Genomic DNA, 57,671 nt, shown 5'->3' on the forward strand with positions numbered 1-57,671 from the left:
TTCGCCCGCTATCCGCAAGCACTCGCCCGGACGCTGGAGATCGCCGACCGCTGCCGCTTCAGCCTCGACGAGCTGGCCTACCAATATCCGGAAGAGGCGACGATCCCGGGCCTGACGTCGCAACAGGCGTTGGAGCAGCTGACCTGGGAAGGCGCCGAGCACCGCTACCCGGAGGGCCTGCCCGACAAGATCCGCCGGATTCTGCGCCACGAGCTGACGCTGATCGCGCAGCTCGGCTATGCGCCTTACTTCCTGACAGTCAATTCGATCGTGCAGTTCGCGCGCTCGCGCGACATCCTCTGCCAGGGCCGCGGTTCGGCCGCCAATTCCGCGGTCTGCTACGTGCTGGGCATCACCTCGATCGATCCCGAGCGCAACGACCTGCTGTTCGAGCGCTTCGTCAGCCAGGAGCGGAAGGAGCCGCCGGACATCGACGTCGATTTCGAGCATGAGCGGCGCGAGATCGTCATGCAGTGGGTGTTCGACACCTATGGCCGGGATCATGCCGCCCTCTGTTCGACGGTCATCCGCTACCGCGCCCGCGGTGCGCTGCGGGACGTCGGGAAGGTGCTCGGCCTCTCCGAGGACCTGATCAAGATGCTGTCGTCGCAGGTCTGGGGCTGGAGCACCGAAGGGGTCGAGCCGAAGCATGCCGAGGAGTTGAACCTCAACCTTGGCGACCGCCGCCTGCGCCTGGCGCTGGACCTTGCGCGCCAGCTGATCGGCACACCGCGCCACCTGTCGCAGCATCCTGGCGGCTTCGTCTTGACCAACGACCGGCTGGACGAGCTGGTGCCGCTTGAGCCGGCGGCGATGAAGGACCGCCAGATCCTCGAGTGGGACAAGGACGACATCGACGCGCTGAAATTCATGAAGGTCGATATCCTGGCGCTCGGGATGCTGAGCTGCATGAAGCGCGGCTTCGATCTCTTGGCCAGGCACAAGGGGATCGAACTCGATCTCGCCACGATTCCCGCCGAGGACCCACGCACCTATGCGATGATCCGCAAGGCCGACACGCTGGGCGTCTTCCAGATCGAGAGCCGGGCGCAGATGGCGATGCTGCCTCGGATCAAGCCGCGGACCTTCTACGACCTCGTCATCGAGGTGGCGATCGTCCGCCCCGGGCCGATCCAGGGCGACATGGTCCATCCCTATCTGCGCCGGCGCGAGGGCAAGGAGCCGGTCGACTATCCAACACCCGAGCTGGAGAGAGTGCTCGGCAAGACGCTCGGCGTGCCGCTGTTCCAGGAACAGGCGATGCGCGTGGCGATCGAATGCGCCGGGTTCACCGCCAGCGAGGCTGACCAGCTCCGCCGCGCCATGGCGACGTTCAAATTCACTGGCGGCGTCAGCCACTTCAAGGACAAGCTCGTCTCCGGCATGGTCGAGCGCGGCTACACCCAGCAGTTCGCCGAGCGGACCTTCAGCCAGTTGGAGGGCTTCGGCAGCTACGGCTTTCCGGAAAGCCACGCAGCCTCCTTTGCGCTGATCGCCTACGCCTCGTCGTGGATGAAGTGCTGGCACCCCGACGTATTCTGCGCGGCGCTGCTCAACGCCCAGCCGATGGGCTTCTACGCACCCGCCCAGATCGTCGGCGACGCCCGCGACCACGGCGTCGACGTCCGGCCGGTCTGTGTCAACAGTTCGCGCTGGGACTGCACCCTGGAGCGGACCGACGGCGATCGGTTCGTCGTCCGGCTCGGGATGCGCATGGTCCGCGGTCTCGCCAACGCCGACGCGGCGCAAATCCTCGCCGGCCGCGCCGACATGCCCTTCACCGGCATCGACGACCTTTGGCGCCGCTCCCGGGCGCCGATCGCGAGCCTCGTCCAGCTGGCCGAGGCGGACGCCTTCCGGCCCGCGTTCGGGCTTTCCCGGCGCGAGGCGCTCTGGGCGATCAAGGCGCTCCGCGACGCCCCGCTTCCCCTCTTCGCCGCCGCCTCGGCGCGCGAGCAAGCGGCCATGCCGGAGGTCAACGAGCCGGCCATCGCGCTGAAGGCGATGACCGCCGGCCGGGAGGTGGCGGAGGATTACGACCATGTCGGCCTGACGCTTCGCCAACATCCCGTCACGTTCCTGCGGCGCGACTTGGCGCGACGGAAGGTCATGACCTGCGCCGACGCCGCCGCCTCTCGGGACGGGCGATCGGTGAAGGTCGCCGGCCTGGTGCTGGTCCGGCAGAAGCCCGGCAGCGCCAAGGGCGTGATGTTCATCGCCATCGAGGACGAAACCGGCATCGCCAATCTGGTGATCTGGCCGCCGCTGTTCGAGAAACAGCGGCGGGTGATCCTGTCGGCCGGAATGCTGGCGGTGGATGGCTGTATCCAGCGCGAGGGCGAGGTGGTCCACCTCGTCGCCTATCGGCTACACGACCTCTCCATCGCGCTGGCCAGCGTCGGGGAGCGCGATCCGGCGACGCTTCCACTGCCGCATGGGCGGGACGACGAAGTTCACTATGGCGGGCCGGGCCGCCGCGACCCCCAAAATCTATCGCCGGGCGCGGGAAAGCCGCGGGACATCTACATTCCGGACCTGTCTCTAAAAGCGATCAAGATGAGGACGCGGGATTTCCGATAAGGCGAGTTCTCTCTTGGACACTCGGGATCGTTGGGCCTGAAACGGGTCGTCTATAGGGCCACCGCTTGGGTTTCCAGCTCTCTGATCATCCGGGTATGGGCTTGGCCGATCTGGACGCGGCCGAGGCCGAGCCGGTTGTCACAAACGATCGTCAAGGCCGTTCATGACCTTGCCGACACAGTCGCTTTCGAGTTCTTTTCGCCGCAGCCGGGTCAGCAGACAAATCTGGCGAGAGAGGGACGTCATCGAGCTCATTAAGCTTCTACGAAGATGCCTCTGTGCGCTCGACGCGCCAATGGCCGCGTGCGCCGCCCAGAAGCACGTGGCCGAAGATTCGAGGACATCGGGGATCAGATCTTCGGCCTCCGGTTCGGCCGTCTTGTCACCGAGATGGCAGCTGGCGGCGATCGTCTTATCAAGCCGTTCGGCGGTATCGCCGATTGACAGAATGCGGTTCAAGAATCTCGGACGAGCGAAAGCTCGCTTCCGGCGAGGCTGTTCCGTTTGACCGCCGAGTCCTCCGAGCGCAGCCTTCGTCCGGCAATGAACGAGAAGGCGGAACGTATCGCTCGCAACGCATTGAAAACAAAGCATAAAAACAGAGACGTTTGGATCCGGGCTCGCTTCGCTCCGCCAGTCACTCTCCCCGGAACGCTCTCTCAGCCGATCCACAAGCCGGAAAAACGCGTTGTTTCAAAGGCGTTTGCCGCCGCCCCTGAGAACCATGCCGCCCAACCGAGGCCCCTGGCGTTCTCTCTTTAGCCCCGTTCTCTGAAAGCTGGGAACTGCGCCCGTTCAGTACTCAGCTAACGATCCCAGCGCTCTCAATGGGTTGCAGGGCCGGCGGCTGAGTACTGTTTCGAGCGAGCAATTGCCATGTGAAGCGTTCTGCAAATGTTCCGGATGGGATTGCCGCCGTCGACCTCGATCACGACGAAGCGGCAGAAAATCTCGCGAGCTTGCTCTCCTGGACCGTGGGCGTGGCGCCGAGGCGGCCGGGCTGTCGAGGCTGATAACCCTCTGCCCCTGTCGAGCGCGCTCATGCTATTCTCATGACGCCATGGACATCGACGACAACCGTATCGACGACGCCGTGCTGGCGCTGCTGCTGTTGGGCCTGCACGATGGTCGGCGCGCCTGGAAGTCGTTCGACTGGAACACCCTCGACCGGCTATACGCTAAAGGTTTGATCTCCGATCCGGTCGGCAAGGCGAAGTCGGTGATGTTCACCGACGAGGGGCTGGAGCGCGCCCGTTCGCTGTTTCAAGAGATGTTCGCATCATCGCCCGCGTCGCCGGAGCCGTGACGCGGCATGGCGAAGGCGAAGAAACTTACCCCGGCGGCGGTAGCGGCACTGGGGGCGGAGCGGCTGGCGGCGCTGCTGCTGGAGGCGGCGGAGTATGACCCGGCGCTGATGCGCAGCGTGCGCATCGCGGTCGCGAGCCGCATCGATGCCGCTGCGGCCGCGGCCGAGATCGACCAGCAGATCCGCAGTTTGCGGCGAAGCACCGCGTTCGTCGACTATCGCCAGCGGATGGCGTTTGCCCGCGATCTCGGCGCGCTTGTCGATGCCATCGCCGGACCGCTGGCCGATCTCGACCCGGCTGGAGCGCTCGCGCGCATGCTCGACTTCATCGCCCTCGCGCCGTCGGTCTTCGAGCGAAGCGATGACAACGGCACCATCGGCGATCAATTCCAGACGGCGTGCGCGGCGGTGGCGGCGCTGATCGAGCGTACCCCGCCGGGTCCGGCGATCGAGGAGTTGGTGCGGCGAGGATATGCGCTCTACCTCGCCGACGATTACGGCGTCGCCGATGGCCTCGTCGCCGCGCTTGCCAAAGGCCTCAAGCCGCAGCGACGTGCGACGCTGAAATCGTGGATCGAAGCCGATCTCGCGCGCCGTCCGTCGGACGCGGCGCAAGACGAGACGTCGGCCCGCGGTCGCCTCGACGCCTGGCGGTTGGCCCGCGCGCTCGCCGACGTGGCCGACGCGGCAGGCGACGTCGACGGCTACTGCGCGGCCCAGCAGCGGATGGGTCCCCGCGTCTGCGACGATGCCGGAATGGCGCGACGGCTGCTCGACGCAGGTCGCCCCGCGGACGCTCTTGCCGCCCTCACCGCGGCCGAGCCCAACCCGGCGAAGAACGCCACCGAGCTCGCCGACCTGCGGATCATCGTTCTCGACGCGCTCGGCCGCGGCGAGGAGGCGCAGGCGCTGCGCTGGAGCGAATTCGAGCGCGGACTGCGCGTCGAACCGCTGCGAGCGTACCTGAAGCGGCTCTCGGACTTCGCCGACGTAGACAAGGAGGAAGAAGCGCTCGATCTGGTCGCCACCCACCCGGACGTTCAGGGGGCGCTCGCTTTTCTGACGGCCTGGCCCGACCTGCGACGAGCGGGGGCTCTGGTGCGGGTCAAGTTCGACGGCATCGACGGCAACGGCTGGTGGACGCTGACGCCGGCAGCCGAACGGCTGGAGAACAAGGAGCCGCTGGCGGCGTCCCTGCTCTATCGCCGCATGATCGACTTCACCCTCGATCGCGGACGCTCGCAACGCTACGGCCACGCCTCGCGTCATCTGCTGTCGTGCGCAGCGCTCGCGCCCCTGGTCATCGACTGGCAGGGGCACCAACCGCATGCCGAGTACGCACTCGGCCTGCGCCAGCGACATCCACGAAAGTCCAGCTTCTGGTCGCGCGTCGATGGACCGACAGGGAAGTAGCGGCCCCTGTGGAAACAGCGTATGCCCCGATAACGCACCCGACAGGAACTGCCCGCTTCCGCTTTGCGACAGACTGGTCGGCCCGCGTGCCCACGCTCGATCCCAGGAGCGTCAGTTTCGGGGATCGGGTAGCGGACGCCGAAGATTGCGATATCAGACAGCGTCTGGCGGATTAGGGTAAAGTCCGCATCCGCCGGAAAGCCTCACGGCGCAGTCAGATCTTTATTGGGCCACCAGCGGCGTGCGGCGCGCCAACATAATCTCCACCTCGCGCTTCACAATCGCCGGAACGTCGAGTGTTTGCCACCTCCTCGTCTGGAGCCACTCAAACACGGCACTCTCGGCCAACCTATCGTCTGCAAGAAACTCGTTGAGCGCGACCGCGCTTGTCCGTGAGAGTCCGAGCCCGATTAGAGATAGCAGGGTTTGAGTAGCTACCCCAAATTCGAGAAACAGGTCAAACCTCAGCTCTTCAGGGAACAGCTCTGATTTCCCTGTCTCGTCCAGATGCTGCTTAAGGACGTCGAGATAGGCAGCAAGGTACTTTGGAGCGCGAAAGCGCGCGACCTCCTCTACATCACGCATTGTGTCTCTGATGACAACAGGGATTTTGTATTGGCGATTATGCTTCTCAAGATATGCAATGCGCCGCCGGATGATTTGGCCTAGCGGAAGGCCGCGCATCCATTCAACAGTAACGAGCGCGTGGATCGGAATTGCACTCGCGGGAAAGAATGCGGGATAGACGTTCTGGTTGATACGGTGGAAAGTCGCGACGAGCCTAGGATGAGCGTCGTCGCTCTCTGGACTGGACGGCAGCAGCTCCTCAACCGGCTTTTTGCGACTTCGAAAATAGTTCAGCAGGCTCTGCAACGCAGCGGCACTGACGCCCGGATGGCGCGATATGAGGCGGGCAGGAAGGTCAATTTGTGCTAGGAGCGCCCCTAACCTTTCATCCAGCGCTTGAGCGTAAGGGGCGGGCAGGCGCGCAGCCGACGGAGCTGAAAGAAAGCTTCCTTCGCGGGCGCGCCACGCCAGCAGATAAGCCGTGACCTGCTCAAGCGAGGGGTTGACGGCCGAGGGCTGCATCCCGCTCCTCGCTTCCAAGTAATCGAGCATCGGCTGGGGACGTGTCAGAACAACATCTGTCTCGCGGTTGATTGGATAGCGAGCCCGCTCCGGCACGCCGTGAGGCCAGAGTTTCGGGCGGTTCACGTCTATGCAAATGATATTTCCACTGAAATCCTGCCCCCAGCGGCCTGCCCTGCCAGCAAGGTTCCAGAAGTCGTGCGGAGCCATCGGGGTTTTTTGCCCCTTTTTCGGGCCTCTCGCGACAATCGTTCTGCAGGCGAGATTAACGCCTTCGACCAGAGTTGACGTGCACACGAGAAATCGAATTTGTCCATCTTTGAAGAGGCGCTCGATTTCTGACCGCAGCAGGGTCGGCATGTTCCCGTAGTGAAACGCCACGCCCCGGCGTGCCAGCTCCACGAGCTGAAAGTCGGGATGGATAGTGTCTCTTGCAAAGTCCGAAAGGTCTTTAAGTTCGGGATCGACATCAGCCGATGGAGCGCCAAGGGCACCATATATCTGCCAGGCGATCTTCTCGGCATCGGCAGGGCGGTTCGCGTAAACAAGGGTGCCGGTCTGATTGCGGCCAACCGCAAGCGCAAGGTAGGACAGCCGCTTGATGTCGGTGTCGGGTTTTGCATGGAGCCTGACGACGCCGAGAGGTTCTGTAACGCCGCCCTGTCGAAGCAGAAGTTGCCACTGATCCGAGTGACGCGGCATCTGCTCGGCGATAATGAGGTTCTGCGTGACGGTGGAGGTGGCGTTCGGAACGACAGCGGTAGCCAGTCCTGCGGGTGCGTCCTCAACCAGCGCTTCAGGGTTTACTGTCAAGGGACTCAGAAAAATGAGCCTGCCGTCCGGGTTTGAGCGCGTAACGCGCTCGATTGCGTCCTGAAGTATGACGCCTCGCAATCCGTCCCCGATCTTATGCGCCTCATCGACGACCGTGATATCCACGGACGGACCCTGGGTCATCGCATTAAGGAAGACATGCAGGCGTTCCTGCGTGAACACGAGAATGGTCGGCCGTGACCGGTCTCCGAGCGCTGCAAGTGGCAAAGAGGCAACGCGAAGGCCCGCAATCTCATAGGCGGCGGAAATCTCCAGCAGCTCCCGCTCGATCTCTCCTACGAGCGCTCTTGTCGGAGCAAGAAATACGGCAAGCTTGGTCCGCTGGGCGGCGAATTCGTTCAGGAGCCACTGAAGAACGAGGTAGGTCTTGCCGCATGCAGTTGGCGCGGAAGCAGAAACCCAAGAGGCGCGCTGGAGTTCGTCCCAGAAACTCCTCTGGAACCTATTAGCGGTTATTGCGTGGCCTCTGATCGGCGAGAGAGACTGCACAAGCTCCCGGCGCGCCAGCAGCATTTGCTCAGTAGCGCCGAACCGCTCGTCGAACTCTTCAGCAAGAACATTCCTGTCGATCGCGAGGCGAACCGCACGGTGATTTGCGAGCTGCGTCAGCACTGTAGCGCTGGCTTCGGCAACGCGGCGATCGCCCGAATGCAGCAGCCCTGCCTGCGCTACAGCGAGCGCCATTTCATTTGACTCAGGAGAATCTGATGCGGAGAGGACGCTGCCCGCAAACAGCAGGCGCTTCCAGTCTGGACGGTAATCCTGGATCTGGGAGTCAGTGGCGGAAAGGCCGCCAATGCTCCTGGCCGCTGTGTAGCGCGACAGAATTCGCAGCTCGTAGGCGAGCCCTTCTGGCGAAAGAATCCACGATTGCAGCTCTTCAAGAGTCATTCTGCACCCTCAGCAAGCTCAGAAAGTAGGAGCGGAATTCACCTGCCGAAGGTAGTGGAATGCAGATAAAATGAATGTCGAACTTCTCCAGCTTTTCGTGACAGACCCGCCCGTCAGTAGCGTTGGCCCATGTATTCAACTGTTTCGTTATAGCGGCGGCAAGCTCATCTACCTTTGCTTCGTTGTCAGAGCCGGGATAGCAGTCGCAGTCGAACGCCGACAGCGCAAACCCGCAGTGGCGCACTGAAAGCGACGAGGGATCGTTCTTGTCCAGAAATTTCTTCAAAGCGGCGATCACTCGCTCGTCCGTAAAATTTGCGAACTCATTGATGAGCAGAAGGTCCTGGTCACGGGCCGCGTCCTCACCTTCGGGCTCGCGCAGGAACGGTGCCAGAGACTCCATACAGCTCCGAATCGCGGCGGCGGCATCCCCATAGATTTTGGATTCTCCCCAATAGAGGTTGAGTCCGCCATCAGCCCGCGCTTCGGCGTAAACGCCGTCCGATCCGTGGTAATGCATGCTGGTCGACGTCTTGAGCGTCATCTTGCAAATGATCTGTGTGAGGTCGAATAGGGCCTCCGCCATCGCGAACAGGAGCAGCTCTCCGCCTTCACCGGTCGTCGCCAGATGGGTAAAGAGTCGGCGAGCGCGCTCGTGGAGGTTCGACATCGCCGCCGTCGATCCGGTGTCGGTAAACTGCTGGATCGCGTCCCGAATCGTCTTGCGTGGAATGGCATAATCTATGATCTGGTCCCGAAGAAACTCGGCCAGAGGCTTCATGCGGATACGACCGTTGCCATCGACCGGCAGGAAATAACAATGGAGCTTCGTTTTCGTCGTGCCGACAACAACATCCCGCTTTAGGCAGATCAGATGCGCGGCGATGGGCGATGCGCCGCCGCGCCGCAGACAAGCTCGTAGCGCGGCATCCAGATCGAACGGGTCCGCAGGCTCTGGTTGAGACGCGGCGCCTTCGGGTGCATTGTGTTCCGCAAAAACTTTCGTCACTTTTGTTCCTTAAAACTTCGCGCCCCGTCGGCGTTATTTCAGCCGTTTCTTCGCGGTAGAGCGTCAGCCCTACCTCAAAATGGGCCTGCAATGGGCGTCACCCCGTTCGCTCCCGGAGAACCCCGCGTCGCCCTTGGTCGTCAGCTCAGCGCGCAGGTGGCGGAACAGCCGCAGGCGTATTTCGCTCAGCGGCGGCGCTGGCCGGCAGATCGACCGCGTTCTCTCCGGGTTACGGAATCGAAACTCCAGCACTGGTGGTAAAGGGCGTGCCCCGCGATGCTTCCCCCATGCGAAGGAGTGTACCCGATCGAGCCATGCGGCGGAATACGCCTTGGGGCTACTCCGCTATCGCAGTTGTCGGCCCGCTGAAAAATTGACGCCGGACCGACGTCTGCTATCGATTGCCGCGAGCCGACGCTCGTGGCGAGATTCGCCGGTTCGGCGCCGTCGCTTTTCCGCCGACCACCCCAGCATGTCGTCACGCCGATGCCCCGGCTGCGACGCATCCGCCTGCCGGAGGCCACTGCCTGCCGACTCGACGATTGCGACCGCCCGTGCTGGGGTCGCTCCGGTCTGCCCGGATCCGACTTCCGGGATGTGGATGGCCACGACGTCGGTCTACACTGCCTGGCGGGCGATCCCCGGCAGCTGGTAGTACAGGCCATGCTTATCGATATCGGCGAGATCCGGCTGAACTATGCGATGTGGGGCGCTGGTGAAGAGACCGTCGTGTTCATTCACGGCAATCTCGCCTGCGGCATGTGGTTTGATCTGGTCGCATCCCTCGTCTCGCAGAACTTCCGGGTCATCGCCATAGACTGGCGCGGCTGCGGCGGCTCGGAAAAGCCCGCGTCCCTGTCCGACTATTCCAACTATACGATCCGACAGCATGCCCTGGACATGCTCGCGGCGATTCGCGGCCTTGGCATCGATCGCTGCCATCTCGCCACCCATTCCACCGGTGGTCTTATCAGCAGCTACATGCTGCTGATGGAGCCGGAGCGCTTCGGCAAGGTGCTGGCGCTCGATCCGGTCGGCCCCATGGGGCTGCGCTTTCCAGCCGAACTCTTTGCGCTGTTGGAGGCGATGAAGGCGTCACGGGAGAGAACACGCGCGACATTGGCGCTGACGGCGTCGACGCTGTTCCGTCCGGAGACCCTGGCTACGGCATCGCAGCCGCGGTTCGCCGACCACACCACCTCTGCTCAGAGGCAGTTGTTCGAGCGGCTCGTCGATCGGACGCTTCAGGTTTCCGACGGCATCTGGTTCGGAACCGCGACCGATCTCGATCGCCAGTGGCGAACCGGCGGCCTGCGCGATCAACAAGGGATGATTGAACATCGGCACCTCGTGCTGTGGGGAGCCCTTGATCCGTTTATCCCGAAGCAGGACATGGAGGAGATGGCGGCGGGGATGCCGCATTGCCGTCTAACGGTCGTGCCCGGCGTCGGTCACTCGATGCTCATCGAACGCCCGGAGAAGTACGCACGGTACTTCGTCGAATTTTTTTCACAGTGGTAAAGGCTAGAGATCATGCACAGCCGGTCGTGCGCAGCAGCCACGCCGCGGAAAGTCCCCAGATCGCGTTGGCCGCGAGCACGAACAACGGCGTCAGCGCGCCCAGGCCGAGGCCGAAAAGGCCGTCTCCGGTCTCATGCGGAAACACGTAGAGCAATTGAAACGCCGACGGCGCGAGACCGAGAACGATGCCGCGCAGCCACCAGTGTCCTCGCACCATCGGCAGCATGAACAAGAAGCCCCATAAGCCGCCCCAGACGATGCGCGGGTAGAGCCAGTTCGGCGTCAAACCGGGGGCGATGTCGATGCCGAGGCGTGCGGTGAGGTGATAGGCACCGGCCGCCCAGATCGCCAGGCTGGCGACCAGGGCGCCGAAAGCGCCGGCAGCGAAACTCATGGACGCGCGGTCGAGGAACTGTCGCATGCGGTTATGGGTAAATGCCGAGATCGAGGTGGCGCTTCCGCCACGCTACTGCAAGCCGCCCCGCCCAGCCCGGTCAATTCGCTGAACGACTGGCGGACAGGCCAGCTCCGGAGTGGTTTCCCGGTGCTTCATCCGGACTGGCCGATCGCAATGCTCTCGCGCTGCTCCGCCCACGTGCTCGGCATCACCCGTGTCAGGTCCTCCAGCTGCGTCGCCTTCGGCTGTCGGCCGTCCAGGATGGCTTCGACGATGTCCGGCGCCAGCAGCGTCAGGCGGAGCAGGCGGTTGACGAAGCTGCGGGTGACGCCCTCGGCTTCGGCCAACTCGCCAGCCGATCGATATCGGCGCTCTTCCAGCATCGCCTTCCAGCGCTGCGCCCGCGCCATCGCGCGGATCAGGGTCTCGTCCGGCCGTGGCTTCGCCGGCGCCCAGGCGTCGCCGCCGTCCGGGGCGATGATCACCTTGCGGCCGCCACGGCGCTTCCACGCCATCGGAATGCGGACGGTGATGGTCTTGCCGTCGAACTCCCAGTTCTCGCCAGTCATTGTCTCTTTGGAGTTCATGCCGCTTTCGCCTTCCGAGACCGGAGCTCCTCGACAAGCGTCTGCAGCCCATCGGTCCGTAGCCGGACCCGCATGTCCTCGGCCGACAGGTCGATTCGCTCGACCAGTAACCGGACGATGCGCGCCTGCTCGGCCGGGAACAGCTCGTCCCACAGCGGCGCGAAGTCGGTGATGGCCTTGACGACCTCGCGCTCGGGAATCGGTTCGTCGCCCTCCCGCTTCGTCGCCGACCACGTCCGGGCGATGATCTCGGGCGTGCGCAGCAGGTGCCGCACCTGGGCGACGACCGCTTCCTCGACCTCGGCCGCCGGCACGCTACGCACCGGGCAGTCGGCGTAGCCCTGGCGGATGGCGTCGGTGGCGAGGTAGTAACGATAGAGCTTGCCGGACTTGCGGGTGTGCGACGGCGTCATCGCGTGGCCACCCGGGGCGAAGATCAGGCCGCGCAGCAACGATGGCGTCTGCGCGCGTGTGCCGTTGCCGCGCGCCACCCGATTGTCGGCGAGAACGGCGTGAACTTTGTCCCAGGTCCCTTGATCAATGATCGCTTGGTGCTCGCCGGGGTGGCTCGTCCCCTTGTGAACCGCCTCGCCGAGGTAAGTGCGATTGCCGAGGATCTTGTAGATCGCTCCCTTGTCGATCGGCTTGCCCGGCCTAGACTTGCCATCCTGCGTCGTCCAGGATTTGGTCGTGTGCCCGGCGCGCCGGAGTTCCTGCGCAAGCTTCGTCGCCGAGCCGAGCCGCAGGAACCGGTCGAAGACGAGCCGGACGAGGTCCGCTTCGGTCTCGTTGACCACCAGCTTGCGATCGACCACGTCGTAGCCGAGCGGCGGGATGCCGCCCATCCACATGCCGCGGGCCCGTGAGGCGGCGAACTTGTCGCGGATGCGCTCGCCGATCACCTCGCGCTCGAACTGGGCGAACGACAGCAGGATGTTCAGCGTCAGCCGGCCCATCGACGTCGTCGTGTTGAACGCCTGCGTGACGCTGACGAACGAGACGTCGTGCCGGTCGAACACCTCGACGATGCGGGCGAAGTCGCCGAGCGAGCGCGACAGCCGGTCGACCTTGTAGACGACGATGACGTCGACGGCGCCGGCCTCGACATCGCGCAGCAGGCGCTTCAGCTCCGGGCGTTCCATGGTTCCGCCGGAGAAGCCGCCGTCGTCGTAGCGATCGCCGACCAGGATCCAGCCCTCGCTTTTCTGGCTCTGGATGTAGGCCAGCCCCGCCTCGCGCTGCGCATCCAGCGAGTTGAACTCCATCTCCAGCCCCTCTTCCGAGGACTTGCGCGTGTAAATCGCGCAGCGCACCTTGCGGACGGGTGCTTTCATTTGGCGCTCCGGTGATTGCGCAGACCCCAGAAGAGGGGCCCACTCCAGCGTGTGCCGGTAATCGCCCGCGCGATCGCCGACAGCGACTTGTACGGCCGGCCCTGATACTCGAAGCCGTCGTCGATGACCGTCGCGCAGTGCTCGACACCCTGCCATTCGCGGATCAGCCGCGTGCCGCTGATCGGCCGGTCGCCTTTGCGCACCGGCAGTTTGCCCTTCAGCCGCCGATCCTCCTCCTCGACCAGTGCCTGCAGCTTCGCCTCGGCACGCGCCGACAGCCCGCCGAAGGCCAGTTCCTGGATGCGGTAGGCGAGCCGCTTGACCAGGAACGGCCGGTTGTAGGGCGGCGGCTCACGGTCGTAGAGCTCGCGCCACAGCTGCTTCAGCTCGGCCGTCGATTTCTCCGGGAGCGCCGCGACCTGAGCTAACGTACTATCCTGCATGGCGTTTTCTCCGTCCACGAAGGGTTCGGCCATGCACGCTCTGCCGGGCGGCGAAGTCCAGGGGAACCTCTCCGGTGTCGGCGGCCTGCGCTTCGCGACGTCGCGCGCGCAGGCGCAGCAGCCCGGCTGCCAGGATCTCGCCGACCTCGCGCAAGCGCTCCTCGGCGGTCATGCGGTCGGGATCGAGCGCGTTACGCATGAACGCGGTTCCTCCTGGCGAAGCGGTAGCCGGATGCTGTATATAGGACTTTATTCTTAATTGCAATCCCGGTATGCTACGGTTGCGGATCCCGGCGCTGCGTGCAGGCCTTGTGCGCCTGCCGGTACCGGGGCCGCCCCCAGCGCCCGGAGATCGTCCGCCATGCACTCTAGAACAGAAAGGGGCGCCGATCGGCACCGCAGCCGCTCATGACCGGCACGCAAGGCGGGCAACGCGAGTCGGCGTTGCTCACCGAGCTCTGTCTGCAGCTCGACCAGCGTATCGAGGAGATCGCCCGGCGTCTGCTTGGCGAGCCGAACCGGGCGCTATCGACGCGCAACCAGCTGCGCTTCGGGCGCAACGGCAGCCTGGCGGTGGAGATCGCCGGCGCCCGCCGCGGGCGATGGTACGACCACGAGCAGAAGCAGGGCGGCGGCGCGCTCGACCTCGTCGTGCGATGCACCGGCCTGTCGCGGCGGGACGCCGCCGAGCAGGCGGCCGGTGAGTTGGGGCTCGATGTCGAGCGGCGCTCGTCGCCGCGTCGGCGGATCGTCGCCACCTACGACTACCGCGACGAGACCGGTGCCGTGCTGTTCCAGGTGGTGCGCTATGCGCCGAAGACCTTCCGCCAGCGCTGTCCGGATGGCCGCGGCGGCTGGAGCTGGCGAGTGCGCGGCATCCGCCAGGTGCCCTACCGACTGCCGGAACTGCTGGGCGCCGCCCTCGACGTCCCGGTGTTCGTCGTCGAGGGCGAGAAGGACGCCGACCGCCTGGCCAGCCTGGGCTTGGTCGCTACCTGCAACGCTGGCGGGGCCAACACCTGGCCCGAGGCGCTCACCCCGGCGTTTGCCGGCCGTACGGTCTGCATCCTGCCGGACAACGACGCTGCCGGCCGCAACCATGCGCACAAGGTCGCCGCCGCGCTCGAAGGCGTCGCCGACAGCATCCGCATCGTCGGCCTACCGGATCTGCCGCCGGGCGGCGACGTCTCCGACTGGCTCGATGGCGGCGGTGACGCAGCGGCACTCCTGGCGCTGGCCGATTCGTCGCCGGCTTGGCAGCCGCAGGCGGCCGGGGGGTCGGAGGACGTCCCGAGGGATGCGCTGGTCCCTTACTGCGACGAAGCGCTGACGCTGGCGTTCTCGGAGCGGCATGCCGACGATCTGCGTTACTGCGAGTTCTTCGGCCGTTGGTCGGAATGGCGGGCCGGCCGCTGGCGCGAGGACGTCAAGCGGCGGGTGTTCACCCTGGCGCGTCGGCTCTGCCGCGACCATTGCGCCGGAGCGCTGCGCGGTATCGACGACGAGAAAGCGGCGGCGCGGATCGGCGCCGGCATCGCCAGCGCCAAGACAGTGGCGGCCGTCGTCAACCTGGCGCGTGCCGATCCCCGCCATGCGACCGCCCACGAGGATTGGGATGTCGACCCGTGGGCGCTGAACACGCCCAAGGGGATCATCGACCTGCGCACCGGCAAGATGGGACGACACGACCGCGGCGCTCTCCTCTCGAAGATCACCGCCGTCGCTGCTGCCGACTCGCAATGCCCGCGCTGGCGACGTTTCCTCGATGAGGTCACCGGCGGCGACGTGGACCTGCAGGCGTTCCTCGCCCGGGTCGCCGGCTACGGCTTGACCGGCAGTACCCGCGAGCACGCGCTGTTCTTCCTCTACGGCACCGGCGCCAACGGCAAGGGCACGTTTCTCAACACGCTGACCGGCATTCTCGGCGACTACGCGCAGGTCGCCAGTATGGCACTGTCACGGGAACGTTGGCCTGCGCCACCGCCGCGGTAGCCTGCGGGGATGCAGCCTGTCTCGTACGCCCGTCACCAATTCCCGCCGAGCGTGATTCAGCACGCGGTGTGGCTCTATCTTCGTTTCCAGCTCAGTCTCAGGGACGTCGAAGATTTGTTGGCCGAACGCGGCCTGGACGTCAGCTACGAAACGATCCGTCGCTGGGTGATGAAGTTCGGTACGGCTTACGCGAAGCGGCTCAAGGCTGGACGCCCGAAACCGGTCGGACGGTGGCATCTCGACGAAATGTTCGTCTCGATTGGTGGTCGACCAATGTATCTGTGGCGCGCTGTGGATGCCGAAGGGGAAGTGCTGGACATCCTGGTCCAACGCCGCCGCAATAAGCATGCTGCGCTTAAACTTCTTCGCAAGTTGTTGAAAACGCGGGGAATGAGTCCCGACGCCATCGTGACGGACAAGCTGAGATCCTATGGGGCAGCACTTCGCGCGCTCGGCATGCAGCGACGACACGTAACTGGTGGCCGTTCGAACAATCGCGCCGAGAATTCACACCAGCCCGTGCGACGACGAGAGCGGGCGTGGCTGAGGTTCAAGAACCCGGGGTCAACCCAGCGCTTTCTGTCCGCTCACGCTGCCGTCTACAACACGTTCAACGTCCAACGCCATCTGATCTCGCGCCGAACCCTGCGTATCTTCCGTGCCACCGCCTTTGCTCAATGGAGCATCGTTACGAGCGTCGCGTGAACACACGCGAGCAGCTTTCCCCAGTTCGAGCGTCTCGTGAAGATGTGACAATGCCCTTCAAGGCCTTCAGCTTCTCGAGATTTGGGTGGTGCATGGGGTCTCTCCGTCTCAGTGATAGTAGGTGGAACCGCGGACATTCTGGTGGAGGCCGGCGCCGCCGCCGGGTGGATCGGCCGCAGACATCGGGTCGGTGATCCGGCCGCTGGACAGCCACTGGCGGACGTAGCGATACGAGCGTACGTTGGCGCTGAGCGCCGCCGCGGCAGCGGCCTGGAGGGCGGCGGTGCCGTAGCGGGCGCCGAGCCGGATCAGGCCGGCGACTTGGCGGGCCGCCTGCTCGGGGTGATCGGCATCCTGGAAGATCAACTCGGCCAGCACCGCCACGGCGCCGCCGAAGGCGGTGATCGTCGCCCGTACCGCCTCGGGCGTCAGCCGCAACACCGCCCGATGGCTGGCCGGCCGGTGTTCGTCGAGGGTGACCGCGAGCCGCACCGTCGCCGGCGAGGCGAGCCGCCGGGCATGGCTGGCGACGCGCTCGGCCCTGTGGAAGATGCTGACCAGGCTCGCCGTGCGATGCACATCGACCGTCTTGCCGATCAGCCGGTAGGGCACCGAGTAGGCGACGCCCTCAATCACCACGTGATAATCCGGCGGCACCTTGTGCCGGCACCAGCGGCCGATCTCGAACGGCTCGGGCGGCAGCGCCTTCAACAGCGGCTACTCGTGCGCTTTGAACAGCTTGGCGCGGCTCAGCGTGCTGTCGGCGCTGAGCGGGCGATCGTTCAAGACCGCCAGCTCTTGGCGGATCGCCCGGTTGAGATCGTCCAGGCTGAAGAACACCCGGTTGCGCAGTGCCGCCCGCACCCAGCGTTGCACCTGTTGCGCCGCGTTCTCGGCCAGCGGCTTGTCGCGCGGCTTGCGAACCCGCGCCGGCACCACGCCGATGCCGTAGTGGCGCGCCAGCTCCAGGTAGGAGCGGTTGATCGCCGGATCGTAGAAACTGGCATGGCTGATGCCGGTCTTCAGATTGTCCGGCACCAGCTTCGGCACCGAACCGCCCCAGCTGTCGAACATCCGGACATGGCTGGCCAGCCAGTCCTCGGCGCCTTGCGTCCAGGTTGCCTCGGCGTAGATGAGGGTCGAGAACGGCAGCGAGGCGACGAACACGCTGGCCTGGCGTTCGCCGCCCGGCGTCGCCACCGCCATCGTCTGGCCGGCGTAGTCTACCTCGCACATCGCCGCCGGCGCCGGCGTCCGCCGCAGCCGCGGTTCGGCCGGGAGCCGCTGGTGGGCGCGGTAATGGCGGCGGAACTGGCTGTAACTGTAACCGTCGGCGTGCCGGTCGCGATACTCCCGCCAGAGCAGCTGCAACGTCACCCCGCGCCGGCGCATATCCGCCGCCACCGCACTCCAGTCGGGCGTCGGCCGGACCACGGTCAGCTCAGGGCACTTGAACAGCACCGCCTCGACCGCCGCCTCGCTCATCTCGGCGACGTCGGCATAGCGCACGCCAGCCGTGCCGGCGCGCGCCAGATACTCGCCTACCGTCGTCCGCCCCAGCCGGACCGAATCCTGAATCTGCCGGCGCGAATAGCCCAGCTCGCGGGCCAGCCGCAGAACTTCCTTCACACGTCTCATGTCTGACCATCCTCGCGGCATCCAGTTCCTCCCGGCAAAAAACCAGAGAGGCGCTCATACCGCTTTCAGTCAGGTCAGACCCGGAACTCAACCAAAACGCGTGCCGTCCGGCTTGCCCATGCGTGGCCGCTTTCGTGAAAACAGCTGACCGCTTTCCATGAAAACGGCCGGCCGCTTTCGATGATCACAGCTGACCGCTTTCAATGATCATGTGCAGCTTGTGCCCAGGCCGGAGCCGACGGCGGGATCAGGGCGGCTGCCGCAACGAGAACCAGGCAAGACATCAGATTACGGATCGTCGATCACAAAAAGAACATGGTGATGCCCCCTACCTCTATTTTTCTTTTCGTGTAACAAGCATCGACCTATTCGCCCGGATCCGGGTTGCATGCGCAAGTACACGTCCGTTACTATCTTAGAAATAATACCCGATACGGCCCTCCAGCTGCCATTGGTAAGGCTCAAAGCCTTTTTCATGAATCAGCTGGCGCGAGTACTCCAATGAAGCGACGACTCTGTCGAAGATCGTCCTGCCGACCATGAGGTCGAACGGCAGAAACAACTTTCCATCGTCTCCATAATTTATCTGGATATTTTCGCTGGCGTAAGCGGTAAGGAACCAGTTGTCCGGCAGCGCGACGTTGAACTTCGGCTGGATGTTCAGCTGATCAATGTCGGCGCGGCCGCTGTTGTGGTTGCGGCTGGCGACGCTGTTCAGATAGATCACCTGCGTCAAGAAAAAGCTGCCCGGGCCGAGCTCCGGCAGGCTGTAGCGGGCGCCGAGCACCGGTCCGATCTGGTATTTGCCGTCTCCCGCCGCGTTCAGGCCGCCCGACGGCCAGGCCACCCGTACGCCTGCGCCGTAGCCGAGCCGCGCGTTCGGCGGTGGTGCGATGATCGCGATCTCGGTCAGGAGGTCGCCTTGGCCGAAGCGGCTGTGTCCGTTCGGGTTGAAGCTGCTGGTCACCTCGTGGGCATAGACCAGCGGCTGATCGAGGCGCCCGTAGAGCTTCCAGCCGTCGCCCAAGCCGGTCCACAGGTCGGCGCGCAGCGTCGTGGTCCACTTCTCCGGCTCGCGGCCCTCGGCGTCGGGCAGCTGCGCGTAGCGCTCGCGGACCTGGAAGAGATTTCTCGGCAACGTGATGTCCTCCCCGTTGTTCAGGGTGCCGTGCACGGCGGTTTCTGTCTCGGATGCGGTATCCCCGGCCTCATCCGCCATGGCGACTCCCGGCGCGAGGAGTGCCGGCAGCACTCCCCAGATAACCAGGCGGCGGCGAATTCGCATCAAGGGGCATCCTCAATCAAGGCTTCGCCTCCGCGGCGAATATCTGCTTCCAGTCGTTCTTCATGCTGATCACCGTCCAGCCGCGCTGCTTCGCCTCGTCCATCAGCGACGTACTGAACGTTCGCACCCTGGTGTCCGGGAGGCTCGCCGCAGGCCCATAGGCGTATTCGCGTTCGGCGTCGTCGTCCAGGACCAGTATCATCAGCCGGGCACCGTCGCCGGCCCCCGTCCACTCCAGCATTTCGCGATCGCCGCCGGAGTTGCCGAACGCAGCCTGTGGTCGCTTGCCGATGAACAGGTTGATGCCGATGGCTTTGCCGGCGCGATCGTCGACGACGAAGATCTTCGGCTCGCGCATCAGCACCGGCTGGCCTTCGCGGACCTCGAACTTGGTGGCGATGCTCGATCCCACTACCTGCTCCGGCGGCACGCTGTACACCCGCTCGCTATAGACGCGCACGAACTCCTGGCCGCCGCCGGTGACGATGTACGTCCGGAAGCCGTTGGCCCGCAGGTAATTCATCACCGCCAGCATCGGCTGGTAGACGAGCCCGGTGAACGGCCGCTTCCAACGCGGGTCCCTGGCAGTCGCCAGCCACTGCTCGACGATCACGAGGAACTCTTTGGTGCTCATCCCGGCGTGGGTGACGGCGATGATCTCCGCCCAGTCTCCCTCGCTGAATTTCGCCATCACCGCGCGATCTCCGGCGAGAACCGCCTTGAATGGGTCCTTCTTTTTCCATTCGGGGTGTTTCGGTGCCAGTTCGTGAACCCGGTCGAGCGCGAACATCGCCTGCGTGTAGAGCGGGTGCTCCGCCCACAGCGTGCCGTCCTGATCGAAGGTGGCGATGCGATCTTCGGGTGGCACGAAGCTGCGGCTCACCTTGTCGGTCGTCGCGGCGACGAAGGCGAGCACCGCCTGCTTGGGTGGCCCGCCGTTCCACGAGGCCAGCGGATCGTCCGCGGCCTGTGCTGGAACGGCCAGCCAAATCACAACGAGAAACGCGACAAAAACCATGGAAGACTTCTTGCACGGTTCCATTGCGGAAAGCCTTCCTAATATCGCACGACGTGTCGCACAGACTCTTTGTGGCCGTCTTTACCACCAGTAATTCGGAACTCCCTTGATCATGGAGCCGCCCTCGGTGTGCATGTCGGAGATTTCGCAGCCGGTCGTAACCGAAATATTAAGGCTGCCGCTCGAGCGGGAAGCCGGACGTCCGTAGAACTGATACCCGCTTACCGGACCGTTGCGACCGGCCGCCGCCCAGCGCAGGGCCTGCCACTGGGGGTCGGCCACCTCGCTCAGCTTCACGCCGTGCTCGGACAGGACCTGTGCGATATTGCCCTGGCAGACGTTCTGCTGCGCCTGCGCTGCACCGCTGACCAGAACTGTCCCCGCCGCAAAGGCGGCCAACAGATAACGAGCTGCTATTGTAGTTCTCCCTCACATTTCCCGAAATGTTTTGCGTAGGTATTCACGTGCCGGTCCGACGGGGTAGTTCCATTCGATGGTTTTTATCACGTCGGATCGCCGCGAAAGGTGGCGCGGCGTCCAAGTCGGACACCCGCGCCAATCCTCACGGAACCGGTTAGTCGCTCGGGTGACCAGCCTTCTTCATCTGATCGAGGATTCCGGTCAGATTGTACGTCTCGGGAGCCTGCAGCGGCGGGAACTCCTTGTAGGACTCGAGTTCCTTGAACCACAGCTGCTGGCCGATCGGCAGCATGTTCCAGTCATAGATATAGGCGGTCACCGGGCCGCCGATTGCACCGCCGAGGCCCATTGCCGTCTTCTGGTTGAGGCCGACCGCCTGCTCGAACGGATCGCGCTTGATGTTCTGCACCAGAGTCCAGTGGTAGGGGATCAGCGGCAGGAGCCAGCCCTCCGCCCCGGGTTGCGCCATGGTGTAGGACATCTTCCAGTTCTTGTAGCGGACCGCCGATGGCGTCGCGCCGGAGTAGTAGAAGAAGTGATCGCGTGCCGACTTCTCCGATTTGCCTTCAAGGAAATCCGCCTGGTCGAAGCCGTCGAGCGTCGTTTTGACGATGCCGGGGTACTTGCCGGCCTCGATCTGCTTTTTCAGCCCGTCTCCCTTGGGACCACCCGCGATGTCGACGAATGTGGGCAGCCAGTCGAGGGCGGCGAACATCTGGTTTGTCCACACGCCCGGCTTGATGTGCCCCGGCCAGCGGACGACCTGCGGCGCGCGGTAGCCACCTTCCCAGGCCTCGCCCTTCTGCCCCTTGAACGGTGTGATGCCGCCGTCGGGGAAGCTGATGGCCTCGGCGCCATTGTCGGTGGTGAAGACGACGATGGTATTGTCGAGCTGTCCCATGTCCTCCAGCTTCTTCAGCACGTAGCCGATGTTGTCGTCCATCTGCTTCATGCCGGCCTCGTTGATGCCCCAGTCCTTGCCGCCGGTCTCACCCACCATCGCCATGTACTTGTCCGAGAGCACGGTGCTGACGTGCATGCGCGCCGGGTTGTACCAGACGAAGAACGGCTTATTGGTCTTCTTAGGGTCGTTGCGGTCGAGGAAGTCGATGACCTTGGCCGAGATTTCTTCGTCCACCGTCTTCGATCGATCCAGCGTCAGCGGGCCCTGGTCCGTGCACGTCTGGTTCTTCATCGTGCCGTCCGACGACTTGCACGCGAGGACCGGCCGTGGCGGCGTCAGGCAGATCGTAGTCTTGGGGTCCACGGCGCCGGGAACCTCGGCCAAACCAGGAATGGGCGTGTTCTTGCATGGCGGCGCGATGCCCTGCTCCGTCGAGCTCTTGTTGATGTCCGGGAAGCTCACCTGCTGCATGGCGTCGAGGTGATAGAGGTAACCCCAGTACTCCTGAAAGCCGTGCGCCGTCGGTAGCGCTTCGGTGTGGTCACCGAGGTGGTTCTTGCCGAACTCGCCGGTGGTGTAACCCAGATCGAGCAGGAACTGGGCGATCGCCGGGGTTCCCGGCCGCAGCCACGACGGGCTGCCGGGCAGCTGCGGCGGAATCATGCCGGTGCGCAGCGGATACATGCCGGTGAAGAAGGCGTTACGGCCGGACGTACAGCTCTGCATGGCGTAGTAGTCGGTGAACGCCATGCCCTCTCGGCCGATACGGTCGATGTTGGGCGTTTCGCCCACCATCAGCCCGCGGTGGTAGTAGCTCGGCTGCATCCAGCCGATGTCGTCTCCCATGATGAACAGGATATTCGGCTTATTCTCCTGAGCCGCCGCCGGAGCGGCCATTCCGACCGCCGCCAGATAGGCGACCAGGGCCACCGCCCCCGACGCCCCCGCGATCCGGGCGGTCGATCTGCGCAATTGCCGCTTCTTCATCGCTCTGTTTCCCTCTCCCATGAAGACATGCCGAACCCCGTGGAGGTCACGCCTCGGTGGACTGCCTCATCCTCCACCCGGTGCGGATCGTTCGAAAGCCTTCAGAAAATTCGCGATCTCGCTCTCTAGTTCGCCCACCAACTCGCGGTACTGCTTTGCTCGTATTTCGGCGGCGGGCCCCGTTGACTCCCAGTAACGAAGCGCGCGTAGGGCTTCACCAAGATCGCCGCAGACAGCCCGAAATGTCTCATCGCGCGCGTGAAGCCGGCGGATCGTCAGCTCGTTCCCGGGAAACAGGCAGAGGATCAGCTCGACCTCTTTCACCGGCTCCAGCCTTCCCTGCGCCAAGGACTGCGGACTAGCCGCTTCAGTCGTATGGTTCCGCTTAGCACGGCGGCGGATCGATGGCGCCGTACGAACACGTTCGAACATGTTCGTACGGGCGTCGGCGCGCCGCCGGCGCTGATCGCCCGCGCCCCCCGTGCTCAAACCGCCGAGATCTTCGCCACTCCGCGAATCGCTGTTCTTTCGCGGCGGATATGAAAGTAAGGTGGACGGAAAGAGCGGGCGCCGAGCGACCCGCCGGGGGAAGTAGTGAAGGGCGCCGGGGGCATGATCTATTCCGTACCACTGGGCAAGGCTGGAGACGACGCTCCGCAACCGTCCGCGGCGGATGTGCGCGGCCAGTTGGAACGCATCCTGGCGAGCAATTCCTTCGCCGCGAGTTCGAAATGCAAGGCGCTGTTCCGGTTCCTGGTGGAAGAGACGCTGGCTGGGCGCGGCGACAGGCTGAAGGGCTTTACCGTCGCGGTCGCCGTGTTCGGCCGCGACGAGACCTTCGATTCGCAGACCGACCCAGTCGTGCGCCTCGAAGCACGGCGCCTTCGCCGGGGTCTCGACGGCTACTACGCGAATGACGGAACCCGCGATCCGGTACGGATCTCCATTCCCAAAGGTGCCTACGTTCCGTTGTTCGGGTGGCAGGACGGTGGCGATGTGAATGGTCCATCGGCACAGTCTCCAGTTGCTCCGGAAGTCGTGCCGGAGCCAACGACCGACACGGGCCTCGATCGGGCGGCCAGGAGGTCCGATCGTGCCCGCCGCCACATCCTGGTCTTCGGATTGGCAGCGATCGTTCTGCTGATCGCGGCAGGAGGCGGCCGATGGCTATGGACCCGGCACCTCCTCGAAAGCGCCGGTCCAGCGACTCCCGAGCCGCAGGAGCACGGCGCCACAATCATCGTTCTGCCCTTCGAGGCGTTGAGCGACGGTAACGAGGACAAGTACTTGGCCGCCGGCCTGTCCCAACAGCTCATTGCCGATCTGATGCGGTTCGACGCCTTCAGACTGTATTCCGCAGCGGCCAGCTTCCGGCAGGGCGCAGAAGCCGACACCGTGGACCTAGGGCGCAGCCTCGCCGTCGCATTCGTGGTCAAGGGGAGCGTGCGGTCCGGCGGCGGCGTGGTGCGGATCGGCGTCCAACTCGTCGAGGCGACGAGCGGGCGGATGCTGTGGAGCGAGACGTTCGATCGCAAGCTCACGCCAGACAATCTTCTGGACGTCCAGGAGGACCTGGCGAAGCAGCTCGCGATGCGCCTCGCGCAGCCCTATGGGGTGATCAACGACGCGGCCGTGGCGCAGCTCCATCGCAATCCGCCGCAGTCGATGTTCGCCTATGGATGTGTCCTGCGAGCGTACACGTATCGTGCCACCTTTTCCCGCGATATGTACCCGGGGGCGCGCGCCTGCCTCGAAGAAGCGGTGCAGCTCGATCCGGCCTACGCAGAGGCGTTCGCCCTGCTCGGATGGCTCCATCTCGATGCGGCTCGCTACAGGTTCGTTCCCGAGGCGGACGCGGCCGCGGAGCTCAACGAGGCGCGAGTCTTTGCCGAACGGGCCGTTGCGCTCGCGCCAAAACAGCCGCTGAGCCTGCAAGCGATGGCTGCGGTGAGCTTTTACCGCGGCGAATTTGACAAGGCCGAAGAGCTTCAACGGGAAGTGCTGGCGCTCAATCCGAACGACCCCGAAGCCTCGGCGCAGCTCGGATGGCGGCTAGCGTTCCGCGGCCGCTGGGATGAAGGGCTCGGTTATCTGCGGTGGGCGATCGAGCGCTGTCCATCGCCCCCGGCCTGGTACTACACCTCGCTGGCGATGCATGCTTATCTCCAGGGGGATTACGCGCAGGCGCTCGTGGAGGCCGAAAAAGCCCAGACGACGGTCAGCGGAATCGGATTGGCACTTTATGCGATGACGCAAGCGGCGCTCGGCGATCAGGCCGAAGCGAAGACGGCGCTCGACGAGTTGGCGCTGCGGGTCCCCTATTTTGCCAGCGACCCCGCGGCCGCCCTGAGAATTCACCACATCGACGAGCCGATCATCGAGCGCCTCCTCGACGGGATGCGCGGCGCGGGCTGGAAGAAACCGGACACGAGTGTCTCGGTCGGAGGAGCCGGTTGAGGCTGGACTTGCGCGAGGCGGAGGCGACGGCGACCGACCGCGACGCATGGCCCTTCTGGGTGCGGAGCCCGTCGCTGGGCACGATCCGACGGACGGCCCTGCCCGCCGGCGGCCGCAATTGACGTCTGCATCGAGACCCTGTTGAGCCGCACCAGCCCCAGCGCCGAACTGCACTTTCACAACAGACGGATAAATCGTAAGAAAAAGAAGATACAGTTGCGTTCGGGGGTCGGGTAGCCGGGAGAGCATTTCTGCTCTTTCGGCCCCCTCAGAACCGTACGTGCGAGTTTCCCCGCATACGGCTTAAGCATCTGCCAGCATCATCGAGGCCCCCGGGGTACACGGCCGGGCCGGCACCATCGGTGGACGAGGACAGGGGAGGGGATTGCGGCGGCGGGATCACGGCGGTTGAGCGTGATGATCCCGCGTTCTTCGAGAGCGTCTTCGTCGAAGACTGCCCGGCAGACACCGCAGCGGCCGTCCTGCTGTTTCAGCAGTCGGACGCGATTGACCCGCGTTGTTTCCCGCAGCAAGCGATGTTTGCGGCGGTCCTCCCAGTATTGGCGCAGGCTGGGGTCGAACGGACTGGTTTGACCTTTCACCTTCACGTGCCGGGAGACCCGTACCGCGCCGTGCTGCGGGAGTTGACTTCCGCCGGCGCACAAGACCCAGCCGCGCCCGTGGTCGATGCCGAAGTATCGATGGACAACCCAACTCCGGCTCTTTTTCGGGTGGCGGCGTTTCGCCCACTTGTAGGCGATGGTCCAGACGTAATTGTCCAGGGCGCTGAAGATGCGCTTGGACACGCCGTGCCGGTAATAGTTGCACCAGCCCCGGATCACCGGCGCCAATGCCCTGATCACCTCGGCGGTGGGAAGCTGCCGATGCGCTCGCAGAAACTGCGACAGTCTCTGTCGGTACGCGATCACCTTCTCCTTTTGCGGTTGGGTGAGCAGCTTCCCATTGGGAAAGCGCCTGATGTTGAAACCGAGGAAGTTGAACCCGTCGCCGATGTGGACGATGCGGGTCTTCGCTTCGCTCAGGCTCAACCCGCGGTCGGCGAGAAACTCGGTCAACCGCGGGATGACGTAGTCTTCGAGCACCTCCCGCGAGGGGGCGGTGACAACGAAGTCGTCAGCATACCGGATCAGGCTGACGCCCTTGTGGATGCCCTTCCGCGCGGAAGGGCAGATGGTCCGTCCATTCCGCCGTTCCGACCCGAACAGTCGTTCCATCCCATCAAGAGCGATATTGGCAAGGAGCGGTGAGATGATCCCGCCCTGCGGCGTTCCCATCATCGTTTCCTCCCGCTTGCCGAGCTCGACCACGCCGGCTTTCAGCCAGCGTCGGATCACGGGGGTAAATACCGGCACGCGCGCCAGCAGCGCCGCATGATCGATGCTGTCGAACGATCACTCGACAGACTACCCACCACCGTCCCCTTCCGGAACAAGTAACCGTCGTCCGGCCGTGCCACGCGCTTGAAGGGAAGTCGGTCGCTGTACTTGGCAGGCGGAAGCGGGATGGCCGTCTACATTTTCTTCTTGCGCCGTCGAACGCCGATCCTGTCCTGGTTCCTGCCGATTGGACCGATTTCGGTCGTGGCGAACAGGCCCCGGAGCGCACATGCGCGATGCCATCGCCACCGGATCCAACGTCCCGACTGGGGACGATCGCGAACTTGATGCAGCTGCGCACCGTCGTCGACGGTCTGCTGAGGAGCCCGGCCGGCACGGGCGCCGACCATCAGCAGCCGATCGGCACGGAGGGCACTGGTGCAACTGTCCCTGAACTTCCTTCCCACCCCACAACCAGCAAACCCGTTGATTCGGCTCCTCCCGGCACAGCACGCCGAACTCGTCGAGGTTCTGGCGCGGATTATCAGCAAAGCCGCCGGCAAGCCGCCCGCGAATGAGGCGGCGGCAGCGCCGTCAGCAAGCAAGGAGCCCAGTCATGACTGACCTTAACGCCGTCAGCCCCGATCATTTGCGCCGGGCCGGCTTCGTCTACATCCGCCAGTCGTCCCCCGCGCAGGTCGAGAACAACACCGAATCGACGCGTCGCCAATACGCTCTCGTTGACAAAGCGCTGCAGCTCGGCTGGCCGCGCGCCGCCATTACCGTCGTCGATGGCGACCTCGGCCTTTCCGGCGCCAGGGCAGCGGGCCGCGCCGGCTTTGCCCACATGGCCACCGAAGTCGCCATGGGCCGGGTCGGCATCGTGCTTTGCCTGGAGGTCTCGCGCCTGGCTCGCAACAATGCCGACTGGTATAGGCTGCTGGACCTGTGCGCTCTGACGCACACGCTGATCGCCGATACCGACGGGCTCTACCACCCCGGCGATTTCAACGACCGGCTGGTGCTGGGCCTCAAAGGCACCATGTCGGAAGCCGAACTGCACATCCTGCGCGCCCGCCTCGACGGCGGCATCCGCCACAAGGCAGCGCGCGGCGAGTTGCGCCGCGGGCTTCCGACCGGCTTCGTCTGGGGTGAAGCCGATGGTGAGGTCCTGTTCCATCCCGACGAGGCCGTGGTCAATGCCATCCGCAACGTCTTCGACCGGTTCGCCGAGACCGGCTCGGCACGGCGCGCTTGGCTGTGGTTCCGCTCGAACGGCCTGCTCTTTCCCCTGCAGGACACCCGATCGTTCGGGCGCGACGTGCAGTGGGTGGTTCCGACCTATCATGCCGTTCATGGCGTCCTCGTCCACCCCTGCTATGCCGGCGCTTACACCTATGGCCGCACCCGCTTCGAACGGTATATTGACGACCAGGGCAACATGCGCCGCCGATCGCGCCGACTGTCCCGCGATCAGTGGTCGGTGCTGATCCGCGACCATCATCCCGGCTACATCGACTGGGAGACGTACGAGGCCAACCTCTTGCGCATCGACACCAATACCCGGCCGAAGGCTCATCATGCCGATGCGGAAGGCAGTTCCGCTCAAGCTGGCAGGGCCGTCCGCGAAGGTCCGGCTCTCCTGCAGGGTCTGGCAGTCTGTGGCCACTGCGGCCGTCGTTTGCGGACCCATTATCGGGGCCGCAACAACCGACCGGGCTACCACTGTTCGGGCAAGAACATCGCCAATGGCCGGGGCGAGTATTGCCTGAACGTCGGCGGATGCCAGATCGACGCTGCGGTGACCGAGGCGTTCCTGACGGCTCTCGAGCCCGCCGGGATGGAGGCCGCGCTCCTCGCCGCCGAGCGCCTGGAAGCCGACCATGACGCGGCATTGGACCAATGGCGCCTCGAGGTCGAACGACGGCGGTACGAGGCATCGCTGGCCGAACGCCGTTACCGCGCCGTCGACCCCGACAATCGCCTGGTCGCCCGCGGCTTGGAAGCGCAGTGGGAGGCGCGGCTTCGCGAACTCGGCGAGGCCGAGGCAGAGATGGATCGCCGCCAACGGCAGAGACCCCGCCGTCTGAGCGATGACGAGCGCAGTGTATTGCTCGCCCTTGGCAACGACGTAAGGCACGTGTGGTCGGCTCCGACCACCACCGAGCGTGACCGCAAGGAACTGCTCCGCACTCTTCTGGAAGAAGTGACCTTCGTCATCGAGCGGGCCGAGTATCGCGCCCGCCTGGCGATCCGCTGGCGCGGTGGCGACATCTCCCACCTGGAAGTCCCGCTCCCGCGTTCCAACCCGGCGACCCGCAAGACCGACGAGGAGACGATCGACATCATTCGGCGCTTGGCCACCCACCATGCCGACGGCGTCATCGCCGGTGTTCTCAATCGCCAGAGCCGCCGCACCGTGTCTGGCGCCCGCTTCACCGCTCACCATGTTCAGGCCCTGCGCCATTACCGAAGCATTGCAGGCTGCAAGGCTCCTGCCGAACCGCCGGCTGGCGAACCCGTCTCCGTGCGCAAGGGCGCAAGAGTGTTCGGTCTGGCGCCATCCACTCTGCTCCGCTGGATCGAAGCCGGATTCATCCCGGCAGAACAGCCGACGCCCGGCGCGCCTTGGCAAATCCGCATCACCGACGAACTGCGCGGCCGTTTCGTCGAGACCGCGCCGCCTGGCTTCGTCCCGATGATCGAGGCCACCAAACTGCTCGGCGTGACCCGTCAGACCGTGTTGCAGCGTGTAAAGCGCGGCGAACTGGAGGCCGTGCACGTCGGCCTCGGGCGCCGAAAAGGCTTACGAATCAAGGTCCCGGACGCCCCTACCGACCTCTTCGCGGTGGCAACAATGAACCGGGGGGCAGTCTGATGAGCAATCCAAGCACTTGGCGATGTCGGCGTCGAGCACCCACTGGCTGCTGCCCTTGCGGGCGAGCGTGACATGGATGGCCTCGATCGCGTCCATCGGGCATCGCCCCGGCCGGAAACCGTAGCTGTTCGGCTCGAAACGAGCCTCCCACTCCGGTTCCAGCGCCAGCTTGACGATGGCCTGCATCACCCGGTCCGTGATCGTCGGTATGCCCAAGGGCCGCCGCCGGCCGTCGCTTTTCGGGATGTAGACCCGACGCACCGGCTTGGGACGGTAGCCCTTGAGACTCAGACCTTTCCTGAACAACGCGAGTCGATGTGGCGGCAATCGGCACACCTTGCCGTCGATCCCTGGTGTTTTCCTGCCGCGATTGACCTGAGTCACCTGACGGATCGCCAGAAGCTTCGCGGCGCTCGACCGAACGAGGAGCTGTTGAAGGTTCCTTACCTTCGCCGTCTCGCCGTTCTGGCTGGCCCGAAAGATCCGTTCCTGCAGCCGTCGTACGCTGCGTTCCACGGCCGGCCAGTCGATGCTGGCCCAGTCGTCGAGATCGCCACGTCCGTCTGTCCGTTCAGTGCTGCGCACTGTCTAACGTCCCAAGCGGTACCATCGGCTCAACAACATCGCTTCGGTGACACCTGCCGGAAGTCTGCTCCTTTTCGGGATGGGTATTGCCCTATCCGGCCGATTGCAGGCCGGCCTTCGGCACTGTCACGGGAACGTTGGCCTGCGCCACCGCCGCGGGTAGCCTGCGGGGATGCAGCCTGTCTCGTACGCCCGTCACCAATTCCCGCCGAGCGTGATTCAGCACGCGGTGTGGCTCTATCTTCGTTTCCAGCTCAGTCTCAGGGACGTCGAAGATTTGTTGGCCGAACGCGGCCTGGACGTCAGCTACGAAACGATCCGTCGCTGGGTGATGAAGTTCGGTACGGCTTACGCGAAGCGGCTCAAGGCGGGACGCCCGAAACCGGTCGGACGGTGGCATCTCGACGAAATGTTCGTCTCGATTGGTGGTCGACTAATGTATCTGTGGCGGGCATTGTCAGACCAACGCTGCTTGAGGCGGGCACGGGTAGTCCGTAACATCAGCGGATGAAAAACCCTTTTCGCTATTTCAACAGCTCCCCCGAGGTGATCCCGCTCGCGGTGATGATGTACATTCGATATCCGCTGTCGCTGCGGCAGGTGGAGGATCTGCTGTTTGAACGCGGCATCGACATCAGCTACGAGACGGTGCGGCTCTGGTGGAACCGGTTCGGTACGATATTCGCTGCGGAGATCAGGAAGCGACGCGTTCATCAGCGGTTATACTCAAACTGGCGCTGGCATCTGGACGAGGTGTTCGTGCGGATCAACGGGCAGACGCATTACCTCTGGCGCGCCGTGGATCACGAAGGCGAAGTGCTTGAGGTTTTCGCCACGAAACGCCGGGATCGCAAGGCGGCGCTGGCGTTTCTGAAGCGTGTGATGAAGCGCTGTGGCCGGCCACGATCGATCGTAACCGATCGTCTGCGATCATATCGCGCGGCGATGAAGGCTATCGGCGTTGCAAATCACCAGGAATGCGGCCGCTGGCTTAACAATCGGGCCGAAAATTCGCACCAGCCATTCCGGCGACGAGAGAGGCTGATGGGCTGCTTCCGAAGCCTTAAGACGCTGCAGAAGTTCGCTGCCGCCCATGCCTCGATCCACAACCTCTTCAACATCGAACGTCATCTTTATCGCCGGCACACATTCAAGCTGAACCGTTCAGCTGCACTGGCTGAGTGGCATCGGCTGGCCTCGTAGGCCGCTGAAGTTGGGTGGGCCGAAGCGTCCCCAGTTCATTACTCTGACAACGCCGGTGATCGCCTTCGACGGCCGGGACGTAACCTATGGCTTCGGCGAACTGGACGAGATCGTGCTCGCCTACGCCACCACCATCCACAAGAGCCAGGGCTCGGAGTACCCAGCCGTCGTCATCCCGCTGACCACCCAGCATTACCCGATGCTGCAGCGGAACCTGCTCTACACCGCGGTCACCCGCGGCAAGCGGCTCGTCGTCATCGTTGGCCAGAAGAAAGCGATGGCCATAGCGGTGAAGGGGAAGCAGACGGGGCGGAGGTGGTCAAAGCTGAGGGAGTGGCTGCATGAGCCCGCGCGATAGGATCGCGCTACGGGGCTGCCGAGGTAGGTGCGGGGGTGCGACCGACGCGAGCCTCTCCGCCGGCTAGAGGCTCAAACTGGCGCTGTTCGCCATTCGCGTCGAAAGTCGAATGCGGGAAGCGACCTCCGCTACGACTGCAACGGGATCTAAAGCGTCATCGTACGCCGGAATGACCGAGGCCCGTTCCGAGTCAACGTGAAGACGATCAAGCGTTGCGCTTAGCTGCTCGAGCTGCCTCCCGTAATCCATCCGGCGAAGCCACTTTCCCGTCGCGTTGTAGGTGCTCTCTGGAACCCCGCGCGCGTGCGTGTGTTTGCTTTCCGTCTGCGATGGAGCGACCCGCATGCCGAAAAAGCATCCGAACACGAATCGCTGGGGCGGCCCTGGGGCCTGCGACCAAGCCCCCTCCCGAGCCGGGTCCGGCTTACCCTGAGGGCGCGGTAAGTACCAACCCGCGCGTCAGCATGCGGTCCGGCGGTGGCGGCGAGCGAGACGAGAAGCACAGCCATGTGGATACCATGCGCTCGTCGAAGTCGCACGCGACCGACGGTGCGAGTCCAAGCAATCTCGATCGCGCCTTTCGCGAGAACCGCTCGCGCCGGGATCGGGCCGCCGACGCGCACGGCCGAGGGTGAGGGCGACAAGGGGAACGGGCAGGGGAAGGTCGACGGGTCTGAAAACGACGCGGCCTGATCATGCTCCGCTCCGGCGTGATCGCTTCGGAACTCGAAAGCGATCACCCGTGACGGCGGCCGACTGAACTCCTTGGCAGCCGCGCGACCGCTCAAGATGTGCCGTACGCTGATTGCGCGAAACGGCTGTTCAGCCACCCGTCGCGGCTCGATCGATCGAAACCGTGACGGGTCGCCCGCCCGCGAGCGCGGACACGTCGCCTTCAATTCGGCCCAGTGGGACCAGCCCCGGCGAATGATGCCCGTGTCCGTAGAAGATCGCGAGGTTGCCCCACGGTGCGTAGAAGGCGACGTCGCCCGCCCGGGGGGTAATTGCGTCGGGCGCGCCCTCGCGCGTCAGCCGGCGCGGCAGATCGGCGATCTTCTCGTTGCCGCCGAAGTCCTTCAGCGTCAGCTTCAGGGAAGTTGCGCGAGGAAGTCGCGCGCGGCCGGCGTGTCGTCGATCCGGGCCGTCCAGCGACGGTCGCCGGAGACGATCTCGATGGTAGACACTGTCGGTCTCCTGTTTTTGCCGACGTCTGGCGGGTGGCATCGGCTTTCGCCGGTGTGTCGGACAGCTCGGCTCGTCCGCAGCCGGCCGATCCCATCAGCGCCGTGCTGAGCATGATGCACGCGATCCAGCGCGTAACGTCGCGCGGCCGGTTCACAGCGACCAGCCACCGTCGACGACCACCGCCGAGCCGGTGACGAAGCCGCCCAGGTCCGAGCTCATCCACAGCACCGCCTCTGCAATCTCGTCCGGCTTGCCGAGCCGCCCAACCGGCTCCAGGACGATCGCCTTCTGGATGTCGCCCCCGGTGAAGCGGTCCATCATCGGCGTTTCGATGTTACCGGGCAGGATCGCGTTCACCCTGATGTTACGCTTGGCGTAGTCAAGCGCGGCGGACCGCGTTAGGCCGATCAGCGCATGTTTGGACGCGGTGTAGGCCGCGCCGCCCTCAACGCCGCGGATGCCCGCACCCGACGAGGTGTTCACCACCACACCGCCGCCTTGACGTACCATCTGCGCGATCTCGTGCTTCATGCACACGAACGTGCCGCGCAGGTTGACGCCGATGATGCGGTCCCACTCCGCCAGCTCGATCTCGTGAAGCGGCGCGGGCTTGTTCTCGACGCCCGCGTTGTTGAAGGCGATATCGAGCCGGCCAGCGCTCGACCACTTGCGCCACGGCGGCCTCGACCTGCTCGGGCGCCGACACGTCGCAGACGATCGCCAGCGCTTCCGCCCCGGCGTCCCTCACAGCCGCCTCCGTGTCCTTCAGCCCGTTCGCGGTCCGGTCGAGGATGGCGAGGCGTGCGCCCTCGGCCGCAAAGGCGATCGCGGTCGCGCGGCCGATGCCGCTGGCGGCGCCGGTGACGAAGGCCACCTTGCCGGTGAATCGATCGGGTCTGGCCATGATATTTCCTTTCTGTTCAAGCTTTCGGATGTGTTCGGGCGGCGTGCCGTCTCGCTCGGCCTAAGGCAGGATCAGCACTTTCAACGCTTCGCGCTCGTTCATGGCGCGGTAGCCGTCAGGCACGCCGTCGAGGTCGACCGTGCGATCGAACACGCGGCCGGGCTGGATACGGCCCTCCATGATGTCCGGCAGGAGTTCGTCAATATAGGCACGGGTGGGCGCGGGGCCGCCGGCGACGATCACGTTCTGGAAGAACATGGGCTGCGCGCCCGCGATCGCCTCATAATGAGGGACGCCGACCCGCCCGACCGCGCCGCCGGCGCGGACGATGCTCATCGAGGTCTCCATCGCCACCCCGGTGCCGACGCATTCGAGCACGGACTGCGCGCCGAACCCGCCGGTCAGCTCGCGCACGCGCGCTCGACCGCCTCCGGCCCACGCTCGCTCACCACGTCCGTGGCGCCGATCTCCTTTGCCAGCGCGACGCGGTCGGCATGGCGGCCCATGATGATGATCCGCTCCGCGCCGAGCCGCCTGGCGGCGATGACGCCGCAAAGGCCGACAGCGCCGTCGCCGACCACCACCACCGTGCCGCCGCGGCTGCCCGCGCCGTCACCGCCGCGTGGTGGCCGGTGCCCATCACGTCCGACAGGGTGAGCAGCGAGGGCATGAGCGCGTCGTCCTCGCCCACATCGAGCGGATAGAGCGTCCCGTCGGCGTTGGGCACGCGCAGCGCCTCCGCCTGCGCGCCGTCAGGCCGGTCCCATTGCCGAAGAAGCCGGCGTGAACACACGAGGTGTGCAGCCCTTCCTCGCAGAACACGCATGCACCGTCAGAGTCCGCGAACGGCATGATCACGACCTGGCCGCGCCTGATCCGCCGGACCTCGCTGCCAACATCCTCCACGACGCCGATTGCCTCGTGGCCCATGCGCTGGCCTTCTACATTCGGCCCGCCATTGTAGGGCCACAGATCGCTTCCGCAGATGCAAGCGCGGGTGATGCGGATCACCGCGTCGGTAGGCTCCACGATCGCGGCGTCGGGGACGGTGTCGATCCGGACGTCGTGCGCCCGGGGCATGATGGTCGCGCGCATGGTTTACCTTTCGGGTCGGGTGGCGGGTCCGGCGAGGTACTCCTCGTCCGAGACGTGCTCCATCCAGGTCACGGGCGAGCCGTTCAGCGACTCCTGGATGGCGATGTGGGTCATCGGCGTCGTTGCCGTCGCGCCGTGCCAGTGCTTCTGGTCCGGCGGGCACCAGAGCTGGTCGCCGGCGTGGAACTCGATCTTCGGCTCGCCCTCGACCTGCGTCCAGCCGATGCCCTCGGTGACGAGCAGCGTTTGTCCGAGTGGGTGCTTGTGCCAGGCGGTGCGGGCGCCGGGCTCGAACCGAACGATGGCGCCGCCGACGCGCGACGGCTCCGGGCGCTGGAACTGGCCGGTGATGGTCACGACGCCCGTGAAGTTCTCCGCCGGGCCTCGCGCCGTCTTCAGGTCGACCTTTCGGATGTATTCCATGCGCACGGCTCCTTGCTGCGGCGGGTTGGCGCGGGATGCCTGCTGCGCGTGGGCCGCGAGCGGCAGCGCCAGCAGGAGCGCGGCGAGCAGCTTAATGTTCATGGCTGCTCTCCGGTTCATGCGAGGTGAGTGCGGAAGAAGGCGTCGAGCTTGTCGAATGGGATCAGGTCGACCCCGTCGTAGAGGTCGACGTGACCGGCGTTCGGCACGACCAGCAGCTCCTTCGGGTCGGCCGCGAGCCGGAAGGCTTGTTCGCTGAACGCTCGCGAGTGCGCGCGGTCGCCGGTCACGAACAGCAGCGGCCGCGGCGAGATCCAGTCGAGGTGGTCGAACGCCGAGCCGAGCGCCATTGGCGCGTGGCTCGTGCGCAGGAACGCCGTGGTCGCACGCGGGTGGCTCCCTCGCGGCGTGCGGTAGTAGTCGAAGAACTCCCGGTCGATCGCGGTCGAGTCCGTCGTCAGCCGCTCGGGCGTGCCGGACGCCATCAGCGGGGCCGCGCCGTCGACCTCCGCCCAGCGCTGAGCCGCGACCGCATCGAGGTTGCGCCGGAAGGCCGACAGGTCGAGCCGGTCCGCCAAGCCCTGCCGCATCGCCTGGCCGATGTCGTACATCGCGACGGTGGCGACGGCCTTGATGCGCGCAGGTCGACCTGCGCGGCCGCCAGCCCGAAGCCGCCGCTGCCGCAGACGCCGAGCACGCCGATGCGCTCGCGATCTACGAACGGCAGTCGCCCCAGCTGGTCGACGCCGGCGCTGAAGTCCTCGACCAACGCCTCGAACGAGGCAGTGCGGTGCGGCTTGCCGCCGCTCTCGCCGACATAGGACGGGTCGTGAGCGATAGCCACGAAGCCGCGCTCGGCCATAGTTTGCGCGTAGAGTCCCGACGCCTGCTCCTTCACCGCGCCGAACGGCGTGCCCACCACGAGTGCGGGATGCCGCCGCGACCGGTCCCAATTGCGCGGGCTGTACAGGTCCGCGACAAGCCGAATGCCCAGCCGATTGGTGTAGGCGACCTTGCAGTGGTCAGCGCGGTCGCTCCTGGGGAAGGTTTTGTCCCAAGCATCCGTGCCCTGCGCGAGCGCCCCACCGCCCCGCAGCGCCGTCCCGCCCAGGACGGCGGCGGTCGCGCCCGTGAGCCTGAGCAGGCTGCGCCTGTTCAACGCGCACACCGGAACGTCAGTGACGGTCTGCATATCTCGCCTCCTTTGCTTGAAACGATCTAGGCGTCCGGCGCTGTGTCGATTAGACGTAACAACACGCATGTTCTTGTGAACGAGCGTCAGCAATGCCCCGCGACCCGATCGCCGACCTATCCGCTTTTCTTTCCGTCGCGCGCGAACGAAGCTTCACTCGCGCCGCCGCCCGGCTCAGCGTTTCGCCGTCGGCGCTCAGCCACACGATCCGCAGACTGGAAGAGCGGCTGGGCGTCCGCCTGCTCACGCGAACGACGCGCAGCGTGTCGGCCACCGAGGCGGGCGAGCGGCTGCTGCGAACGGTGGGGCCGTACCTCGACCAGGTCGGCGCGGAGCTGGAAGGGTTGAGCGATCTGCGCGACAAGCCTGCCGGCACCGTGCGGATCACCGCCGGAGACCACCCGGCCGAGACGATCCTGACCCCCGCCCTTGCCAAGCTCCTGCCGCGCTACCCCGACCTTCGCGCTGAGGTCGTGGTAAGCAACGGCCTGGTCGACATCGCGGCCGAGGGGTTCGACGCCGGCGTGCGCTTGGGCGAGACGCTGGCGCTGGACACACCGCCGGTCGGCCGTGGCCGGAAAGGCCAGAAGCGGACGACCAAGGCGTGCGTCCTCGCGGTGGTCGAACGACCGCGTGACGCGGAGATCGGGACGGTCGCGGGTGGCGCACGGGCCTCGGTGGTGGTCGACCTCTCTGCCGTCGAGACCGAACGAGGTCCTCGGAGAAGGAGGTCGACGTGGCCGCGACCCATCTGATGAGCGATGCGTGGAGCACCTTTGCCGCCGTCGGCCAGAGCTTCGCAGCGCACGATACGGTTCAGCATGCCAAGCGCGAATATGCGCGCGGCACGGTCCACGCCAATTCCGTCGAGGGGTTCAATTCCCGCGTCCGCCGTACCGTCGCCGGCGTGTTCCATCATATCAGTCCGGAGCACGCCGACCTCTACTTCCACGAGATGGGCTTCCGGTGGTCACAGCGCGTCGTCGCGGGCCAGACCACCCGCCGGTCACCCGTGGACGGGAGCACGTTCGAACCCTCTGGGACCGCATCCCGCCTGCTATGCAACTCGTTGCGGTCCTCAGAACCGCCGTCGGCCGCCAACTCCGCCGAACCCGCAACGGCAGCATCTCGATCAAATCGCCAATCGCTGCGTTTTGCTTATAAACGCGACGTACGTGAACTACTTCGGCAGCGTACTACCAGTTCAGGGAATGGGAGAGGCTGTGTGAAAACGCGGTGTGGGCTATTGTTGGCGGCGGGTTAGCCGGGGTGCGCATGAGCCGCTTCATCGAAGGCGAGGACCGACTGCAGCAGTCGCTGCTGCCGAACTGCATCGACGATTATGTTTCCGAGGACAATCCGGTGCGGGTGGTCGAGGCCTATGTCGACGAACTCGACTTGGCGGCGTTGGGTTTTGATCAGGCGAGCCCGGCGGCAACGGGCCGTCCTGCCTACCATCCGGCGACGCTGCTCGGATTTACCTGTACGGCTACCTCAACCGCATCCAGTCGAGCCGCCGGCTCGAGCGCGAGGCGCGGCGCAATCTCGAGCTGATGTGGCTCACCCGCCGGCTCGCCCCCGACTTCAAGACGATCGCCGACTTTCGCCGCGACAACGGCGCCGCGATCCGTGCGGCGTGTGCCGAGTTCATCCTGCTGTGCCGCCGGCTGGGGCTTTTCAGCCAAGCGGTGGCGGCGATCGACGGCAGCAAGTTCAAGGCGGTCAACGCCCGCGACCGCAACTACACACCGGGCAAGCTGCAGCGCCGCATCGAACAGATCGAGGCCAGCGTCGCCCGCTGGCTCAGCGCGCTGGACGCGGCCGACCTGCAGGAGGGCTCGGTCGCGCAAGACAAAGCGGTGCGGCTGGCGGAGAAGGTCGCGGCGATGCGCGCCAAGGTGCGCGAGCTGCGTGCTTTGAAGGCGCGGGTGGAAGCCGCGCCCGACGGCCAGATCTCGCTGACCGACCCCGACGCACGGGCGATGGCGACCAACATGCGCGGCGCCAGCGTCGTCGGCTACAACGTGCAGACGGCGGTCGAGACCGAGCATCATCTGATCGTCGCGCACGAGGTTACGAACGTCGTCGTCGACCGGGCGTTGCTGGCACCGATGGCGGCCAGGGCGAAGGCGGCGATGGGCCAGGACGCGATCGACGTGCTGGCCGACCGCGGCTATTTCAGCAGCGAGCAGATCCGGGCATGCGAAGCGATCGGGGTGACCCCCTACGTGCCCAAGCCGCTGACCTCGGGGGCAAGAGCCGAGGGCCGCTATGCCAAAGAGGACTTCGTCTATCTGCCGGCCGAGGACGCCTATCGCTGTCCCGCCGGCGAGGTGCTCCCGCGCCGTTTCGGCTCGGTCCTGCAGGGCCGGACGATGATCACCTACTTTTCGACCCGCTGCGGCGAGTGCGCGCTGAAGAGCCGGTGCACGCCGGCCAAGGAACGGCGTGTCCGGCGCTGGGAGCACGAGGCGGTCATCGACGCCGTGCTGGCGCGGATCGAGCACGCGCCCGAGGCAATGACGGTGCGCCGCCGCACGGTCGAGCATCCTTTCGCCACGCTCAAGGCCTGGATGGGTGCGACGCACTCCCTCACCAGGGGGCTGGAGCGGGTGCGAACGGAAATGAGCCTGCACGTGCTCGCCTACAACATGAAACGGGTGATCAATCTCCTCGGCACCCGACCGCTCATCGCCGCGATCCGCAGCTGAGGCGCGATCTCGTCCCGCCGACTGCGCCCGCACCAGCCAAGGTGCCTGCCAATCGGCGATTGAGCACCAGTTTTCACACGGGCTCGGGATGAAGCGGCCCCCCTTAAAAGGCGCAGGCCGCACAGGGCCAACACCGACCATAGAGATTGCGACGAACGGCTTTACTGCACCCGTCACACCGAGTGGTTCGTCGATCGCGTGCGGGATAGGCAAAAGCGTAAATCGTAACACATTGAAAACAATGCATAAAAATAGAGACGGTTAGACCGGGGGTCGGGTAGCCGGGAGAGCATTTCTGCTCTCCCAGCCCCCTCAGAACCGTACGTGCGAGTCTCCCCGCATACGGCTCAAGCATCTGCCAGCATCATCGAGGCCCCCGGGGTACACGGCCGGGCCGGCACCATCGGTGGACGAGGACAGGGGAGGGGATTGCGGTGGCGGGATCACGGCGGTTGAGCGTGATGATCCCGCGTTCTTCGAGAGCGTCTTCGTCGAAGACTGCCCGGCAGACACCGCAGCGGCCGTCCTGCTGTTTCAGCAGTCGGACGCGATTGACCCGCGTTGTTTCCCGCAGCAAGCGATGTTTGCGGCGGTCCTCCCAGTATTGGCGGAGGCTGGGGTCGAACGGACTGGTTTGACCTTTCACCTTCACGTGCCGGGAGACCCGTACCGCGCCGTGCTGCGGGAGTTGACTTCCGCCGGCGCACAAGACCCAGCCGCGCCCGTGGTCGATCCCGAAGTATTGATGGACGACCCAACTCCGGCTCTTTTTCGGGTGGCGGCGTTTCGCCCACTTGTAGGCGATGGTCCAGACGTAATTGTCCAGGGCGCTGAAGATGCGCTTGGACACGCCGTGCCGGTAATAGTTGCACCAGCCCCGGATCACCGGCGCCAATGCCCTGATCACCTCGGCGGTGGGAAGCTGCCGATGCGCTCGTAGAAACTGCGACAGTCTCTGTCGGTACGCGATCACCTTCTCCTTTTGCGGTTGGGTGAGCAGCTTCCCATTGGGAAAGCGCCTGATGTTGAAACCGAGGAAGTTGAACCCGTCGCCGATGTGGACGATGCGGGTCTTCGCTTCGCTCAGGCTCAACCCGCGGTCGGCGAGAAACTCGGTCAACCGCGGGATGACGTAGTCTTCGAGCACCTCCCCGCGAGGGGCGGTGACAACGAAGTCGTCAGCATACCGGATCAGGCTGACGCCCTTGTGGATGCCCTTCCGCGCGGAAGGGCAGATGGTCCGTCCATTCCGCCGTTCCGACCCGAACAGTCGTTCCATCCCATCAAGAGCGATATTGGCAAGGAGCGGTGAGATGATCCCGCCCTGCGGCGTTCCCATCATCGTTTCCTCCCGCTTGCCGAGCTCGACCACGCCGGCTTTCAGCCAGCGTCGGATCACGGGGGTAAATACCGGCACGCGCGCCAGCAGCGCCGCATGATCGATGGTGTCGAAGCACTTGGCGATGTCGGCGTCGAGCACCCACTGGCTGCTGCCCTTGCGGGCGAGCGTGACATGGATGGCCTCGATCGCGTCCATCGGGCATCGCCCCGGCCGGAAACCGTAGCTGTTCGGCTCGAAACGAGCCTCCCACTCCGGTTCCAGCGCCAGCTTGACGATGGCCTGCATCACCCGGTCCGTGATCGTCGGTATGCCCAAGGGCCGCCGCCGGCCGTCGCTTTTCGGGATGTAGACCCGACGCACCGGCTTGGGACGGTAGCCCTTGAGACTCAGACCTTTCCTGAACAACGCGAGTCGATGTGGCGGCAATCGGCACACCTTGCCGTCGATCCCTGGTGTTTTCCTGCCGCGATTGACCTGAGTCACCTGACGGATCGCCAGAAGCTTCGCGGCGCTCGACCGAACGAGGAGCTGTTGAAGGTTCCTTACCTTCGCCGTCTCGCCGTTCTGGCTGGCCCGAAAGATCCGTTCCTGCAGCCGTCGTACGCTGCGTTCCACGGCCGGCCAGTCGATGCTGGCCCAGTCGTCGAGATCGCCACGTCCGTCTGTCCGTTCAGTGCTGCGCACTGTCTAACGTCCCAAGCGGTACCATCGGCTCAACAACATCGCTTCGGTGACACCTGCCGGAAGTCTGCTCCTTTTCGGGATGGGTATTGCCCTATCCGGCCGATTGCAGGCCGGCCTTCGCTTTCTCCGGCATCCTCTGCCCCCTGGCCGGTCCCCCTTCCTTGCGGTCGGGCTACCACGCGATGGTGGGGACCATGGGGTTTACCCAGTTGATCGGGATGGAGATGCGTCATGGGGAGGTTGGACCCTCTAGCCCGGTGGGACATCCGGGTGTCGCCGCCGGCAAGCAAGGTCCGGCGGTCCGTCCCACACCGCCTTTCGGCAGCAGCGGCCTGTCAGCCTCTTTGGCCGCTTCGGAGTGACGAGCCCTGAGGCGGGTCTTCACGTTCTTCAACCTTCCATGTCTCCCCTAGCCACGACCCACCCTGAGGCTGGCCGGCCGTTCGGCGTTGTCCCCGGAGCTTCACACCTTGAATTACTCCGCAGCATGTCCGGGTAGGGGCACCTCGACACCAGAGGGTCCGGCGGGGGAGGGGACTCCGCCGCCGGCACTCCAATCCCAACCCTTATGATCCTTCCCCAGTCTGTGTGCTCAAACTGGAGAAGGTTCCTGGTCGCACTTCCTTCGCTCCGCCAGTCTCACCACTGGGAACTGGACTGCGCCCCTGTCACCGAACAGATTGAGCAACGTGAATTGACCGGGTATGCCGGGCCTTCGTCAGGAGAAGGCCGATGGCCAAGCACCGTTGTCACAGCATCGAGTTCAAGCGGCAGGTCGCTCAGGAGTTCATCGCCGGCGAGACCCTTCATGGGCTCGCCAAGCATCACGACATCTCGCGTAACGGCTCTGTTGCATTAACCGGGTTGGGCGGCTAGCAGACGGGCTTTTGGAGTGTCTCCGCGATGTCTGTGTTCAAGCGTCGCCGATTTCCGGCCGCGATCATCCTGCTGGGCGTTCGCTGGTACTGCAAGTATGGGATCAGCTACCGGGACCTTGAGGAGATGATGACCGAGCGCGGGGTGGATGTCGACTTTTCGACGCTTTATCGGTGGGTTCAGCGCTATGCGCCAGAGATCGAGAAACGGGTCCGCTGGTACCAGGGCTACCGGTCGCCGTCCTGGCGCGTTGACGAGACCCACGTCAGGGTGGGTGGCAAGTGGAAATACCTGTTCCGTGCCGTCGACAAGCAGGGGCGCTTGATCGATTTCATGCTGTCGGACCGGCGGAACACCAAGGCGGCGCGTCGCTTTCTGGCCAAGGCATTGAAGGTCATGCGCAACTGGATGCCGGTGTCGATCACGACCGACAAGCTCGGCTCCTACCCGAAGGCACTGCGCCGGTTGAAACGGAAGGGCGCGCTGGAAGACACGGTCAAGCATCGGACGTCGAAGTATCTCAACAACATTATCGAGGCCGATCATGGTGCGCTCAAACGGGTAATCCGTCCCACAAGGGGCTTCCAGTCGATGAAAACTGCGTACGCCACGATCAAGGGTTTCGAGATCATGTGCATGATCCGCCGCCGCCATTGCATCCTGATCGAACCGGGGGCTACAGGCGAAGTCCGATTCGTCAACAAACTCTTCGATCTTGCCGCCTAATCCCCGCTGCGGAGCAAGCCAAATTCTGTCCGACCGCGGTTAATGCAACAGAGCCCGGCTGACTGCCTCCGACACTGTCGAGGAATTCATCGGCACCGAGGGGTGGACGGCGCCGGTCGGGTCCGCCACATTTCCGCATGAGCGATGGCCGCGCCGGCCGCCCGGCTCGCCCTCAGAAGTCGAGCCAGCCGTTCAGGAACAAAGTGTTGTTGTCCGAAGCGTTGCGCGACGTACCGTCGAACTTGGTGTAAGCAGCGTACTGAAGAGACAGCTTCAGATTGGCCATCGACCAGGGTCCTGGCACGCCGTCCCGGTTGAACGGCAGCCAGTCGACCTGGAAAATCCATTGGTTGGAGTCCGGTGAGCCATTGTTGGTCCCGTAATAATCGGGATTCTTGTTGCCGATCCAGTTGGTAAAACCGATCGTCCCCGCGTAGGTCTTGTCATACATGTACATCGCGTTGATGCCGACGCTGTACAAATTCCCATCGCTCCGGCTGGATATACCCAACTTCTCGCTTGCGTCGAACCGCTGGATCTCGTCGATAAGCGAGGCCGTGACGACGACGGTGCTGGGATCGGAAAGCCACTGATACTGGCTGTCGAAGCCGAGGTCGGTGAACCAGTCGTGGCCTGAATGGTGAATGCGGCTCGGATAGATCGGCGCGGAGAGACCGAAGGTGCCGACTTCGACGTTCTGGTCGCCCCAGTCCTCCTGATAGGCGAGCCGCCAATAAGGGGCCGCACCGTCGATCTGCTGTTCGCTGTTGACGTCCTGCTTCTGCAGCCCGAGGCTCCGCTGGGTGCCCTTGGGGATGCTGTAATACGCGTCCAGTTCGGCATACCAGCGCTGGTCGAGCATCGCGTAGACGCCGGTTCCGGCGACCTGCTGCGCGAGGGTTCCCTGGATCAGGGTGCTGGCGGCAGGGGCGGGAGCCAGCGATGAGGAACTGTACGGGAAGCTCCAGGCCGGCGTCGTGTTCCACAGATCCTGGACGGTCGGGTTATTGTTCCCGGTGAGCCCGACCACCAGTTCCTGGCCGGCGACGGTCGTGTCGCGGGCGGCACGGACGTCGACGTTGTCCCAGCTCCAGTAGGCGTCCTGGTTGTTCGGGCCGTTGTACGTGCCCTGGACGAACGCGCCCACCAGATCCGGGACGACGATGCCGCCATAAAAGAAGCTGAGCTGATCGAGCGCCCAGTTGTCGTTGTTGTCGAAACCGCGCGCGGCCCCGCCCGGCTGCCCCTTGTCCGTGTGCGTGAAGCCGCCGAGTGCCATGAAGGCGAGGTGCGGCAGGTTGTTCTCGTCTAGAAACCCCTTGTTCCAGCTGTCGCCGTTGTTGGTCAGCAGGTAGCCGTGCGCCTTGAACTGGCGGCCGAACGGCGTGAGTTGCGGAAAATTGGTATGGCACGCGGGGCAGTTCATGCCCGTCTGCCGGGCGAACGAGGGAACTGCTTCTGCAGGCCGTGCGTACAGCCCGGCCAGAAGGCACGCCGCGCCGGCGGCGCACGATACGATAATCGCCGTCTTGAACTCCTTGCGCATCTTCTCGTACTTCCCCTTGCCTAGTCGCGAAAGTCACGACGAGCCGCCGCCTTCGCTCGCTACTAGCAATTCCGAGGTCTGACTAGTTAAATTTGCGGTATCTGTAGATTCGCTGCCGCGCGTGTCAAAAATATACAACACGCCAAGGTGATTAATTATTAGAATTACTTCCTGAACGATGAAAAATTTCTGCGGATGCCGGTCAAATACCTATCGAGTGGCAGCTCTCGCTTGCCGTCGAAAGGCGTCGCCGGTCCTGATTGGGCACGCCGCGGTCCTTACAGTCAGGCTCCCGTACGTACCGGGAGCCTGAGCCGGGCCGGCTACTTCAGGGTATTGAGGTAGGCGATGACGTTGGCGCGGTCGGTCTCGTCCTTGACGCCCGGGAACGTCATCTTCGTGCCCTTGACCACCTCCATCGGCGCCGCAAGATACGTATTGAGCGTGTCGTTGTTCCACGTCACTCCGTAGTTCTTCATGGCGGTCGAATAGTTGAACCCCGGCAGCGATCCCGACTGCCGGCCGACCACGCCGGCCAGCGATGGCCCGACCCGGGTTACCCCCGGCTCGGGCGAGTGGCAGACGGCGCACTTGGCGAACACCTTCTTGCCGGCATCGGCATCGGCGTCGGCGTCGGTTGCGCTCGCGTGACCGCACAGGCCAAATACGAGCATAAAAGCGAAGCAGACAAGGGTCCGGTTCATTTCGAGTCTCCAGGTTGCACGCGTCCGCACCGTTCCGGCGTCCCGCGAGGAAGGGTGAATGCACTCGGGCCACGCGTCGATCGGGTGTCGGATCGGCCGACCGCGGCGAGGCCGTTCGAAGATGATGACCAAGACGGCCGCACAACGCACGCGCGTATTGCAGCGACTAATATGCGTGCGACGCGCTCTGCTAGGCAGTCTTGGTGCTTGACTTGGTTCCGAGGCGTGTGTGCGCCTCACGGCCGCCGCGAAGCTCCCCAGCCGGACGCTCGTCGCTTCTGGTGGGCATCTCAATGTCCGCATATAGCCGAGGCTGTTGAGAAAGTCGATGACGGCTGTGGGTTTGGGGGTGGCAGGTGTCGTAGAGGCTGTACGCATCCGGTGATGGCCGCCTTGTGGTGAGGCGGGATTTTGTGCGGCATTTGGCTCGGATTTGGAGCTAGCGGCAGCGCAAGATCGATGTCTTATCGTCAGGGTGAGGTACTGGGACGGGTCGAGCGGCGGCGTCGGTTCTCGCTCGGGCAGAAGCTTGCGGTTCTGGCGGAGGCGTCGGCGCCGGGAGTGGTGATCTCGGCGGTGGCGCGGCGGCATGGGCTGCTGCCGGCACAGGTGTTCAAATGGCGACGTCTGGCGGCGCTCGGCGTGATCGACATCCCCGGTGCTTCGGAATTGCCATCGTTCGTCGCCGTCGAGGTCGCGGAAGACGCGGCCGCGAACGAGGTGGCGGGGACGGAGGCCGTCGCGGCGGGGCCTGCGGGCAGGGCTGCGGGTGTGCCGGCGATGATGCCGCCCGCGAAGCCTGGGCAAGGTCGGTCGGGGGTGATCGAGATCGAACTCGGCGCGGGTCGCTGTGTCCGCGTGGTTGGCGATTTCGACGCCGAGGCGCTGCGGCGGGTTCTGGACGTTTTGGATCGGCGATGATTGCCGTTCCGACCGGCGCCCGGGTGTGGCTGGCGACCGGACACACCGACATGCGGCGCGGCTTCGATGGGCTGGCGCTGCAGGTGCAGGAAAGGCTGAAGCAGGACCCGCACTGTGGTCATTTGTTCGTCTTCCGTGGAAGACGCGGTGACCTTTGAAGATCCTTTGGCACGACGGCCAGGGCCTGTGCCTGTTCGCCAAACGTCTCGAACGCGGTCGGTTTCTGTGGCCGTCGGCGGCCGATGGAACGGTGACGATCACGCCGGCGCAACTCGCGTATCTGCTCGAAGGCATAGACTGGAGGATGCCGCGGCGAACTTGGCGTCCGATCGCCGCCGGATGAGATAACAGCTTACAAAGGCGTGAGAATCTGATTCAGTTCGGGTCGTGATGACGACGCCCGAGCCGCTGCCCGCCGACCTCGCCGAAGCGCACGCGATGATCATCGCCGAGCGCGCGGCCCGGTGTGCTGCCGAGGCCGAGGCGGCGATCGCGAAGCAGACGAAGCGGGTTCTCGACCTGGAGATCGAGCGCCTCAAGCTGGAGATCGCCCGGCTGCGCCGGCAGCGGTTCGGTTCCTCGTCGGAGCGCAGCGCCCGGTTGGAGCAGCTGGAGCTGGCGCTGACCGAGCTGCAGGAGACCGTCGCCCAGGCCGATGCCGCGGCCGAGCTGCGGGCGGCGGAACGGAGCCCGACCCCGGCGCGCAGCGCCGCGACGCCACGCAAGCCGGCGCGCCGTGCGTTGCCGGAGCATCTGCCGCGCACCCGCCTGGTCTACCCGGCGCCCACCGCCTGTCCCTGCTGCGGCGGGGCGGTGCGCAAGCTGGGCGAGGAGATCACCGAGACGCTCGAGCGGCTGCCGGCGCGCTGGCTGGTCGTCCAGCACGTGCGCGAGAAAGTCTCCTGCCGCTGCTGCGAGGCGATCCGCGAGGCGCCGGCGCCGTTCCATCCCATCGCCCGCGGCCGTGCCGGGCCGAACCTGCTGGCCGAGGTCGTGTTCGGCAAGTACGGGATGCACTTGCCGTTGAACCGGCAGAGCGCCTGCTTTGCCCGCGAGGGCATCGAGCTGGACGTCTCCACTCTCGCCGACTGGGTAGGGGCGGTCGCCGCTTCGCTGCAGCCGCTGACCGCGGCGATCGAGGCGCACGTCCGCGCCGCCGCCCGCATCCACGCCGACGAAACGCCGGTGCCGGTGCTGGCGAAGGGCAAGACGAAGGAAGGCCGGCTGTGACCGTCGTCCGCGACGACCGGCCGTTCGGCGGTCCCCACCTGGACGGAACAGGCCCGCCGGCCGCCGTCTTCTTTTATTCGCCCGACCGCAGCGGCGTGCACGCCGAACGCTTCCTCGCGGGCTGGACCGGCATCATGCAGGCCGACGCCTTCTCCGGCTTCGGCCGGCTGTACAAGAGCGATCGCCGGCCTGGCCCGATCACCGAGGCCGGCTGTTGGGCACATGGCCGCCGCGGCTTCTTTGAGCTGGCGGAGCTGCAGCAGGGGCCGATCGCCATCGAGGCGGTCAAGCGGATCGACGCGCTGTTCGCGATCGAGCGCGAGATCAACGGCGCCTCGGCCGAGCAGCGTCTGGCCGTCCGCAACCAGCGATCCCGCCCGCTGATCCTCGACCTCGAAGCCTGGCTGCGCGACCAGTACGCGAGGCTGTCGGCGAAGTCGAAGACGGCAAAAGCCATCGACTACCTGCTGAAGCGCTGGACCGCCTTCACCCGCTTCCTCGACGACGGCAGGGTTTGCCTCTCGAACAACGCCGCGGAACGCGCGCTACGCGGTATCGCCGTAGGAAGACGCAACTGGACCTTCGCCGGCTCCGACGAAGGCGGTCGTCGCGCGGCGGCGATGTACACCCTGATCGAGACGGCGAAGCTGAACGGCATCGATCCCCGCGCCTGGTTGGCCTCCGTCCTCGCCCGCCTTCCCGGCCACCCCACCAGCCGCATCCACGAGCTGCTGCCCTGGAACTGGCAGGCACCAGAGCCAATCAGCACCGCCGCATAGCCGCTCACAACTGCGCCGGTCCGGCAACCCACTCCAGCCGCGGCCCTCGCCGGATGGGTACGAAAAAAGGTACTCCCGGGCGCCTGATCAACACGGGGCGGTTTAGCGCGGCAGCGGGCTAGCGTCAGCCGTGAATTTTGGGTTGCCGGCTAGCCGAGCGTATCTGCTCAGGTGGTTGGCGATTTTTGGGTTGCGGGGTCGGGCTGGATGTGAGTCAAGGTATGGATGACTCTGCCGTTCCGATACCGCTTGAGCGACGATGAGAAGGACGCGCTGCTTTCCGAGCAGGCAGCGCTGATCGAACGTCAGGCGGCGCGGATTACGGAACTCGAGGCGCTGCTGGCGCGACCGAAGAAGACGTCACGGAACAGCCACACGCCGCCGTCGCAGGACCGCAAGCCGGGCGGAAGCGGGGACAAGAAGCATGGCGAGCGGCGCAAGCTGCGGCCCTCGCGTCCGGGCTCGGCGCGGTCGCTGAGCGAGGTGCCGGACGAGACGATCAAGCGGCTGGCCACCACGTGTCCGCATTGTGCCGCCGACGTTTCGGGCCAGAGGCAGATCTGCCGCCATCGCTACGATCACATCGACATCCCGCCAATCGCACCGGTGGTGACCCGTGTTGAGCTGTTCGGCGGGCGCTGTGCTGCCTGCGGCCGCCGTTTCCGCGCCGCCCCGCCGGACGGCATGCCGCTGGGAACACCCTTTTGGGCGTCAATCCAGGCGCTGCTTTTGTATCTGCACCACAGCCATCATGTCGGTTTCGAGCGGCTGGCGCGGATGATGGCGGAGCTGTTCGGGCTGGTGATCTCCGAGGGTGCCATCGCCAACGCCTTCCGCCGCGCTGAAACAGCGATGACGGCGGCGTGCGCCGCGATCAAGCGAAAGGCTGCTGGCCGCCCGGGTGATCGCCTCGGACGAGACCACCGCCCGCATCGACGGCGCCACCCACTGGCATTGGGTGTTCGTCACCACCAAGGCGGTGCTGCACCAGATCGCACCCCGCCGGGCGAAAGCGGTCGCCGAAGAGGTGCTGGGCGAGCACCGGCCGGCGGTCTGGGTGTCCGACCGCTACGCCGGCCAGCAGGATCTGGCGCCCGCGCATCAGGTCTGTCTCGCCCACCTCCTGCGTGACGTCCAGTATGCCATCGACTGCGGCGATACCGTCTTCGCGCCCCGGCTGCGCGATCTGCTGCGCTGGGCGATCCGCATCGGCCGACGGCGAGATGCCCTGCGGCCGGCGACCCTCGCCACCTATCACGACCGCGCCGAACGCCGCCTCGATGCGCTCGTGGCCACACCCGCGGCGCATCCCGCCGGCCGCGAGCTGCAAACCGCAGTCAAGGCGTGGCGGATGACGTTCTTCGTCTTCCTCGAAGACCCAGACGTGCCAGCCACCAACAACGCCTGCGAGCGAGAAATCCGTCCGTCCGTCGTGTTCCGCAAGGTCACCGGCGGCTTTCGCTCCGAATGGGGCGCACACATCCACGCCGGATACCGATCCGCCACCAGCACCGCAGGGCTCCACGGCCAAACCGCCCGGCAAGCCATCGCCCAACTCCTCGCCGGCACCTTCCAGACCACGCCCGCAGCTTTATAGCCAGGGGGGTGAGCAGATACGATGCTGGCGGCGCTGGCCGAGGCGCACCGGGCCGGCCGCCTCGCCTTCTTCGGCCGCCTCACGGCGCTCGCCTGTGCCCGCGCCTTCGCGGCCGTCCTCGCCCCGCTGAAAAAGACGAAGTGGTTCGTCTATGCCAAGCGGCCGTTCGCCGGGCCGGACGCGGTGCTCACCTATCTTTCGCGCTACACCCACCGCGTCGCCATCTCCAACCGCCGGCTGGTCGCCTGCGACGACGAAGGCGTCCGCTTTCGCTGGAAGGATTACCGCGCCGACGGGCACGCTCGCTGGAAGACGATGACGCTCCCGGTGGCCGAGTTCATCCGCCGCTTCCTCCTCCACGTCCTGCCGTTCGGCTTCCACCGCATCCGCCACTACGGGTTCTTGGCCAACGGCCAACGTCGCACCGCCGTCGACCACGCCCGGGTGCTGCTGGCGGCGAAGCCGGAGGCGCCGGATGATCGGACGGTGCCCGCCGACGGAAGCGGCGATGCCGCGGCCAGCTCCGCCGACGCCGCCCCGCCGAAAGCGCACCGCTGTCCCTGCTGCGGCGGGGTGATGATCGTCGTCGAAACCTTCCGGCGCGGCGGCGTCCCCGCATCCCGAACGGCGGCCGCGGCGTCGGTCATCGGGATCGACAGCTCATGAGACCGCCGCAACGACCGACCGACCGCACCGATGCCCGATCCGACCGCCGGTCCGCGCCCGGCGACGCGGCGACACGCCCGGACCGGCGGCAGCCGCGGCGAAATTCACCCGATCGGCAGGCCGCCGATCGCCGCAGCCCGCCCACATTCGTGGCCGTCGTGCTCCGCCCGGCCGCAGACAGCCGCCGGCGGCCGCTCCACCGCCTCCCACGCAGCCACCCCGCGACGGCCAATTCCCCATAGATCCGGCCCCACCGACCAGCACCGCTGCCGCCCCCGCGGTTTCCTCCCCTGAGGCTTATCGGACGCCTGCCGCTCGCCCGTCCCACCATCGGTGTACGGCAGGCATCCGATAACCCTTAACACAAGCGGACATCGGCGGTGGCGGAGAACGGCGGTTGGCGCCGGTGATTTCGACGCCTCTCCGGCGGTCGCTTTCAGGCGTCGCAGCATGGATGCACAATGAAGAAGACTTCGCGTCAGAATTATAGCGGACACGAGTGGTGGCGGCGGCAACGTTGCCCGCAGGGTGGTTACACCCTGCCCACGTGACGGGCACCAAAGGTCGCTTATGCAATATGAGGCGTCGGATCGCGCATGCTTCTACATGTAAGAAAGTATGAAGTCGGATCTGGAAAACGTGGAAACAAAGAAAATACTGCATCTGCGATAGCCCAATGGCGCCTTTCAGAGTGCCCATGCTTGATATAATGCTCTACGCCTCCCTTGAAATAACCATTACAAATCGCCTGCTCTATATCTATATGTGCGCCAGTATACTGCCACTCACAAGCCTTCATAATAGCGATCGACATGTCGGCCGCGTCGACATATGCCCGTGCCTTGATTGCATCGACGATTTCAGGAATGAACAACGCAGGTAAGCTTGCACTGTCCTTTGCAATTATGCCCGCTATCGTGTCGAGAGCAGATTGATTCATCTTTATATACCAGCTAGCTGCGATAAATGCTCGCAGGGTAATCGAGTCAGGCAACATATCTAGACGGAACGCGTGGCCATCAGCTAGTAATAAAATAGCGTTGGCAGTATCATTAAATTTATTGCTGCAATTTCTTGGACCCACAGAGCATTCTATAAGTTCCGACGCGGCCTCACGATGGGCGCAACAAATACATAGTAGCGCCATCCTTTGGATGCACTTAGCGGAGCTAGGTTCATCATCTCCGTCCAGATCAGCTACGACGTCGCTGAGAATCGCCATGGCCCAAGAACGCCAGAACCCGGCTTGGAATTCACATGAAAACAAGCTCTCCTTTGCCTTCTTCAGCGCCAGCAGCAACGGCTGGGTTGCAGACACCATGTTCGATGCAGCAAGCACACCGTGTGCGGTTAGGGCCACCTCACGTAGATCAGCGTTGGTCGACGAGATATACGGGCGCAAAGCCCGCAACCCATTTGCGATTTCCGACGTCGCTCTCAACATCGAATTCTTCTGTCGGCGGTACCAGAATAGGGCGCCTGGGGCAGCCATCACCTTCGCGCCCGACAAAGCCGCGCGAGCGAAAAACTCGTAATCCTCGCAACCTAGTCCATAATCTTCACTGAAGCCGCCAAGCGCCTCGAATGTCGAACGCTTGTAGAGCGCACACGCGTCGCCATACCCGTTCCGGAACAGTCCGTAAGCGAGCGCACCGCCGACAGGAAGGAATCGTTCCACGATGCGAGTGTCCGGGCCGGGTTCGTCGTCTCCTTCGAATACGTCCATGGGGGATGTCAATACATCGGCACCCGAAGTCTGGGCGCAGCCAACCAGCGTCCGCACTTGATCCGGCTTGCAGACGTTGTCGTCATCGAGAAACAGGATCCAGTCGCCGCGCGCCTCGCGGGCGGCCACATTGCGCGCCGCACCGAGGTAACGGTTCGCCTGCCGGACAATCCGCCAGCCAAGCCGGCGGAAATCCCTCTCCAGCAACTCCAGCAGCGCGATCGCCTCCGCCCCGACACTGCCATCGTCGACGAGGATCACCTCGATCGGCCGATACGACTGCAGCTGCACCGATCGGATCGCCTGTGACAGCAGCTTCGGCCGGTCCTTGTGAACGATGCAGACGGAGACCAGCGGCGTCAGATTGCCATCGTCGGGTGCCGGCCGCGGCGGAGTCTGGCGGAGCAGCGACGCAAGAAATGTGTTCCACCGCGCGGGCGGCTCTTGCATCCAGGGCGCCAGTCGCGGACAAACCGCCGGGCGTGCAACCGCATCGAGGATCTTCTGCGTCAGCTCGGCCGGATTGTCTCCCACCAGACAGCGTTCATGATCCTCGCTCGCGATCATCTCCGGCACGCCGCCCGTCGCACGCGCGATGAACGGCACGCCGAACGAAATGCATTCGGCGATCGTATAGGGGGCGTTGTCCATCGCCGAAGGGATCACGGCCAAAGCGTCATTCTCGATCAGCCAAGCAAGGGCGCCGGGCTGGTCGAGCCCGCACAGCAGCCGGATCGGGGTGCGCCAGCCCGCGGCGCGGTTCAGGATATACACTCCAGAATGGCTGCCGCCGACCTTCCCGAACTTGCCGAGGAACACCACCGCGGGTAGCTGCCCGCCGGACGCTTCTATCCTGTCGATCGCATCGCAGAACAGCTCCAGCCCCTTGCGTCGTTCGAGCCGGCCGAAGAAGACGACGTTTCGCACCATGCCGGATCCACGCACCCCCTGCTGCTGTCCCACTGGTCCCTGCGGAACGAGGTTGGGCAGCACGACCCGCTGGCGCGCGACGTTCCAGCCGAAGCCCGTCATCCAATCGAGCATGTAGTGCGTCGGCGACAGCACGAAGTCCGCCAACTCGACGCTCCGCCGCTCCAGGAACGACGTCAGCAGCTGATCCGGCTGGGTGAACGGCTCGTGCGAGTAGAGGCTGTGCCAGACCGTCGGAGAGTGCACGTGGACGACAAGCCAGGTGTCGCGAAACGCGAGCCCCAGCGCCTTCGCCGACAAACTGTGGAACCCTGCGCCTTGCCAGTCCATGAAGAAGATGATCCGGAACGTCCGTGCCGCCAGCCATTCATAGGCGTGCAGAGATCGGATCAGGTGCGGATGATTGGGCTCGTAGGCGAGCGTCTTGCCGTCGGGCGTCGATTGCTGCGACAGGACGTGGATCGCGATGCCGCGCCGTTCATAGCGCAGCCGCCACCCGGTGTCAGGGCGCTGCTCGCTCTCCGGCAGGGTGAGCAGCAGTGAGACATCGAAGCCGCCGTCGGCGAGAAACTCGGCGAGCGCGGTGCACGAGGTGCCGATACCGCCATTGGCGATCGGGCCGATCAGGTCGGGGGTGACGATGCAGACGGGGCCGAAGAACGGCTGCATGCATACCGATCGGGTTAAGGACACGCGTCGGAGTCGGGAGCGAGCGGCCCTCCACCGCCACGAGACTCATTGAGCAGGAAGATGTCGCCGTCACCTCCGTCGACCGAGAAGGACGAGGCGACGATCCCGCTGGCTTGGCTGCGATGAGGAACGGGGAAGGTTATGGTCACGGGTCGGTTGTCGGGCGGGTTGAAGACGACGCAGCCGTTTCCGAAGGCGCGGCGATAGGAGCCGTCCTGAGAGCGAACGCCCTTGGGCCCCACCGGTCGACCCAGTGTCTTGTCCCAGAAAGAATACCAACTGTGTAGGTGGTCGAGCGTCGGCAGCGCGTCGGGATCTCCAAACAGGACGTAGCCGTCCGAATTGGTCAGGGACAGTGTCGTCACTTCGCGCATGAGCGCCAGATGACCGCGCCCGCGTGCCTCGATCGTCGCCGGGTCACCCGAGCAATCGCCGCAATCGTACCAGCCCTCGAGTGCGGTGACGGCGGGAGCGCGCAGATGCGCCTCCAGCCAAACGAGGTTGGCGACCGCTTGTCGCCAGTCCGCGAACCCCTTGGACCCGAAACCTTCCATATAGACGCCGTTGAGATAGGACGCTGTCATCTTCGGCAGCGACCCGTTGACGTTGCCGATCAGCAGCGCCTTGTCGCCGACCGCCGCGCGCACCATCTGGATCATCTTCAACCGGTCTGTTCCTTCGGCGCCGGGGGTGTCGGAATAGGCGCCGTTCCACCAGTCGAACATGCAGCCATCGAAAACCCCCGTTTCGACATAGGCTTTGCATTGCGCGGCTACGCTGTCCCGAAGTTCTGGCTTGGAGAAATCGAGCAGATAGACTTGGCGCGCGCCGTAGATCAGCCCGCCCGATATGACCGGCTCCCCGGATTTGTCGCGGCGCCAAAGTGGAGAATCGGGCGGGAGATAGTCTTGCCAAGCGTCGTAATACCGGACTTCCGCGAGAACGACGGCGTTCGGGTTGAGGCGCGCGAGCTCGCGACGCTTGGCGAGCGCTCGATCGACGGCCGCAGGGGCCAGCGCCTCGCCGCGGTCAATGCGGCCGAGGCCCATCTGCTGTGGACTGAGGATCAGCAGATCATGCCGCGCCATCCTGGCAAGGGAAGAATGGTCATTATCTGGGCCGTCCGAATCCGAGCCGTCCGACCACGCCATGAAGATGGAGGGGAAGGTCCGGTTGGCGGACGGGCCTGCGGCGCCGCCCGTGTGCTCGCTTGCACCGCAAGCATGCCCGACCTCGAACAGCGTCACTACGATGGCGCACACGCTAAGCCAGGGGAAAATCCTTGGAAGTCTATCCGCGTTGATCATTACTCTGATTGTCGGTTTACCGCTTCTGAAGGAAATCCGAAACAGTCGCTACCGACGTTTGACCCGTGGCGTGGCGACATGTCGGCTTTCTGAATACAGACGTCGTGGTATCCTTGCGGGTTTAGCGCAAAAAGCTCATTTTCCACCGGTGCGTTGTGCAAAATTCATTTACTCCCCTCAGAACGCCGTAGTGGTAAACTTCAGGCGCAGAATATACGGTATAATCGTTGCAAACAATGAAGCCATCAGGTTTCAATTTTTTCACGCTGGCGTTCAGATCCTTCACAAATCCTTCGTATGAATGTTGCGCATCAATATAAATCCAATCAAAATAATTTTCCGTAAATGAATTTAAAATTGTAGATGAGTCTCCTTCATGTAAATGGACACGTCCACCTTGGATATCGCCGTCAAATTCCTCCCGCTCGAAAAGCTGTAGATCAATATCAATAATGTGAAATTTTGCGGGCGAAGTTTTCTTGCGTATCTCTTTTGCAAAATGCCCAAACCGGGTTCCCACTTCTGCACAAACTGCATTTTTCGGCATAAACTCAAGTAGCGTGTATCGTGAGCGGAGCACCCTACACTCGTCTAGCAATTCCTGTTCTATGCTGGGTGCGAACGGAATATAAGGATTGTTTGTTGCTGTTACTAGTTCTTTAATTGCTGTCCGAAGTAATGCTTCCGCTTCACGAACACGAGCGCTCAAATATGGAATGTCAGCCATAATTTTAATCCTCGTTTCTCGAACTGACCGGTTTCGTTGCTTCTATCCAGCAATATGGTCTGGTACCCAAGACGGCGCCTTGTACGAGATGTCCTATTCGTCTTGCAACACGAAAATGTTAGCCTGCCTTAGGCTACAACATTCAGCATTATGATCAAACCAACTGTTTCCTCTATTGCTAAGCGGCCTACTTAATGATCATTATTATAATAACCCTTAAGATAACGATATTCTGCGTGTACATGCTCTCTGATGGAATCCCTCGCTCTCGGAGACAGCGAGTCAAATTCGACATAAAATTGACTTTTCTTTGAATGCGGGAATCGCACATCACGCTCTGCAAGCCTGGAAAAAAACGCTTTAAACTCGGAAAACTCTTCAAACCTGAACACTTTATCAAAGTAAGTCAAATCTTCTCCAAGAAACGCGCTGACATTACAAAAATGATGATCTATGCTGTTTGATATACTCATGTATTCCTTAAGATGAGTGAAAAAGAAGTCGGCATCAGGATCCGGCAATAGATTTGACTTTTCAATAACGTCAACGCCCAACGTATCCTTGCTTAAGTCCTTAAGATCAACCACTCGATTGCGATAAGCGGACAGTATTCGCTTAATGGGATCTCTCACTAAAGCAACTTTCGTGGCCTTAGGATCGACATCCATGAATGCGCGGGCAAACGGATGTGTTCCATAAATAAGATGAACGTGGTTAACGCAAACTCCATTTACAAATTCATCAGTAAATGGGCGGCCGTACTCAAGCTCGTATATTGCCTCTTTTATCGATGTGCATGCAACTTTCGGCGCAGGGAAATATGCTCCGCGCCCGCTCGCAAAATGTATTGCCATAATCTCTTCTTTCCCTTTCCAGTTATCGTCCGCGACACGTTAATCACGCAGCGACCTTCTATAAAAGTCGAAGCACTAATAAACGGCTAGAAATACACTTGGTCAACCCTGTCGACGATGGTTTAGGTCCGTGGTGCATCAATTCGTCTCCACCAACACCGACACGTCATGCACCAGCGCATGGCAGAACCACACGTTCGGCTGCCCGACGACGCGGGAGCCTATATAAATGTCGTAAGGTTCCACAAGCGGTTGGGGCGCCTCCACCTGCACCGACTTGTGCACATTCTTCTCGACTACTTTCAGCCAACCGCTGAAAAACTCGGCCTCGCTAAGCTGCGTCTCATCCGCGATCAGTTGCGAATTCGGGTGCATCCACACTCCGAACAGGATCGGGTGCGCCTTCTCGTTGGCCACCGACACGGTGACCCTCGCGCCGAGTGCGCCAGTGGGGAGGATGCGTGGGACGCGGATCGCCGCCAAAGCCTCGTGAATAGGGTGCAGGGTAGTCGGATAGCCAGGTACAAACCATTTCAGGTCTGCGGGCGCGACGCCGCTTCGGGTGAGCGGCTGGCCTTTTTCGGCGATGATCCGCTCCGACAGCCGGCGCGGCGCGAAACGCGGCCGGATCACGCTTTTCTGGCTCGCCCCGACATGCGCGATCTCGACTTCGAACTGACGCCAAGCAAGCTCGCAAACGCCAGAAGCTTCCGACCGGCCGCGCGCGATAAGGAAAATGTCGTGCGGCTCGTCCGCTCTCCCTCGACCGATCGGCGTACGGAAACTCACCTCGCCGCTTGGCGTCATTTCCGTCCAGCCGGAGGCGTAAACCCCGGGGTGCGCGCTGAGATCGCCCGCATCGAGATCGACGGAGACGCCGGAGGAGCACACGACGAGGCAGGCTTCGTAACCCATGAACTGACCCGACGCCGCGCATTTGGCGGTGATGACCTCGGCCCCGCTGGGGCAGACTTTCTCGACCCGGACCACCGCGGCGTCGAACGAAGCGGTGAAGGCGAGGACGCCACCGGCGTCGATGATACGGCCCTCGACCCCAAAAAGTGCCTCGGCGCGTCCCCGCACATGATCGGTGATGTCGAGCCGGGTTTTGACGATCGCATGATAGCGGTCGAGTTCGTCGCGCGCGTCCCGCGCCATCTGCTCTCGCGCCGCCACCGTCACGTCTTCGACCAGCGCGACATCATTGTGCAGCGCGAAGTCGAGCGCCTCCTGCACGCGCCGCTGTTCGACCATGTATTGCAGCAGCAGTTGTTTGGCGTCCTTGGATTCGGGGTCGACGTCGGAGAGCCTGACAAGCGTTTCGTGCGTTTCGCCCTCCTGGGCGGCTATCTGAAGCATTCGGAAGCGCTGCTCTCGATCGATCTCCCAGGACAGCTCGAGCATGCGCGCGACGTTGCGGATCGGGTAGCCGAGATAGACGTTGGCGATGCGTCTGGCGTTGGCGACCGGGTCGGACTTGACGAACATGCCGCTCTCCAGCACCCGGTACCAGAAGGTCGGCTTCGGCAGCACCTCGACCTTCAGTCCCTTCAGCGTCGCCTTGGCGAAGAATTCCCAATCCTCGACCGCTTGGCCGTGGACCTCGTGGAAGCCGCCGACGATCTCGTGCGCGCGTCGACTCACGAGCGCGTTCGCGTCGCCGTAGCAATTCTCAAAAAACCCGA

Annotated in this window: 39 protein-coding genes and 12 pseudogenes (2 of these 51 running past the window's edge); 22 read left to right on the forward strand and 29 right to left on the reverse strand. The window is 64.3% G+C overall.

Annotated elements, in window-relative coordinates; all coding sequences use genetic code 11:
- On the forward strand, positions 1-2,580 hold the 3' portion of the coding sequence (locus IPK66_15560) for an error-prone DNA polymerase (GenBank protein MBK8176623.1). Its footprint begins 687 nt before the window's first position; the window shows 2,580 of its 3,267 coding nt (coding positions 688-3,267); its start codon lies off the left edge, out of view; the stop codon is at positions 2,578-2,580.
- 138 nt (positions 2,581-2,718) lie between these two features.
- On the opposite strand, the gene IPK66_15565 is transcribed toward IPK66_15560, so the two are convergent.
- Positions 2,719-3,039: a hypothetical protein gene (locus tag IPK66_15565; protein MBK8176624.1), complete on the reverse strand. Its 321-nt coding sequence runs from the start codon at positions 3,037-3,039 to the stop codon at positions 2,719-2,721.
- 601 nt (positions 3,040-3,640) lie between these two features.
- Here IPK66_15565 and IPK66_15570 point away from each other — a divergent pair.
- Complete coding sequence (locus IPK66_15570) at positions 3,641-3,886, forward strand: hypothetical protein (GenBank protein ID MBK8176625.1); 246 nt, start codon at positions 3,641-3,643, stop codon at positions 3,884-3,886.
- 6 nt (positions 3,887-3,892) lie between these two features.
- The gene (locus tag IPK66_15575; GenBank protein ID MBK8176626.1) at positions 3,893-5,299 is read left to right on the forward strand and encodes a hypothetical protein; all 1,407 of its coding nucleotides are present in this window, start codon (positions 3,893-3,895) and stop codon (positions 5,297-5,299) included.
- 222 nt (positions 5,300-5,521) lie between these two features.
- On the opposite strand, the gene IPK66_15580 is transcribed toward IPK66_15575, so the two are convergent.
- Positions 5,522-8,113 carry a DEAD/DEAH box helicase gene (locus IPK66_15580; GenBank protein MBK8176627.1) on the reverse strand — a complete coding sequence of 864 codons (2,592 nt, stop codon included), beginning with the start codon at positions 8,111-8,113 and terminating at the stop codon, positions 5,522-5,524.
- Complete coding sequence (locus tag IPK66_15585) at positions 8,103-9,122, reverse strand: DUF1837 domain-containing protein (GenBank protein MBK8176628.1); 1,020 nt, start codon at positions 9,120-9,122, stop codon at positions 8,103-8,105. The genes IPK66_15580 and IPK66_15585 overlap by 11 nt, the downstream gene beginning before the upstream one ends.
- Before the next feature lie 663 nt (positions 9,123-9,785).
- On the opposite strand from IPK66_15585, the gene IPK66_15590 reads away from it, so the two are divergent.
- Positions 9,786-10,643 (forward strand): alpha/beta hydrolase, encoded by an 858-nt coding sequence (locus IPK66_15590; GenBank protein MBK8176629.1) that lies wholly within the window; start codon positions 9,786-9,788, stop codon positions 10,641-10,643.
- A 10-nt stretch (positions 10,644-10,653) separates the two neighbouring features.
- Here IPK66_15590 and IPK66_15595 read toward each other — a convergent pair whose 3' ends face one another.
- The 5 genes from IPK66_15595 to IPK66_15615 form a co-directional block, all read right to left on the reverse strand.
- Positions 10,654-11,064, reverse strand: coding sequence for a hypothetical protein (locus IPK66_15595; GenBank protein MBK8176630.1), 411 nt, complete (start codon positions 11,062-11,064; stop codon positions 10,654-10,656).
- Positions 11,065-11,192: 128 nt separating this feature from the next.
- Positions 11,193-11,609 (reverse strand): hypothetical protein, encoded by a 417-nt coding sequence (locus IPK66_15600; GenBank protein ID MBK8176631.1) that lies wholly within the window; start codon positions 11,607-11,609, stop codon positions 11,193-11,195.
- A 14-nt stretch (positions 11,610-11,623) separates the two neighbouring features.
- Positions 11,624-12,961: a recombinase family protein gene (locus IPK66_15605; protein ID MBK8176632.1), complete on the reverse strand. Its 1,338-nt coding sequence runs from the start codon at positions 12,959-12,961 to the stop codon at positions 11,624-11,626.
- Positions 12,958-13,404, reverse strand: a complete 447-nt coding sequence (locus IPK66_15610) for a DUF2924 domain-containing protein (protein ID MBK8176633.1) — start codon at positions 13,402-13,404, stop codon at positions 12,958-12,960. Before IPK66_15610 ends, IPK66_15605 begins: the two co-directional genes overlap by 4 nt.
- Positions 13,394-13,603: a hypothetical protein gene (locus IPK66_15615; protein ID MBK8176634.1), complete on the reverse strand. Its 210-nt coding sequence runs from the start codon at positions 13,601-13,603 to the stop codon at positions 13,394-13,396. The genes IPK66_15610 and IPK66_15615 overlap by 11 nt, the downstream gene beginning before the upstream one ends.
- A gap of 209 nt (positions 13,604-13,812) precedes the next feature.
- Between IPK66_15615 and IPK66_15620 the strand changes: the two genes are divergently transcribed.
- Positions 13,813-15,396: a hypothetical protein gene (locus IPK66_15620; GenBank protein MBK8176635.1), complete on the forward strand. Its 1,584-nt coding sequence runs from the start codon at positions 13,813-13,815 to the stop codon at positions 15,394-15,396.
- A gap of 9 nt (positions 15,397-15,405) precedes the next feature.
- Positions 15,406-16,101, forward strand: a complete 696-nt coding sequence (locus IPK66_15625; protein ID MBK8176636.1) for an IS6 family transposase — start codon at positions 15,406-15,408, stop codon at positions 16,099-16,101.
- A gap of 108 nt (positions 16,102-16,209) precedes the next feature.
- Here IPK66_15625 and IPK66_15630 read toward each other — a convergent pair.
- From IPK66_15630 to IPK66_15655, 6 genes and pseudogenes are all read right to left on the reverse strand, one after another.
- Positions 16,210-17,760: pseudogene (locus IPK66_15630) on the reverse strand (IS21 family transposase).
- A 394-nt stretch (positions 17,761-18,154) separates the two neighbouring features.
- Positions 18,155-19,024 carry a hypothetical protein gene (locus IPK66_15635; protein MBK8176637.1) on the reverse strand — a complete coding sequence of 290 codons (870 nt, stop codon included), beginning with the start codon at positions 19,022-19,024 and terminating at the stop codon, positions 18,155-18,157.
- Positions 19,025-19,040: 16 nt separating this feature from the next.
- Positions 19,041-20,066 (reverse strand): haloacid dehalogenase-like hydrolase, encoded by a 1,026-nt coding sequence (locus IPK66_15640; protein MBK8176638.1) that lies wholly within the window; start codon positions 20,064-20,066, stop codon positions 19,041-19,043.
- A gap of 57 nt (positions 20,067-20,123) precedes the next feature.
- Entirely contained in the window at positions 20,124-20,441 is a 318-nt protein-coding gene (locus IPK66_15645; protein MBK8176639.1) for a hypothetical protein, read from the reverse strand.
- A gap of 175 nt (positions 20,442-20,616) precedes the next feature.
- Entirely contained in the window at positions 20,617-22,353 is a 1,737-nt protein-coding gene (locus tag IPK66_15650) for an arylsulfatase (protein ID MBK8176640.1), read from the reverse strand.
- A 66-nt stretch (positions 22,354-22,419) separates the two neighbouring features.
- Positions 22,420-22,677, reverse strand: coding sequence for a hypothetical protein (locus IPK66_15655; GenBank protein MBK8176641.1), 258 nt, complete (start codon positions 22,675-22,677; stop codon positions 22,420-22,422).
- A 288-nt stretch (positions 22,678-22,965) separates the two neighbouring features.
- Here IPK66_15655 and IPK66_15660 point away from each other — a divergent pair, with 288 nt between their 5' ends.
- Positions 22,966-24,810: a hypothetical protein gene (locus IPK66_15660; GenBank protein MBK8176642.1), complete on the forward strand. Its 1,845-nt coding sequence runs from the start codon at positions 22,966-22,968 to the stop codon at positions 24,808-24,810.
- A 320-nt stretch (positions 24,811-25,130) separates the two neighbouring features.
- Here IPK66_15660 and IPK66_15665 read toward each other — a convergent pair whose 3' ends face one another.
- Positions 25,131-26,183, reverse strand: a complete 1,053-nt coding sequence (locus IPK66_15665) for a hypothetical protein (protein MBK8176643.1) — start codon at positions 26,181-26,183, stop codon at positions 25,131-25,133.
- A 402-nt stretch (positions 26,184-26,585) separates the two neighbouring features.
- Here IPK66_15665 and IPK66_15670 point away from each other — a divergent pair, with 402 nt between their 5' ends.
- Both IPK66_15670 and IPK66_15675 read left to right on the forward strand, forming a co-directional pair.
- Positions 26,586-26,771 carry a hypothetical protein gene (locus IPK66_15670; protein ID MBK8176644.1) on the forward strand — a complete coding sequence of 62 codons (186 nt, stop codon included), beginning with the start codon at positions 26,586-26,588 and terminating at the stop codon, positions 26,769-26,771.
- Complete coding sequence (locus tag IPK66_15675; GenBank protein MBK8176645.1) at positions 26,764-29,025, forward strand: recombinase family protein; 2,262 nt, start codon at positions 26,764-26,766, stop codon at positions 29,023-29,025. Before IPK66_15670 ends, IPK66_15675 begins: the two co-directional genes overlap by 8 nt.
- On the opposite strand, the gene IPK66_15680 is transcribed toward IPK66_15675, so the two are convergent.
- Positions 28,954-29,610, reverse strand: coding sequence for a reverse transcriptase N-terminal domain-containing protein (locus IPK66_15680; GenBank protein ID MBK8176646.1), 657 nt, complete (start codon positions 29,608-29,610; stop codon positions 28,954-28,956). The two genes, IPK66_15675 and IPK66_15680, sit on opposite strands and share 72 nt — an antisense overlap.
- Before the next feature lie 172 nt (positions 29,611-29,782).
- Between IPK66_15680 and IPK66_15685 the strand changes: the two are divergent.
- The 3 genes and pseudogenes from IPK66_15685 to IPK66_15695 all read left to right on the forward strand — a co-directional run bounded on the left by IPK66_15685 (position 29,783) and on the right by IPK66_15695 (position 31,171).
- Positions 29,783-30,064 (forward strand): annotated as a pseudogene (locus IPK66_15685) (IS6 family transposase).
- 53 nt (positions 30,065-30,117) lie between these two features.
- The gene (locus IPK66_15690) at positions 30,118-30,813 is read left to right on the forward strand and encodes an IS6 family transposase (GenBank protein MBK8176647.1); all 696 of its coding nucleotides are present in this window, start codon (positions 30,118-30,120) and stop codon (positions 30,811-30,813) included.
- A gap of 58 nt (positions 30,814-30,871) precedes the next feature.
- A pseudogene (locus IPK66_15695) lies at positions 30,872-31,171 on the forward strand (ATP-binding domain-containing protein).
- 822 nt (positions 31,172-31,993) lie between these two features.
- On the opposite strand, the pseudogene IPK66_15700 reads toward IPK66_15695, so the two are convergent.
- The 5 genes and pseudogenes from IPK66_15700 to IPK66_15720 all read right to left on the reverse strand — a co-directional run bounded on the left by IPK66_15700 (position 31,994) and on the right by IPK66_15720 (position 35,970).
- A pseudogene (locus IPK66_15700) lies at positions 31,994-32,346 on the reverse strand (hypothetical protein).
- A 160-nt stretch (positions 32,347-32,506) separates the two neighbouring features.
- Positions 32,507-33,260 (reverse strand): annotated as a pseudogene (locus IPK66_15705) (SDR family oxidoreductase).
- Between the two features lie 60 nt (positions 33,261-33,320).
- A pseudogene (locus IPK66_15710) lies at positions 33,321-34,355 on the reverse strand (alcohol dehydrogenase catalytic domain-containing protein).
- Positions 34,356-34,358: 3 nt separating this feature from the next.
- Positions 34,359-34,778 (reverse strand): cupin domain-containing protein, encoded by a 420-nt coding sequence (locus tag IPK66_15715; GenBank protein MBK8176648.1) that lies wholly within the window; start codon positions 34,776-34,778, stop codon positions 34,359-34,361.
- Between the two features lie 116 nt (positions 34,779-34,894).
- Positions 34,895-35,970: pseudogene (locus IPK66_15720) on the reverse strand (alpha/beta hydrolase).
- A 92-nt stretch (positions 35,971-36,062) separates the two neighbouring features.
- On the opposite strand from IPK66_15720, the gene IPK66_15725 reads away from it, so the two are divergent.
- The 3 genes and pseudogenes from IPK66_15725 to IPK66_15735 all read left to right on the forward strand — a co-directional run bounded on the left by IPK66_15725 (position 36,063) and on the right by IPK66_15735 (position 38,681).
- Positions 36,063-36,725 carry a LysR family transcriptional regulator gene (locus tag IPK66_15725; protein MBK8176649.1) on the forward strand — a complete coding sequence of 221 codons (663 nt, stop codon included), beginning with the start codon at positions 36,063-36,065 and terminating at the stop codon, positions 36,723-36,725.
- Complete coding sequence (locus tag IPK66_15730; protein ID MBK8176650.1) at positions 36,707-37,234, forward strand: transposase; 528 nt, start codon at positions 36,707-36,709, stop codon at positions 37,232-37,234. Before IPK66_15725 ends, IPK66_15730 begins: the two co-directional genes overlap by 19 nt.
- An 11-nt stretch (positions 37,235-37,245) precedes the next feature.
- Positions 37,246-38,681, forward strand: a pseudogene (locus IPK66_15735) (IS1182 family transposase).
- A gap of 364 nt (positions 38,682-39,045) precedes the next feature.
- Here IPK66_15735 and ltrA read toward each other — a convergent pair.
- Positions 39,046-40,707 (reverse strand): group II intron reverse transcriptase/maturase, encoded by a 1,662-nt coding sequence (gene ltrA, locus IPK66_15740; GenBank protein MBK8176651.1) that lies wholly within the window; start codon positions 40,705-40,707, stop codon positions 39,046-39,048.
- A 732-nt stretch (positions 40,708-41,439) separates the two neighbouring features.
- Here ltrA and IPK66_15745 point away from each other — a divergent pair.
- Positions 41,440-41,550 (forward strand): annotated as a pseudogene (locus IPK66_15745) (helix-turn-helix domain-containing protein).
- Positions 41,551-41,610: 60 nt separating this feature from the next.
- Positions 41,611-42,309: an IS6 family transposase gene (locus IPK66_15750; protein ID MBK8176652.1), complete on the forward strand. Its 699-nt coding sequence runs from the start codon at positions 41,611-41,613 to the stop codon at positions 42,307-42,309.
- A gap of 172 nt (positions 42,310-42,481) precedes the next feature.
- Here the strand turns inward: IPK66_15750 and IPK66_15755 are convergent, their stop codons facing one another.
- Complete coding sequence (locus IPK66_15755) at positions 42,482-43,855, reverse strand: cytochrome C (GenBank protein MBK8176653.1); 1,374 nt, start codon at positions 43,853-43,855, stop codon at positions 42,482-42,484.
- Between the two features lie 323 nt (positions 43,856-44,178).
- Entirely contained in the window at positions 44,179-44,559 is a 381-nt protein-coding gene (locus IPK66_15760; protein MBK8176654.1) for a cytochrome c family protein, read from the reverse strand.
- A 459-nt stretch (positions 44,560-45,018) separates the two neighbouring features.
- On the opposite strand from IPK66_15760, the gene IPK66_15765 reads away from it, so the two are divergent.
- The 5 genes and pseudogenes from IPK66_15765 (at position 45,019) to IPK66_15785 (ending at position 49,752) form a co-directional block, all read left to right on the forward strand.
- On the forward strand, positions 45,019-45,480 hold the full coding sequence (locus tag IPK66_15765; GenBank protein MBK8176655.1) for a transposase: 462 nt from the start codon (positions 45,019-45,021) through the stop codon (positions 45,478-45,480).
- Positions 45,477-45,823, forward strand: a pseudogene (tnpB, locus tag IPK66_15770) (IS66 family insertion sequence element accessory protein TnpB). The gene IPK66_15765 and the pseudogene tnpB overlap by 4 nt, the downstream one beginning before the upstream one ends.
- A gap of 44 nt (positions 45,824-45,867) precedes the next feature.
- A pseudogene (locus tag IPK66_15775) lies at positions 45,868-47,489 on the forward strand (IS66 family transposase).
- Positions 47,490-47,714: 225 nt separating this feature from the next.
- Positions 47,715-49,086 (forward strand): annotated as a pseudogene (locus IPK66_15780) (IS66 family transposase).
- Between the two features lie 21 nt (positions 49,087-49,107).
- Positions 49,108-49,752 (forward strand): transposase, encoded by a 645-nt coding sequence (locus IPK66_15785; GenBank protein MBK8176656.1) that lies wholly within the window; start codon positions 49,108-49,110, stop codon positions 49,750-49,752.
- A 568-nt stretch (positions 49,753-50,320) separates the two neighbouring features.
- Here the strand turns inward: IPK66_15785 and IPK66_15790 are convergent.
- The 5 genes from IPK66_15790 to IPK66_15810 all read right to left on the reverse strand — a co-directional run.
- Complete coding sequence (locus IPK66_15790) at positions 50,321-53,077, reverse strand: glycosyltransferase (protein MBK8176657.1); 2,757 nt, start codon at positions 53,075-53,077, stop codon at positions 50,321-50,323.
- Between the two features lie 14 nt (positions 53,078-53,091).
- A complete protein-coding gene (locus tag IPK66_15795; GenBank protein ID MBK8176658.1) occupies positions 53,092-54,345 on the reverse strand; it encodes a hypothetical protein in 1,254 nt (417 codons plus the stop codon).
- A gap of 181 nt (positions 54,346-54,526) precedes the next feature.
- Positions 54,527-55,132, reverse strand: coding sequence for a class I SAM-dependent methyltransferase (locus IPK66_15800; protein MBK8176659.1), 606 nt, complete (start codon positions 55,130-55,132; stop codon positions 54,527-54,529).
- Between the two features lie 191 nt (positions 55,133-55,323).
- The gene (locus tag IPK66_15805) at positions 55,324-55,986 is read right to left on the reverse strand and encodes a sulfotransferase family 2 domain-containing protein (protein MBK8176660.1); all 663 of its coding nucleotides are present in this window, start codon (positions 55,984-55,986) and stop codon (positions 55,324-55,326) included.
- Positions 55,987-56,124: 138 nt separating this feature from the next.
- Positions 56,125-57,671, reverse strand: partial view of a glycosyltransferase gene (locus IPK66_15810; GenBank protein MBK8176661.1) — the 3' end only. The gene runs 2,236 nt beyond the window's last position; the window shows 1,547 of its 3,783 coding nt (coding positions 2,237-3,783); the start codon falls outside the window, past its right edge; the stop codon is at positions 56,125-56,127.

It is taken from the genome of Rhodospirillales bacterium (assembly GCA_016712595.1).
Classification (GTDB): Bacteria; Pseudomonadota; Alphaproteobacteria; order Rhodospirillales; family Defluviicoccaceae; genus Defluviicoccus.

Coding starts and splice junctions, on each gene's coding strand:
- IPK66_15755 (MBK8176653.1), bottom strand. CDS start 43,855: ATGCGCAAGGAGTTCAAGACGGCGATTATCGTATCGTGCGCCGCCGGC.
- IPK66_15620 (MBK8176635.1), top strand. CDS start 13,813: ATGACCGGCACGCAAGGCGGGCAACGCGAGTCGGCGTTGCTCACCGAG.
- IPK66_15800 (MBK8176659.1), bottom strand. CDS start 55,132: ATGGCTGACATTCCATATTTGAGCGCTCGTGTTCGTGAAGCGGAAGCA.
- IPK66_15605 (MBK8176632.1), bottom strand. CDS start 12,961: ATGAAAGCACCCGTCCGCAAGGTGCGCTGCGCGATTTACACGCGCAAG.
- IPK66_15785 (MBK8176656.1), top strand. CDS start 49,108: ATGCTGGCGGCGCTGGCCGAGGCGCACCGGGCCGGCCGCCTCGCCTTC.
- IPK66_15715 (MBK8176648.1), bottom strand. CDS start 34,778: ATGGAATACATCCGAAAGGTCGACCTGAAGACGGCGCGAGGCCCGGCG.
- IPK66_15635 (MBK8176637.1), bottom strand. CDS start 19,024: ATGCGAATTCGCCGCCGCCTGGTTATCTGGGGAGTGCTGCCGGCACTC.
- IPK66_15640 (MBK8176638.1), bottom strand. CDS start 20,066: ATGGAACCGTGCAAGAAGTCTTCCATGGTTTTTGTCGCGTTTCTCGTT.
- IPK66_15580 (MBK8176627.1), bottom strand. CDS start 8,113: ATGACTCTTGAAGAGCTGCAATCGTGGATTCTTTCGCCAGAAGGGCTC.
- IPK66_15765 (MBK8176655.1), top strand. CDS start 45,019: ATGTCTTATCGTCAGGGTGAGGTACTGGGACGGGTCGAGCGGCGGCGT.
- IPK66_15760 (MBK8176654.1), bottom strand. CDS start 44,559: ATGAACCGGACCCTTGTCTGCTTCGCTTTTATGCTCGTATTTGGCCTG.
- IPK66_15690 (MBK8176647.1), top strand. CDS start 30,118: ATGAAAAACCCTTTTCGCTATTTCAACAGCTCCCCCGAGGTGATCCCG.
- IPK66_15575 (MBK8176626.1), top strand. CDS start 3,893: ATGGCGAAGGCGAAGAAACTTACCCCGGCGGCGGTAGCGGCACTGGGG.
- IPK66_15725 (MBK8176649.1), top strand. CDS start 36,063: ATGCCCCGCGACCCGATCGCCGACCTATCCGCTTTTCTTTCCGTCGCG.
- IPK66_15570 (MBK8176625.1), top strand. CDS start 3,641: ATGGACATCGACGACAACCGTATCGACGACGCCGTGCTGGCGCTGCTG.
- IPK66_15590 (MBK8176629.1), top strand. CDS start 9,786: ATGCTTATCGATATCGGCGAGATCCGGCTGAACTATGCGATGTGGGGC.
- IPK66_15660 (MBK8176642.1), top strand. CDS start 22,966: ATGATCTATTCCGTACCACTGGGCAAGGCTGGAGACGACGCTCCGCAA.
- IPK66_15805 (MBK8176660.1), bottom strand. CDS start 55,986: ATGGCAATACATTTTGCGAGCGGGCGCGGAGCATATTTCCCTGCGCCG.
- IPK66_15615 (MBK8176634.1), bottom strand. CDS start 13,603: ATGCGTAACGCGCTCGATCCCGACCGCATGACCGCCGAGGAGCGCTTG.
- IPK66_15650 (MBK8176640.1), bottom strand. CDS start 22,353: ATGAAGAAGCGGCAATTGCGCAGATCGACCGCCCGGATCGCGGGGGCG.
- IPK66_15790 (MBK8176657.1), bottom strand. CDS start 53,077: ATGCAGCCGTTCTTCGGCCCCGTCTGCATCGTCACCCCCGACCTGATC.
- IPK66_15595 (MBK8176630.1), bottom strand. CDS start 11,064: ATGCGACAGTTCCTCGACCGCGCGTCCATGAGTTTCGCTGCCGGCGCT.
- IPK66_15610 (MBK8176633.1), bottom strand. CDS start 13,404: ATGCAGGATAGTACGTTAGCTCAGGTCGCGGCGCTCCCGGAGAAATCG.
- IPK66_15675 (MBK8176645.1), top strand. CDS start 26,764: ATGACTGACCTTAACGCCGTCAGCCCCGATCATTTGCGCCGGGCCGGC.
- IPK66_15625 (MBK8176636.1), top strand. CDS start 15,406: ATGCAGCCTGTCTCGTACGCCCGTCACCAATTCCCGCCGAGCGTGATT.
- IPK66_15600 (MBK8176631.1), bottom strand. CDS start 11,609: ATGACTGGCGAGAACTGGGAGTTCGACGGCAAGACCATCACCGTCCGC.
- IPK66_15750 (MBK8176652.1), top strand. CDS start 41,611: ATGTCTGTGTTCAAGCGTCGCCGATTTCCGGCCGCGATCATCCTGCTG.